Annotated in this window: 31 protein-coding genes and 4 pseudogenes; 9 read left to right on the top strand and 26 right to left on the bottom strand. The window is 58.6% G+C overall.

The window, feature by feature from the left end:
• Positions 1-349: 349 nt before the first annotated feature.
• The gene (locus QWI20_RS26035; RefSeq protein WP_369307848.1) at positions 350-2,092 is read right to left on the bottom strand and encodes an IlvD/Edd family dehydratase; all 1,743 of its coding nucleotides are present in this window, start codon (positions 2,090-2,092) and stop codon (positions 350-352) included.
• 230 nt (positions 2,093-2,322) lie between these two features.
• Between QWI20_RS26035 and QWI20_RS26030 the strand changes: the two genes are divergently transcribed.
• The 6 genes from QWI20_RS26030 (at position 2,323) to QWI20_RS26005 (ending at position 8,402) form a co-directional block, all read left to right on the top strand.
• On the top strand, positions 2,323-3,639 hold the full coding sequence (locus tag QWI20_RS26030; RefSeq protein ID WP_192171020.1) for an MFS transporter: 1,317 nt from the start codon (positions 2,323-2,325) through the stop codon (positions 3,637-3,639).
• A gap of 51 nt (positions 3,640-3,690) precedes the next feature.
• On the top strand, positions 3,691-4,683 hold the full coding sequence (gene araD1 / locus QWI20_RS26025; protein ID WP_369307847.1) for an AraD1 family protein: 993 nt from the start codon (positions 3,691-3,693) through the stop codon (positions 4,681-4,683).
• A 216-nt stretch (positions 4,684-4,899) separates the two neighbouring features.
• The gene (locus QWI20_RS26020; protein WP_369307846.1) at positions 4,900-6,225 is read left to right on the top strand and encodes an MFS transporter; all 1,326 of its coding nucleotides are present in this window, start codon (positions 4,900-4,902) and stop codon (positions 6,223-6,225) included.
• Between the two features lie 82 nt (positions 6,226-6,307).
• Positions 6,308-6,613 carry a DUF5629 family protein gene (locus QWI20_RS26015; protein ID WP_369307844.1) on the top strand — a complete coding sequence of 102 codons (306 nt, stop codon included), beginning with the start codon at positions 6,308-6,310 and terminating at the stop codon, positions 6,611-6,613.
• Positions 6,614-6,853: 240 nt separating this feature from the next.
• Positions 6,854-8,023, top strand: coding sequence for a lactonase family protein (locus QWI20_RS26010; RefSeq protein WP_369307843.1), 1,170 nt, complete (start codon positions 6,854-6,856; stop codon positions 8,021-8,023).
• A 196-nt stretch (positions 8,024-8,219) separates the two neighbouring features.
• Complete coding sequence (locus tag QWI20_RS26005; protein WP_074890378.1) at positions 8,220-8,402, top strand: hypothetical protein; 183 nt, start codon at positions 8,220-8,222, stop codon at positions 8,400-8,402.
• A gap of 533 nt (positions 8,403-8,935) precedes the next feature.
• On the opposite strand, the gene QWI20_RS26000 is transcribed toward QWI20_RS26005, so the two are convergent.
• The 12 genes and pseudogenes from QWI20_RS26000 to QWI20_RS25945 all read right to left on the bottom strand — a co-directional run bounded on the left by QWI20_RS26000 (position 8,936) and on the right by QWI20_RS25945 (position 21,941).
• Entirely contained in the window at positions 8,936-9,454 is a 519-nt protein-coding gene (locus QWI20_RS26000; RefSeq protein WP_369307842.1) for an SMI1/KNR4 family protein, read from the bottom strand.
• A gap of 594 nt (positions 9,455-10,048) precedes the next feature.
• Positions 10,049-10,649, bottom strand: a pseudogene (locus tag QWI20_RS25995) (type IV secretion protein Rhs); the annotation flags it as partial.
• A gap of 20 nt (positions 10,650-10,669) precedes the next feature.
• Positions 10,670-11,053 (bottom strand): hypothetical protein, encoded by a 384-nt coding sequence (locus QWI20_RS25990; RefSeq protein ID WP_282372190.1) that lies wholly within the window; start codon positions 11,051-11,053, stop codon positions 10,670-10,672.
• Positions 11,054-11,261: 208 nt separating this feature from the next.
• On the bottom strand, positions 11,262-11,837 hold the full coding sequence (locus tag QWI20_RS25985; protein WP_369307841.1) for a DUF1629 domain-containing protein: 576 nt from the start codon (positions 11,835-11,837) through the stop codon (positions 11,262-11,264).
• Positions 11,830-12,180: pseudogene (locus QWI20_RS25980) on the bottom strand (AHH domain-containing protein); the annotation flags it as partial. The gene QWI20_RS25985 and the pseudogene QWI20_RS25980, both read right to left, overlap by 8 nt.
• A gap of 21 nt (positions 12,181-12,201) precedes the next feature.
• Positions 12,202-13,527, bottom strand: a pseudogene (locus QWI20_RS25975) (RHS repeat-associated core domain-containing protein); the annotation flags it as partial.
• A gap of 131 nt (positions 13,528-13,658) precedes the next feature.
• Positions 13,659-14,222: a DUF1629 domain-containing protein gene (locus QWI20_RS25970; protein WP_369307840.1), complete on the bottom strand. Its 564-nt coding sequence runs from the start codon at positions 14,220-14,222 to the stop codon at positions 13,659-13,661.
• Positions 14,223-15,794: pseudogene (locus QWI20_RS25965) on the bottom strand (RHS repeat-associated core domain-containing protein); the annotation flags it as partial.
• Positions 15,795-15,943: 149 nt separating this feature from the next.
• On the bottom strand, positions 15,944-16,291 hold the full coding sequence (locus QWI20_RS25960) for a hypothetical protein (protein ID WP_369307838.1): 348 nt from the start codon (positions 16,289-16,291) through the stop codon (positions 15,944-15,946).
• A 440-nt stretch (positions 16,292-16,731) separates the two neighbouring features.
• On the bottom strand, positions 16,732-17,529 hold the full coding sequence (locus QWI20_RS25955; RefSeq protein ID WP_369307837.1) for a hypothetical protein: 798 nt from the start codon (positions 17,527-17,529) through the stop codon (positions 16,732-16,734).
• Positions 17,530-17,540: 11 nt separating this feature from the next.
• Positions 17,541-21,782 (bottom strand): RHS repeat-associated core domain-containing protein, encoded by a 4,242-nt coding sequence (locus QWI20_RS25950; protein ID WP_369307836.1) that lies wholly within the window; start codon positions 21,780-21,782, stop codon positions 17,541-17,543.
• A gap of 9 nt (positions 21,783-21,791) precedes the next feature.
• Positions 21,792-21,941, bottom strand: a complete 150-nt coding sequence (locus tag QWI20_RS25945) for a hypothetical protein (protein WP_369307835.1) — start codon at positions 21,939-21,941, stop codon at positions 21,792-21,794.
• A 545-nt stretch (positions 21,942-22,486) separates the two neighbouring features.
• On the opposite strand from QWI20_RS25945, the gene QWI20_RS25940 reads away from it, so the two are divergent.
• Together QWI20_RS25940 and QWI20_RS25935 are read left to right on the top strand one after the other, a co-directional pair.
• Positions 22,487-22,678, top strand: a complete 192-nt coding sequence (locus QWI20_RS25940) for a hypothetical protein (protein WP_369307833.1) — start codon at positions 22,487-22,489, stop codon at positions 22,676-22,678.
• Positions 22,675-22,905: a hypothetical protein gene (locus QWI20_RS25935; protein ID WP_369307832.1), complete on the top strand. Its 231-nt coding sequence runs from the start codon at positions 22,675-22,677 to the stop codon at positions 22,903-22,905. The genes QWI20_RS25940 and QWI20_RS25935 overlap by 4 nt, the downstream gene beginning before the upstream one ends.
• Before the next feature lie 31 nt (positions 22,906-22,936).
• Here QWI20_RS25935 and QWI20_RS25930 read toward each other — a convergent pair whose 3' ends face one another.
• The 12 genes from QWI20_RS25930 to QWI20_RS25875 all read right to left on the bottom strand — a co-directional run bounded on the left by QWI20_RS25930 (position 22,937) and on the right by QWI20_RS25875 (position 36,908).
• The gene (locus QWI20_RS25930) at positions 22,937-23,566 is read right to left on the bottom strand and encodes a glutathione S-transferase (protein WP_369307831.1); all 630 of its coding nucleotides are present in this window, start codon (positions 23,564-23,566) and stop codon (positions 22,937-22,939) included.
• 2 nt (positions 23,567-23,568) lie between these two features.
• Positions 23,569-24,078, bottom strand: coding sequence for a peptidylprolyl isomerase (locus QWI20_RS25925; protein WP_074892129.1), 510 nt, complete (start codon positions 24,076-24,078; stop codon positions 23,569-23,571).
• 101 nt (positions 24,079-24,179) lie between these two features.
• Positions 24,180-27,827 (bottom strand): AAA family ATPase, encoded by a 3,648-nt coding sequence (locus tag QWI20_RS25920; RefSeq protein ID WP_369307830.1) that lies wholly within the window; start codon positions 27,825-27,827, stop codon positions 24,180-24,182.
• Positions 27,824-29,065 carry an exonuclease SbcCD subunit D C-terminal domain-containing protein gene (locus QWI20_RS25915; RefSeq protein ID WP_369307829.1) on the bottom strand — a complete coding sequence of 414 codons (1,242 nt, stop codon included), beginning with the start codon at positions 29,063-29,065 and terminating at the stop codon, positions 27,824-27,826. The genes QWI20_RS25920 and QWI20_RS25915 overlap by 4 nt, the downstream gene beginning before the upstream one ends.
• Before the next feature lie 68 nt (positions 29,066-29,133).
• A complete protein-coding gene (locus QWI20_RS25910; RefSeq protein ID WP_369307850.1) occupies positions 29,134-30,795 on the bottom strand; it encodes a BatD family protein in 1,662 nt (553 codons plus the stop codon).
• A gap of 29 nt (positions 30,796-30,824) precedes the next feature.
• Entirely contained in the window at positions 30,825-32,546 is a 1,722-nt protein-coding gene (locus QWI20_RS25905) for a VWA domain-containing protein (RefSeq protein WP_369307849.1), read from the bottom strand.
• 8 nt (positions 32,547-32,554) lie between these two features.
• Positions 32,555-33,622 carry a VWA domain-containing protein gene (locus tag QWI20_RS25900; RefSeq protein WP_369307828.1) on the bottom strand — a complete coding sequence of 356 codons (1,068 nt, stop codon included), beginning with the start codon at positions 33,620-33,622 and terminating at the stop codon, positions 32,555-32,557.
• A complete protein-coding gene (locus QWI20_RS25895; protein WP_122624726.1) occupies positions 33,615-34,106 on the bottom strand; it encodes a DUF4381 domain-containing protein in 492 nt (163 codons plus the stop codon). Before QWI20_RS25895 ends, QWI20_RS25900 begins: the two co-directional genes overlap by 8 nt.
• Positions 34,103-35,047, bottom strand: a complete 945-nt coding sequence (locus tag QWI20_RS25890; RefSeq protein ID WP_172611290.1) for a DUF58 domain-containing protein — start codon at positions 35,045-35,047, stop codon at positions 34,103-34,105. The genes QWI20_RS25895 and QWI20_RS25890 overlap by 4 nt, the downstream gene beginning before the upstream one ends.
• Positions 35,048-35,051: 4 nt before the next feature.
• Positions 35,052-36,011 (bottom strand): MoxR family ATPase, encoded by a 960-nt coding sequence (locus QWI20_RS25885; protein WP_037013687.1) that lies wholly within the window; start codon positions 36,009-36,011, stop codon positions 35,052-35,054.
• 187 nt (positions 36,012-36,198) lie between these two features.
• Positions 36,199-36,561, bottom strand: a complete 363-nt coding sequence (locus QWI20_RS25880) for a hypothetical protein (RefSeq protein ID WP_369307827.1) — start codon at positions 36,559-36,561, stop codon at positions 36,199-36,201.
• 23 nt (positions 36,562-36,584) lie between these two features.
• Positions 36,585-36,908, bottom strand: a complete 324-nt coding sequence (locus QWI20_RS25875) for a hypothetical protein (protein WP_369307825.1) — start codon at positions 36,906-36,908, stop codon at positions 36,585-36,587.
• A gap of 556 nt (positions 36,909-37,464) precedes the next feature.
• On the opposite strand from QWI20_RS25875, the gene QWI20_RS25870 reads away from it, so the two are divergent.
• The gene (locus QWI20_RS25870) at positions 37,465-42,321 is read left to right on the top strand and encodes an NAD-glutamate dehydrogenase (protein WP_369307824.1); all 4,857 of its coding nucleotides are present in this window, start codon (positions 37,465-37,467) and stop codon (positions 42,319-42,321) included.
• A 471-nt stretch (positions 42,322-42,792) separates the two neighbouring features.
• On the opposite strand, the gene QWI20_RS25865 is transcribed toward QWI20_RS25870, so the two are convergent.
• Complete coding sequence (locus tag QWI20_RS25865) at positions 42,793-43,296, bottom strand: GNAT family N-acetyltransferase (protein ID WP_369307823.1); 504 nt, start codon at positions 43,294-43,296, stop codon at positions 42,793-42,795.
• Positions 43,297-43,798: the final 502 nt, after the last annotated feature.

Raw genomic sequence — 43,798 nt, 5'->3', positions numbered from 1 at the left:
TGACTCGAGATTTCGAGCCATCCCGAGGACCTGTGGGAGTGAGCTTGCTCACGAAGACGCCAGTCCAGCCGCTGGATATCTAGCGGCTGAAAGTCAGTATTCGCGAGCAAGCTCGCTCCCACGAGACCGTGGGTGACTTGAGATTTCGAGCCATGCCGAGGACCTGTGGGAGTGAGCTTGCTCACGAAGACGCCAGTCCAGCCGCTGGATATCTAGCGGCTGAAAGTCAGTATTCGCGAGCAAGGTGGAGCGCCACCCCGGTCGCTCCCACAGGTTGCGCGATCACTTCCGAAGCCTGAGTCTGACGCTGGTCAATCCCACAACTCATCTGGCGAGTGACAGTCAGCTATCAGTGGGAGTGCCGTGGCACTTCCGAGCCGCGCATGCCGACCAGGAAGTCGAAGTCGCAACCCTGGTCCGCCTGCATCACATGATCGATGTACAGCTGGCGATATCCGCCGATCAGCAACTGGGGCGGTGCCTGCCAATCGGCCAGACGCGCGGCCAGTTCCGCTTCCGGAATGTCCAGGTGCAAGCGGCCGGTCGCGCAGTCCAGCTCGATGAAATCCCCTTCCTGCACCACCGCCAGCGGACCACCCGCTGCTGCTTCGGGTGCGACGTGCAAAACCACCGTGCCGTATGCCGTGCCGCTCATGCGCGCATCGGAAATCCGCACCATGTCGGTTACGCCCTGGGCCAGCAGCTTGGCCGGCAGACCCATGTTGCCGACTTCGGCCATGCCCGGATAACCCTTCGGCCCGCAGTTCTTCATCACCAGAATGCTGTCGGCATCGACGTCCAGGTCCGGATCGTTGATGCGCGCCTTGTACATGTCGAAGTTCTCGAACACCACGGCGCGACCCCGGTGTTTCATCAGCGCAGGCGTGGCGGCGGACGGTTTGAGCACGGCGCCCAGCGGCGCAAGGTTGCCGCGCAGCACGCAGATACCGCCATCGGCTACCAGCGGATTGTCGATGGCGCGGATCACTTCGTCGTCGCCATAGATCGGCGAGTTCTTCACGTTTTCCCACAGCGTCTTGCCGTTGGCGGTCAAAGCGTCGGGGTGGGGGATCAGGTTGTTCTCGCCCAGGCGACGCAACACCGCAGGCAAGCCGCCGGCGTAGTAGAACTCTTCCATCAGGAAGCGCCCGGAAGGTTGCAGGTCCACCAGCGTAGGCGTGCCGCGACCGATGCGGGTCCAGTCATCCAGTTCCAGGTCCACGCCGATACGACCGGCGATGGCCTTGAGGTGGATCACCGCGTTGGTCGAACCGCCAATGGCCGCGTTGACGCGAATGGCGTTTTCGAAGGCTTCACGGGTCAGGATTTTCGACAGGCGCAGGTCTTCGTTGACCATCTGCACCGCGCGCATGCCGGACATGTGCGCCAGTACGTAACGGCGGGAATCGACGGCAGGAATCGCCGCGTTGTGCGGCAGCGATGTGCCCAGCGCTTCGGCCATGCACGCCATCGTCGAGGCGGTGCCCATGGTGTTGCAGGTACCGGCCGAGCGCGACATGCCCGATTCGGCAGAGAGGAATTCGTCGAGGCTGATCTGCCCGGCTTTATAGGATTCGTGCATCTGCCAGACGATGGTGCCGGCGCCGATGTCCTTGCCCTTGTGCTTGCCATTGAGCATCGGCCCGCCGGTGACGACGATGGCCGGGATGTCACAGCTGGCAGCGCCCATCAACAGGGCAGGGGTGGTCTTGTCGCAACCGGTCAGCAGCACCACGCCGTCGATGGGGTTGCCGCGAATCGCTTCTTCGACGTCCATGCTCGCCAGGTTGCGGGTCAGCATGGCGGTTGGGCGCAAGTTCGATTCGCCGTTGGAGAAGACCGGAAATTCAACCGGGAAACCACCGGCTTCGATCACGCCGCGTTTGACGTGTTCGGCGATGGTGCGGAAGTGGGCGTTGCAGGGGGTGAGTTCGGACCAGGTGTTGCAGATGCCGATGATCGGCTTGCCCTGGAACTGATGGTCGGCGATGCCTTGGTTCTTCATCCAGCTGCGGTACATGAAGCCGTTCTTGTCGGCGGTACCGAACCACTGGGCGGAGCGCAGCACGGGTTTCTTAGTGGAATCAGACATAAATCGGCACTCTTATTGTTAGGCTTTATTTGTAAGACTAAAGGCTGCAGGTGACGACTAAAATAGGCCGAAAATGTCGCGAGTGGAAGAGTTGTAGTCTTAAATAGTAATACTATATAGTCGATCTCAACCGAGGGACGACCCTGCCGGCTTCATTCGCAGCAATGCGCACACGAAGGCAGAGGCGATCCCCGCAGGCTTCCATAACAAAAACAATGAGGACCGCATCCATGAGCCAGGAACTCAGGCTTATTCGTCGCATCACCCTGAAACTCATTCCCTTTCTGATCCTGCTCTACCTCATCGCTTATGTGGATCGCTCCGCGGTCGGCTTCGCCAAGCTGCACATGGGCGCGGACGTTGGCATCGGTGACGCGGCCTATGGCATGGGCGCCGGTCTGTTCTTCATTGGCTACTTCCTGTTGGAAATCCCCAGCAACCTGATGCTCGAGCGCTTCGGCGCGCGGCGCTGGTTTGCGCGGATCATGCTCACCTGGGGCGCGATCACCATGGGCATGGCCTTCGTCCAGGGCCCGACCAGCTTCTATGTCATGCGCTTTCTGCTCGGCGCGGCCGAGGCGGGCTTCTTCCCGGGCGTTCTGTACTACATCACCCAATGGTTCCCGGTCCGCCACCGCGGCAAGATCCTCGGCCTGTTCATTCTTTCCCAACCCATCGCGATGATGATCACCGGCCCGATTTCCGGCGGTTTGCTCGGCATGGAAGGGGTGGCGGGTCTGCATGGCTGGCAGTGGCTGTTCCTGTGTATTGGCGCGCCGGCGATCCTGCTGACCCTGCCGGTGTTGCGCTGGTTGCCGGACGGCCCGAAAGACGTGAAGTGGATGGACCCGGTCGAGAAACAATGGCTCGCCGGCGAGCTGAAAAAAGACCTGGAAGAATACGGCCAGACCCGCCACGGCAACCCCTTGCATGCGCTAAAAGACAAGCGCGTTCTGCTGCTGGCGCTGTTCTATCTCCCCGTCACGCTGAGCATTTATGGCCTCGGCCTGTGGCTGCCGACGCTGATCAAACAGTTTGGCGGCAGCGACCTGACCACGGGCTTCATTTCTGCCGTGCCGTACATCTTTGGCATCGTCGGCCTGTTGATCGTCCCGCGCAGTTCCGATCGGCTTAATGACCGCTATGGTCATCTGGCGGTGCTGTATGTGATCGGCGCCATCGGTCTGTTCCTCAGCGCCTACCTGACCGTGCCGGTGTTGCAACTGGCGGCGCTGTCGCTGGTGGCGTTTTCGCTGTTTTCCTGCACGGCGGTGTTCTGGACCTTGCCCGGTCGTTTCTTCGCCGGCGCCAGTGCTGCGGCGGGCATTGCGCTGATCAACTCGGTGGGCAATCTGGGCGGTTACATCGGCCCCTTCGTCATCGGCTGGCTGAAAGAACTGACCGGCAATCTGGCCAGCGGCTTGTACTTCCTCTCGGGCGTGATGATCTGCGGCCTGATTCTGACCGGCGTGGTCTACCGTGTTCTGGAACGCAAGCACGCCTTGCCCGAATCGAAATTCGCCGCCAGCGCGCGCGGCTCTCGTTAACCTCAGGCCGTTCTGTGGAGCGGCCGTGTAGACCCCAAACAGGAGAACCCCATGCATTTAGTACAGTTCGAGCTGGGCAATGGCCAGCGTCGCGTCGGTCTGGTGGACGGTCCGCTGGTGCGCGAAATCCAGGGCGCCACCAGCACCCGTGATCTGGCCCTGGCGGCCATCGACAAGAAGATCTCCCTCGCCGAACAGGTTGACAGCCTGGGCCTGGGGGATAACCACGATTACTCGCAGCTGCGCGCCGATCTGATGATTCTGCCGCCGCTGGATCACCCGGATCCGGCGCACTTGTTGGTCAGCGGCACCGGCCTGACCCATCTGGGCAGCGCGTCGGCGCGGGACAAAATGCACCAGCAGGGTAATGACGAAGCGGGCATGACCGACACCATGCGCATCTTCAAGTGGGGCCTGGAAGGCGGCAAACCGGCGGCCGGTCAGCCGGGTGTGCAGCCGGAGTGGTTCTACAAGGGCGACGGCAGCATCGTCATTCGTCCGGGCGAGTCGTTCCCGCAGCCGCCATTCTCCGAAGACGCCGGCGAAGAGCCTGAGCTGAGCGGCTTGTACGTGATCGGTCACGATGGCAAGCCTTACCGTTTGGGTTTCGCCATCGGTAACGAATTCTCCGATCACATTATGGAGCGCAAGAATTACCTGTACCTCGCCCATTCCAAGCTGCGCGCCTGCTCGTTCGGCCCGGAGCTGCGCGTTGGCGATCTGCCGCAGAACCTGGCGGGCATCAGCCGAATCCATCGCGACGGGCAAATGCTGTGGGAGAAGGAGTTCCTGAGCGGCGAGGCCAACATGTGCCACAGCCTGGAAAACCTCGAATACCACCACTTCAAATACGCCCAGTTCCTGCGTCCTGGCGATGTGCACGTGCATTTCTTCGGCACCGCGACGCTGTCGTTTGCCGACGGCATCAAGACCCAGCCGGGGGACAAGTTCGAGATCAGCCAGCATGAGTTTGGCGCGCCGTTGATCAACGGCATTGCGCCGGCCGAGGCGGTTTTCCAGCCGGGTGGCATCAAGCAGCTTTGATGTCCGGCCCCTTGCGGAACGCTTGAATGGCCAGGACTGCATGCGTGGTGATTCGTCGCGCTGCAGAAATCCTGTAGGAGTGAGCTTGCTCGCGAAGCGGTGATCCAGTCACTGAAAGGGGTGACCGGAATTCGCTATCGCGAGCAAGCTCACTCCTACAGTGGCTGGCTGCTGCGCTCGATACGACACCCATAAAAACAAAACGAGGTGCGACCCATGATCGCCACTGCCATCCCGCTGGAACGCCTCGACGCCGACGCGCTCGAGGACAGCATCTACCGCAAGGTGAGCTGGCGAATCGTGCCGTTGTTCATCGCCTGTTTTCTCTTTGCCTATCTGGACCGCGTCAACATCAGCTTTGCCAAGCTGCAGATGGCCAGCGACCTGGGTTTCAGCGAAACCGTCTACGGCCTGGGCGCGAGCCTGTTCTTCGTCGGCTACTTCCTGTTCGAAGTGCCGAGCAACGTGCTGCTGCACAAGATCGGCGCGCGGATCTGGATCGCGCGGATCATGGTCTCGTGGGGCATCGCGTCCGCCTGCATGATGTTCGTGCAGACCGAGTTCTGGTTCTACACGCTGCGCTTTCTGATCGGCGTGATGGAGGCCGGCTTCGTCCCCGGCGTCCTGTATTTCTTCACCCAGTGGTATCCGGGCTCACGTCGGGCGCGGGTCAACTCCTACTTCAAAAGCTCCATCTGCCTCTGCGGGATCGTCGGCGGTCCGATTGCCGGGCTGATCCTCGGTCACTTCGACGGTGTCATGGGCCTGGCCGGCTGGCGCTGGCTGTTCCTGATCGAAGGCATCCCGTCCATCCTGCTGGGCGGCGTGGTGTTCTGGCTGGTCAAGGACCGCATCGAAGACGCCACCTGGCTCAGTGATCAGGAGAAACAAGTGGTGCTGGCGCGCATGGCGAAAGAGTCCAAGCCTGTCGTCAAACAGACCGTCAAAGACATCTGGAAGCACCCGACCACCTACGTGATGTCTGGCATTTACCTGTGCCTGGTCATGGCGTTGACCGGGCTGTTGTTCTGGATGCCGCAGTTGATCAAAACCGCCGGCGTCACCGACACCCTGAACATTGGCCTGCTGACGGTGATTCCGTACGTGGGCGCGGTGATCGGCAATCTGCTGATCGGCGCCAGCTCCGACCGTCACGGCGAGCGTCGCTGGCACATGGCGGGTTGCGCGACGCTGACGGCTGCGGGTTATCTGGTCTGCGCACTGTTTCCCGGACAACTGGCGCCGCTGATGATCGGCATGACCATGATCATGACTGGCATCATCGCCTGGATGCCGATCTTCTGGACCATCCCGCCGCGCTTCCTCACCGGTATCGCTGCCGCTGCCGGCATCGCGCTGATCAATTCCCTCGGGCAACTGGGCGGGGTCATCGCGCCGTTCATGGTTGGTCGGATCAAGGACCTTACCGGCACGGCGACCCCGGCGCTGTTCGCGTTATTCGCCGTCAGCGTGCTGGCCATCGCGCTGATTGTCTGGGGCATCCCGTCCCGCTACTACGTGAAGGAAGCGGTTCAGGACTGAACCTGCGGTCGTCAGACGCCGAGCCAGCGCTTCGGCGTCTTTTCACCTATCATTCGCGCTTTCACTGATGCGAACCACTGCCATGACCACCACACCGCAATCCCTGCGCACTGAACTCCAGACCGCGCTGACCGCCCAGAGCATGATCGAAATCGACGGCCTGCACGCTTTCGAATTCACCCTCGATGAAATGCTCCAGATCGAAAGCATGGACGGCCGCGAGCGTAAGGTCTGGCGCTTTTCGCTGGCGCAGATCGACGCCGCCGAATTCGATGCCGCGCTCCAGAGCTGGGTCATCAACGATGGCAGCGCCGACCACCGCATCGTTGTGCTGCAAGGGATTGCGGCGAGTGACGAGGATGAAGATGAAGAGGGCGAGCAGGAGTAACCGCGCACTATTGGGCTGCAGTGAATATCGAGGGGACTGATTTATTTACAACGCTTCACCGTAAATCAATCTGTCCCCGGGCGCGCGACGCCCAACCATAAATCAATCCAGCCCCGCCAAGCGCCATGTCCCCGCAGTTTCACAGCACCCACTCGGCAACTACTCTTCGCAATACGCTGTCATAGCCGGTGACCATCCGCGTGTACGGCGCGCCAATAACTCCAACAAGAGAACAGCCCAATGACTCCCAGACTTCTGCCGTGGTTAGCGCTCGCCAGCAGCCTTTCCGCGCTCTCCGTTCAGGCCAAACCCATGACTGATTACGACGTACTGGTCGGCTCCTACACCGCCGGCGCCAGCGAAGGCATTTACCGCTTCGGCTTCAACACCCAGACCGGCCAGCTCGACGCCAAACCGCGTCAGGTGATCAAGAGCGACAACCCGTCCTGGCTGACGCTCTCCAAAGACCAGCGTCATATGTTCGCGGTCAACGAGAACGGCCCGGGCCAGAAAGACGTCGTCGGCAAGGTCAGCAGCTACGCGATCGACCCCAAGACCCACGCGGTGTCGTTCCTCAATCAGATCGAAACCAAGGGCGACGAGCCCACCCATTCCAGCCTGAGCCTGGACGGGCGTTTCCTCTTCGTCGCCAACTACGCCGTCCAACCGCAACCGGGTGGCGTGCTGGCAGTCGTGCCGGTGGGCAAGGACGGCAAACTGGGGCCGGTGGTCCAGACCGCGACCCACGACGCGAGCAAGGTCAATCCGGAGCGTCAGGCTTCGTCCCACGTTCACGCGGCGGTCCCCACGCCCGACGGCAAGTACCTGATCGCCATGGACCTGGGCGCTGACAAAATGTTCGTCTTCAACTACGACGCCAAGCAGCCCCAGCCGCTGCAACCCGCGAAAGTGCCTTCAGTCGACCTGCCACCGGGCAGCGGTCCGCGTCACCTGACCTTCAGCAAGGACGGCAAGCACGCGTGGCTGACGATGGAAATGAGCGCCCAGGTCGCGGTGTTTGATTATCACGACGGCGCTTTCAAGCAGACCCAGCTGGTGGACCTCGCCAACAAGGAAGGTCAGCAAAACCGTGCCGCCGGGGGCCTGCACACGTCGCCGGATGGCAAATTCCTCTACGTTGCCAACCGTGGCGAAGTGAACGAGCTGCTGGTATTCAGCATCAATGCTGCCAATGGCCAGCTCAAGGAAGTCCAGCGCCGCACCGTGGAAGGCAAGGAACCTCGCGAATTCGCCTTCGACCCGAGCGGCCACTTCGTGCTGATTGCCAACCAGAAGAGCAACCAGATCGTGACCGTCCGCGTTGACCCGAAAACCGGTCTGCTGGGCGACACCGTGCAGAAAGTCGACTTCGATTCGCCGTCTGATTTTCATTTCCTCACGGCCAAGTGAGTCCAGAGTAAGCAGCTAAGCGACACTTTGACGCAGGCTGAGCCCTTGATTTTCAAGGGCTCAGCTGATGTATTAATTCAAGTGATAAGGGCTAGTGCCAGAAAAGATTTTTTCCAAACCTCCCTCGGGCGTAACTTTCATTCCACGGCCACGACGGTCAAGACTTGAAACGACACACCACAGCGAGGTACCCATCATGAACTTCAATATCTTCTCCATCATCGCCGCGTCCGCCATCTCCGCTACTGTTGCATTGCCTGCCAGTGCCAGTGTTGAAGCGACCGACAAAAAAGTCAGCTCGACCCAGAGCTACACCCCGAAATACCTGCAACAAAGTGCCAACTTCTACGCCGCTCTGGATCACAAGATTCAACAATGAATAGACATTCGAAGTGAATCCATTCCCCGTTAACGAACGTATCGTTGCCGGGGAATGGATTTGTAAGAACCTGATGTGAACTGCAAATTATTGCTAATCGGAAAACGCTTTCGCGAGCAACTTCGTCTTCTACAGGTTGATGCGACCCACTGACCACTGCGTGTCAGGCCATGCATCAAGTGCCGGCGAGCTTGTTCGCGAAAGCGTTGAATTCCTCCCCTTTGATCCCCGTCTGCTGGATAAGCGATGGGGATTTTTTTGTGGGTTAGAATTAAGCGCCGATGCTGATCAGCTAATCATTCCTCATCTTGTCCTGCCGCCGCTCTGTCGGCTTCGGACGCTGTCCTTGTGGGAGCGAGCTTGCTCGCGAAGGCAGCCTTGCGACCATGTCGCTGATCGGCAGACCGTCGAGGTTGAGTTGGTGAAGGTGCCCGCTGCCCTAGCACAGGTAATTCAGGTGCGTATGGCCAACTCAGAGCTCGAGATTTGTTAAGTAGTCAGCCGAGTTGGAATCCGAGTTTTTTCATAGGAATCTAAACTACTTCTAAACTGACCGGATATCCCCCTAACTGATGAGAAATCAATCTGTAGAATTCTCCTAAGCTCGACGTAATAAAGAAGAGGCTTCCGCTATCATTCCTCTCTGGAATATCCGCATTTTTAGTAGATCCGTCTTCATGCAGGTGAGTTCGATCCCAGTAATAGACACCATTCCTGTCAGAGTCAGAGACAATCACATAAGGATTACCCCCACCATCCTCGCCGATCGCGATGGCGCTGTTGAGGAAAGCAAGCTCCTCAATAAATTCTTGATTGAACGCCACCACATCGTTGCATTCTTCTTCAGGGAGCCAACCAAATAGCCGATCAAAGCTAATGAGTCCCTCTTCGACCGAGCTCAGAGGGATTTCTACGTAATCGGGAGCCGCTATAAAAAAGCCATTCATTTTTTGCAAAAAAATGCGGTACTCTACTGGAAGAGACTTGCCTAGCGCCAATTCAACTTGAGCTATGTCACTCGCGGTCAGTCCTCTTTTATACACTATAGGCATTTCGTTACCCGCCATAACAAGTGAATTTAATGTTTGTTACCCCGGCTGTTATCTAAACTCGAAAAAAGTGGTCAAGGCTACTGTACACCTGACCACTGAACTACTGCACAACCCAAAAAATCAAATCAGACCAAAATACATTTCTAGGAATTTATTAAAACTTGACCACTGCGGCTTTAATTTTCCTTGCGTAAAGTCAATCAGATCTTGCCCCAGTGACAACTCCACCACCTCGCCGCTGACTTTATTATAGAAAAAACCCCCTTCACCTTCAAAGCTGTCCAAAGGAAGATACTCCTTAGGAAGGTTGAGGGTTTCATGTGCTCGCTTTAAAGCAAGATCATAATTAGAATTCTTAGAAAACCAACACACTTGGTATATCTCTTTTCCCTTTTGGATAAAGGTCGGGCCGTCCTCCACGTGAAGGTAAAATTCTGCAAAGTCGGACGACACGTCCACTCCTAATTTTTGGAGTTCTACTTCATATTCAGGGCTCGCATCATCGAACCACCAACCTTGGGCCTTACAAAAGTTAACAACCTTTTCGGAGAGCATTTTATTTATCCACAGTTTGCAGCGACTCTGGAACCACCAGACCAGCGTAGTCAGCTGGTGATAGCTGTAGCTGACGGTCCGACCAAGCGGATCAGTCTCTTCAACCAGACGCGCGTATTCGTCGTACTTGAATGTCAGACGGTTGCCATCTGGCAGCGTCAGTCCGGTCATGTTGCCGTTGTCATCAATCTCGATCGCGTAACGTTCGCCACCGTAGTCACGGCTGGCGAAGACGCGATGATCTTCGTTGTAGTGCACCTCCAGCCCGCGGCTCAAGACGTCAACCGCCCAGGAAATCCGATTTTTGAAGTCGTAACGGAAATGAAAGTGCTCGCCGTCACTGGTCCAGTGCTCCATCACGCGCGGCTGACCGTCAAGGGTTTCCCGGCGGTAGTTGCAGCTCAGGCCTGGGGCGTTGCTGTGACTGACATCACGCCGTCGGCGTAGCTGAAACGACGCATGGGTGAGCTGACTGTCGTTGTCGTACCGATACTGGACGAGGGTTTCAACGGCCAAGTGTCGACCACGCGTTTGACGTCGGTCAAGCGGCCCAGCAGATGTAGTAATCCAATTGGACGCGCACGCCGCCAGTAGCACTGATGTCAGTGAGCGTGCCGGCGACGATGCACGTGAAATACAGTTCAAATGACTCCGTATTCTTCACAACGATAACTCGACATGACTTCCGCAAAACATATCCTGCAGCGCGTGCTTCAATGCAGATTTTTGATTTTGCGAGTGATCCCTATCTTGAAAAAACTTAGCCACATGGGTTCTCGCCCCGAAGAATTCCGCAAATTCAGGTCTAACTACTAATTCCAACCTATCGGAGTGGTAGGAGATTTTTTCTATCGCGTTAGATCTCTCATATTTAGCTTCATCTGTTAGAAGCCCGATACCATCATCCACGGTAGCGTTATCCTCATCATCCAAGCGCGTAATGATGATGAAGTTCGAAGGGTTTTCGGGATGATCGCCTAAGCCAATGGTCATAACTCCATTTTCTTCATAACTTCTTATAGTAGACGCGACAAAGCTTTTCATTGATGATTCCTCAGTTAGCCGCAGGCATCCGATCGGCTTCGTCGTAGGCGTTGTCCTGCCGTGCATCCTGATTCACCTTAATTCCATACTTCGTTGCAGCTGCTCCGCCCTATCGCCGTGGCCGATTTCATCAATCCACCTCATATGCCCGTCCAAGCTGCAGCTACCCTAGCCCGTCAGAGCGCTGTTGGTTGTGACGTATTACTATTCAAAAACTGTTCTGTACCATGCGTTCTTTAAATTGAACGCCAACTATTTGATTTGATTCGAACAGCAGCTTCACCCGCTCAACTGCCAGCATGACCGTAAAATCCTCTTCCGCCCGAAACATGTCAACAGCCGGAGAAAAGTCTTTATTAAGCACAATCTCCGTGTATTTTTTTGGACCATCCGGAATATAACTCAACAAAGGCTCACACCTTGAATTTTCCGCATCAAAAACTGCCAACCTATTTGTAATGTTTAAGACTTTATAACCCTTATATTTCTTACCTTCGATATATATATCGGCATCAATGTACTGCAAGCCAGAAATGTTGGACCCTACTAAAATATCGTAAAGCCTAGGACTGATAAAATTAGGACCATCGCTGAAAAGAAAGTCAAATCCCAGAACCCTATCTAAACTTACGCGCTTGTCTAAGCGAAACTCTAAGGCCCAATTACCATTCACCTCAGTGCCAGTCTTTAGTTCTATTGAATCTTGCCCCGTCAAGACCTTACTCTTGAACCAGTAACTTTCCGGATAGGTGTCCGATATTTGCATAATAAAAGTCTTAACCACAGGTAGTTCCCCTAACTGAATTCTTATTGAGCACTGTTTTTCCAGATCGCAGACCTTTTCGCTCATCAGCGATCACGCTGTCGACCGCCTTACTGTATTGCTCTTTTGTCCATCCATTCCTCTTACCATAGTCATGCACCATATCAAGCTTTTGCTCAACCGAAGCGGTGTATTGAGCGTGAGATCCTCTGTGAATTGTTCTTGTGGGATGATATTCAGCGTCAGTGGGTAAATAGATTATATTTCCTGTCTTATGAATGTTCATCCCCGCAGACTTGATAGCGCCATGTCCAGATAGCTGTTGTGGAATAATGTGGTGCTTCTGGAACCCCGCAATGCTCGGCATAGTGTTATAAGTGATCCACCCAAGAGGGTCCAACCACCCTGTTGGATTAGGGGCATATTTGTAAAGATTATCCCCACCCGCCAACCCAATTGGGTCCTGCGTAATAAACCGCCCCACCTCCGGATCGTAATACCTGAAAGTGTTGTAGTGCAGGTGGGTTTCTTCGTCAAAGTACTGACCTTGGAAACGTAGGTTCTGCTCAACTTCATCCACCGCAAGCGACTCGATCTCACCCCACGCCTTGTAGGTTGCCTGCCAGACAATCTGGCCATCCACATCCGTCATCTCCAGCGGCGTGCCGATCTGGTCGGTGTGGAAGTAGTACAGCTTTTGCTCTGGCTCACCCTCGTTTTGGTCGACCCGGGCAAGTGGCGCATAGCTGCCCGGCTCGTAAATATAGAGGCTACTCTGCGCCGGCGTTTCCTCACGCAGCAGGCGCAAACCTTGCCAGAGGAATTGCTTGTGCTCGGTTTGGCCGTCGATCTCGGACGTCTTCACGACGCGCCGCCCTAGGCTGTCATAACGATACGTCCCAACGCTATGCACCTGGCTGTTGACCATCGTCTCCGCACGCACAAGCCGGTTTTCGCAGTCATAGGTAAACGTCTGCAGCTTGCTCAGCCCTGAGCGCTTTTCAATGAGGTTGCCCCAGGCGTCATAGGTATATTCCTGATCGCGCCATTGCTTGATGCGGTTGTCTTTGACCTGATCAAACTGGCTGGTATTGAAATTCAGCCGGTTGGCTGCTGCGTCGTATCTGAACTCTTCGCTATCAACCAAGCGGCCAGTATCACGGCTGTGCAGCTGGCCGTTCGCTTCATACTCGTATTTGATCTCGCCGCGTAGTTTGTCGAGGGTGCGGGTCAGTTCGCCAGCCGGATCGTATTGGTAGCGGCGGTGGATAGGGTTGTAGGCGTGGTCGATCAGCAGGCTGTTATTGCCGGGGTTGTGGATCTGCGACAGCTTTTCCGCCGGAATAGTCGATGCAAACTGCCAGCTCTTGCGCCCCATCGCATCGTAACCAAAACAACTGGTCAGCTTACCTTGCGTGCGATGAACCTCTCGATGGAGGTCGTCGCGCTCCATGTCGCTGAGGAGCAAACCGTCGAGGTTGAGTTGGTGCAGGTGGCCGCTGCCGTAGTACAGATGATTCAGGTGCTGACCAGTCGGCAATGTCAGCGTGGTCAGATTGCTGAGCGGATCGTATTCGTAGGCCAGCGCACCTTGCGGTGTGGTCTCTTCGATGAAACGCTCCAGCAGGTCATAAGCACGATTAAGGTGCTCTGCCGTCACACCCAGTTGTTTGCCGGCATTAGTAGGCTGGAACTGGATGGTGAGCAACTGGTGTTGCTGGTCTTGATGCGAAGATGAATAGTATTAGTAATGGCTGCGCTGCCGTTACAATCTGCCCTGATACAAAGCTTTTAAATCAGGTGCATCGTAACTAAAAATAGAAATCCCAGTTCAGCGCTTTATTACATACTACCTTTCTCCGAGCAGAACTCCACACCCTTGACAGAATTATTCTTAAAGTGTTCAGCAACATCATCAGAAACTACTAGGTGAGAGTTGCTTTCCGAAGCACGAAACATACCGCTCTCCGGCATTTTATCGAGCAGAACAATCCTACTAAATTTCTTCGGGCCATCTGGCATTGACTTGATAAGTGATTTATAACTCGAATTTGCCATATCAAATGCAGACTCCGACCTAAGGTAGTTAATAATAAAATAATCATCATAGCTTTTGCCATTAATCGTAACGTCAGCACAGATCAGTTGGACATCGCTTGCAAATGTCGAGGAGTTAATAATTTCAGCGAGCCTGGCGCCAACTAGATCCGGGCCATCGCTGAAAAAATAATCATATTGGCGGAAAGCACTCAATGAAATCTTTTTTGCAAGAGTTACTTTCGGCTTGGCACCAACGGCAGAAAGCTTTTTACACTTATAAAATTCTAAATGATCAAGACTATTTGTGTGATCATAACTGAGCCAATAACTTTCCGGATACCCCTCTGAAGGTGTAAGCAATTTCATTTAACACGCTCCCGCCCTAATAGAATTTTTGTTCAATTTTGTCTCCCCTTTGCGGAGCCCTTGCCGGTTCTCGACGATCACGTCGTCGAGAGCCGTCTTGTATTGCTGCTTGGTCCACCTTCGCTCACGCCCAACTCTCTCGATCTCATTCAGATTGCCCCGAACTTCGGCAGTGTATCCCGGATGTGGGCCCAAGTGGACAGTTCGTACAGGATGGTTTTCCGCGTGGGTTGGTAGATAAATTATGTTATTCGATGCATGGATATTCATACCTGACGCTTTTAGCACCGGGTTGCCAGAGAGCTGCCGGGGGATGATGTGATGTTTCTGAAACCCTGGTATCCCAGGCATTGTGTTGTAAGTCACTAGGCCAGTAGGATCCAACCACATGAGAGGGTTAGGCACATACTGATAGAGATTAAACCCACCTTCCAACCCAATCGGATCCTGCGTAATAAAACGCCCAACCTCCGGATCGTAGTACCTGAACGTGTTGTAGTGCAGGCCCGTTTCATCGTCAAAGTACTGTCCTTGAAACCGCAGGTTCTGCTCAACCTCGTCCACAGCCAGAGTTTCGACTTCACCCCACGCCTTGTACGTCGCCTGCCAAACGATCTGGCCGTCGACATCCGTCATCTCAAGCGGCGTGCCGATTTGATCGGTATGGAAGTAGTAAAACTTCTGCTCTGGCTCACCTTCGTTTTGGTCGACCCGGGCTAGCGGCGCGTAGCTTCCAGGCTCGTAGATGTAAAGGCTGCTCTGCCACGGCGTTTCCTCACGCAGCATTCGCAAGCCATGCCAGAGAAAATGCTTGTGCTCGGTTTGCCCTTCAACCTCAGATGTCTTCCCGACACGGCGGCCCAAGCTGTCATACCGATACGTGCCAACGCTATGCACTTGGCTGTTGACCATGGTCTCCGCACGCACAAGCCGATTTTCGCAGTCATAGATAAAGGTCTGCAGCTTGGTTAACCCTGACCGTTTTTCAATCAGGTTGCCCCACGCGTCTTAGGTATATTCCTGATCACGCCATTGCTTGATGCGGTTGTCTTTGACCTGATCAAACTGGCTGGTATTGAAATTCAGCCGGTTGGCCGCAGCGTCGTACCTGAACTCTTCGCTATCAACCAAGCGGCCGGTGTCACGACTGTGCAACTGGCCGTTCGCTTCATATTCGTATTTGATCTCGCCGCGTAGTTTGTCGAGGGTGCGGGTCAGTTCGCCCGCCGGATCGTATTGGTAGCGGCGGTGGATAGGGTTGTAGGCGTGTTCGATCAGCAGGCTGTTATTGCCGGGGTTGTGGATCTGCGACAGCTTTTCAGCCGGCAACGTCGATGCGAACTGCCAGCTCTTGCGCCCCATCGCGTCGTAGCCAAAGCAACTGGTCAGCTTGCCCTGCGATCGATAGACCTCACGATGCAGATCATCGCGCTCCATGTCACTGATGAGCAGACCATCGAGGTTGAGTTGGTGCAGGTGGCCGCTGCCGTAATACAGATGGTTCAGGTGCTGGCCCGTCGGCAATGTCAGCGTGGTGAGGTTGCTCAGCGGATTGTATTCGTAGGTTAGTGCATCTTTAGAGATTAAGAAATGTGGGCACGGGAATCTGCCTACATTCAGGCTTCATAAGCCATCCCTCGCGCTTTATAATCACTACAACGTTATAGATTATGAAGTGCTCCCTGAATGAGTGCTCTGCGTACATGCTCAAGCAAAGGGTGTCAGTTTATGTCTAGAAACTCATCGTTCTCCATATAGTAATTCAATGCATCAATAATCTCGCCGATGGATGCCTGAGATTTTTGGGTTAGCGCGTTACTCATTACATCCTTGAATTGCTCACCATAATAAAGTAGGTGAAGATTATTTGTAGTTACAAAAGTACTGTAGTGATCTTTATCGTTAACCACATATGGGTAATCGTCGAGATAGCAAACAAGATCAGCCCTTAGTCGATCAGCGGCGTCAGAAGAATAGAGACAAAGATCATCATCAAACTCATGCCCCAGACGTACCGTTTCAATTAAGGTGCTTATTAAGATAGGTTCTTTTACTTCGAAAGTATTCATCAGCAGCATCCTTTGAGTGATTTTCCGGTTTTCCCATTCAGCTTGCCTTTCCTCCCATGCTCACCTATTCCCCATATGTCCCGGCCGCCCTTTCGTGTAGGGTGATAAAAGCCGTGTTTCGACACATGATCTGCCTACAAGTTTTAATGCGCCAACCTCTTCATGGTGCTACCAAGTCAAGCCTCCAGGGCTCTCAGATATTTTAGGATTTTGCATCTAGGATTCCAATTGAGGTACTTATGCCAGAGCAATCCTGAAAACGCTCCACCTGCGCCAGCTAGTTCCACCATAGGTATTTGGACTTGCGCGTCGGGTTGACGATGGTTTGCGGCAGGCCAATGTCGCTAGCCAATTACTTATTCCATTATTAAAGAGCTGAAAAATATAATGTGCTAAACAACACTAGTAAATAATTTTTGACTGGCTTTGATTTTTGGCTGTCACCTGAAGAGCTTAAAATATTCTCCAAACCAAAATTCGACTGCATCTTCATTAACGCCGTACTCACCTTTCCAATAATCTACAGGGTAGCTCCAGTCACTTGAGCGAGACTTTGTAGGCACGAGCTCTAAATTTTTGAATTCATTTATAAAGCCATGATGCTCAGAACTTTCAAGCACGCCTATATGTCCTAACAGATCAAGCAAGCCTCGAGACTGCTCTTTATCTAACTTTGTATCTGGCAATGCTCTAATCTTCTTTTCAAGTATCGTTGGCGTATCAGAAGATTCTGAGGACCTTATAGTATCTAGAATTGCTTTAAGTGCATTAACAGAAGTTGGTCTTTCCACGGGATTCGAATTGTGCGCTTTCAAAAACAAATATAGCTGGCCTGGATCACCGTTATTGGTGGACCCATTTACATATCGCATTATGTTGTAAAGCGTAAAGTTAATTTTTCTTGATTCAAAAGCTCCACATATATCACACTGAAAACCATGCGCAGACTTGAAGTTATGCGCAGGGAAATTCAGCATTATCGCAAAAGCTGACAAAGCCGCTCTTTGTTCGGGCGCGCCATTCTCAAGACCAACTAGAAAAGAGTCAACGACGTCTTTTTTTTTCGCCAGGTTTTTTTCAGTATAAAGCTTTGAGATGAGTGCATCATGCTCAATGACTTCTGACGGAACAAGTATATTATGGTGTTTAAGTGTTTTAATGGCGTCTGAATTGTCTATTTTTTCAACTGAGCCACTTCTCAGAAAAACCTTTATAGCTTTTTTTAAATCAGGGTCCATAAAAACTCCTTCTAACAAGTAGGTGATTTAGCACCAGAAAAGCTGCGCGTTTCCAAGCTTGGCAATGCACTTACTTTGCTTACGCCTGCTTTGTTAAGATGCGTATCGCTCGCTTCAACTCTTACAATGCCTTTTGTTGTATTAAGCTTGTCATCTGCCATGGCTTGAATAGTATTACCCCGAACATTTTCACTACCACGACCCAAGATTGGCTTTTCTCTAACGCCTGCATTCTCCAATCCTCTTACAGTGTTTTTAGGCGTATCTTTAGGAGTAACTCTTGTAATGCTATCGCCAGGCCCAAAACGTGCGCCATCTGCACCAACATTATTACTATGACGGCGCATTACACTACTCATAGAGGTATTCGTTGACGCGCGACCATGATAATAAGGCTCCCCTGTAGAATCTGTCAGGAAGTAGTTCCAATCCAGCCCCAGTGGATCGATCCAGGTTAGGGGGTTACGGCAATAACCATATAGGTTAAATCCGCCCTCCAAGCCAATCGGATCCTGCGTTATAAACCGCCCAATCTCCGGGTCGTAATACCGAAACGTGTTGTAGTGCAGCCCCGTTTCATGGTCAAAGTACTGACCCTGAAACCGCAGGTTCTGCTCAACCTCGCTAACCGCAAGCGATTCGACCTCACCCCACGCCTTGTACGTCGCCTGCCAAACAATCTGGCCGTCCACATCCGTCATCTCAAGCGGTGTGCCGATCTGGTCGGTATGGAAGTAATAGAGTTTTAGCTCTGCCTCGGCTTCGGTTTGGTCGACCCGGGCCAGGGGCGCGTAGCTGCCGGGCTCGTAGATGTAGAGGCTGCTCTTGCTAAGCGTTTGCTCACGCAACATTCGCAAGCCTTGCCAGAGAAACTGCTTGTGCTCGGTTTGCCCTCCAATCTCGGACGTCTTGCCAACCCGACGCCCCAGGCTGTCATACCGATACGTACCAACGCTATGCACTTGGCTGTTGACCATCGTTTCCGCACGCACGAGCTGGTTTTCGCAGTCGTAGGTAAAGGTCTGCAGCTTGCTCAGCCCTGAGCGTTTTTCAACGAGGTTGCCCCAGGCGTCGTAGGCATATTCCTGATCGCGCCATTGCTTGATGCGGTTGTCTTTGACGTGGTCGAACTGGCTGGTATTGAAATTCAGGCGGTTGGCCGCAGCGTCGTATCGGAACTCTTCGCTATCCAAGCGCCCGGTGTCACGACTGTGCAGCTGGCCGTTGGCCTCGTATTCGTATTCGATCTCACCGCGCAGTTTGTCGAGCGTTCGAACCAGTTCGCCCGCGGGATCGTATTCATAACGCCGATGGATCGGGTTGTACGCGTGGCTCACGAGCAAGGACGGATTGATGCCTGGGTTCTGGATCTGCGACAGCTTTTCAGCCGGGATAGTCGACGCAAACTGCCAGCTCTTACGCCCCATCGCGTCGTAACCAAAGCAACTGGTGAGCTTGCCTTGAGACCGATAGACCTCCCGATGCAGGTCATCGCGCTCCATGTCACTGCTGAGCAGCCCGTCGAGGTTCAGTTGGTGCAGGTGGCCGCTGCCGTAATACAGATGATTCAGGTGCTGACCGGTCGGCAACGTCAGCGTGGTCAGGTTGCTCAGCGGATCGTATTCGTAGGCCAGCGCCCCTTGCGGTGTGGTTTCTTTTACCAAACGACCTAACAGGTCATAACTGAAGTCGAGTGTCTCTTCCTCAACACCCAGTTTCTTGCCAATGCTTGAAGGCAGCCGGTGAATGCTGAGCAACCGATCCGCATCGTCATAACTGTAATCCTGCCGCGCATCCTGATTGACTTTGGCCAGCAACCGTCCAATCACATCGCGTTCAAATTCCGTACTGCGCTGCGGCCGCTCCGCCCTGTCGCCGTAGCCGATTTCATCCAAGCGCGTCAGATGCCCACCCAAGTTGTAGGTGAACCGGCGCGTCAGGTTGTCGATGCGCTTTTCTTCGGTCAGGCGGTCGGAGGCGTCGTATTCGAAGGTGTACGTGGCGTTGTTTTCATTGACCAGCGCGGTCAGGCGAATCGCCTTGTCGTATTCGTAGCGAATGCGTTGACCCTTCGCATCCTGTCGGCTTGAAGGCAAACCGCGCGCCGTACGGTACAGACGCGTGGTCTGTCCCTTGCCATCGGTGTGCGTCAGCACCTGGCCAATGGCGTTGTAGGTAAACGACTCAGTCGTACCATCCGGATGCTCGATGCGCAGCACTTCGCCGTCAGGTTTGCGCTCAAGCCGTGTGGTCTGGTTCAGCGCATCTGTCACAGCGATCAGGTGGGACCGGTCGTCGTAGGCGTAAAAGGTGCTTTTGCCGGAGCAATCCTGAAAACGCTCGACCTGAGCGAACGTGTTCCACCAGAGATATTTCGACTTGTAGGTCGCGTCGATAATCGTGTGCGGCAGGCCGTCTTCGCTGTTGAGGTACTCGGTTTTGTGGCCGAGTGCATCGACTTCTGCGATGAGATTACCTTTTTTATCGTAACGGGCTTTCCAGGTGCTGCCGTCTGGGTAAGTGACCGACGAGACCAGCGTTGTCAGGTGGTGATAGCTGTAGCTGATGGTCCGGCCGAGCGGGTCCGACTCCTCAACCAGTCGCGAATATTCGTCGTACTTGAGCGTCAGACGGTTACCATCTGGCAGCGTCAGTCCGGTCATGTTGCCGGTGTCGTCGATCTCGATCGCGTAACGTTCGCCACCGTAGTCACGGCTCGCAACAACGCGATGATCCTCGTTGTAGTGCACTTCCAGCTCGCGGCCCAATACATCGACCGCCCAGGAAGTCCGGTTCTTGAAGTCATAACGGAAATGAAAGTGCTCGCCGTCGCTGGTCCAGTGCTCCACCACGCGGGGCTGACCGTCAAGGGTTTCCCAGCGGTAGCTGCAGCTCAGGCCCAGCGCGTTGCTGTGACTGACCATCACGCCGTCGGCGTAGCTGAAACGGCGTGTCAAGTCGCCGTTGCGGTTGATCACTTCGGTGAGCTGGCCGTTGTCGTCGTAGCGATACCGGACGAGGGTTTCAACGGCAAGATTATCGACCACGCGTCTGACGTCAGTCAGGCGCCCCAATGGATGGTCGTAATCCAGGTAAACACGCACGCCGCCAGTGGCACTAATGTCAGTGAGCGTGCCGGCGACGGTGTAGGTGAAATGCAGAAAATGCCCAAGGGCGTTTTCGATTCGCTGGACCGGCGCCGGGGTATTGTCGTCCGGGACTTTGCCAAAGTAGAAGAAGATGTTGTCAAGGGTTTGCAGGAGGTAATGCCCGCCCTCGGTGCAGACCAGATAAACCTGTTCGTGGGGATTATAGATCCGCTGGCCCGGTTCGACATTCACGAAAGGAACGGTTCGACCCTGATTATCGGTGAGGTAAACGAAGCTGCCTTTGCGACGCAGGCTCTGCTCCCAAGGCATGATCCAGCCCCGACCCAAAATGCTGTCGACGGCGAGATCGCTGGCATAAAACCGCGACCACTCGATTGGCATCAAACCGGGCAGGCTGAAATCGACTTCATCGGGGATGAATTTACGGCCTGTGGTCAGATCAACAGGGTTGCCTGCATGACCACCGACCGCACGCTCGATCACAGGCCCCAGCACATAGCGGCTGCCGACCTCGCCAAGCACAAAGCCTGCGGTGAACTTCATCACGCACGGCATCACCGCTTTCATGCCGGCCTGGGTGCCTTGCTTGATCAGTTGGGCAATGCCGCCGGCAGCACCGGCCACCGCCATCAACACATCAACGGTTGTGCGCAACCAGCCTGGAATTTCATCGTCGACGGGTAAATAACGGTAGGTACCGCCGCCAATTAAGACGTTATCCGAGCCGCTGGAAATAGTACTGCCACAGGTGAGCTTGTCTTTTTTGCGCGCCGCCGCTGTGCCGTTGATGAAGACGTTGGTGGACCCCTCGGCCACCTGCGCGGGCGCCCCCGGATGCTTGCTGCATGCGCCTAGACTTTGGGCAACATGCGCCGCTTGGCGACTGTTAACGAAGACGTTGGGCGAAGCGGTTACGATCGTGCCGGAAGGGGACGAAAATAGACTACCCAAGGCTTCTCCGGCAGCAGTGAGCAGGCTACCTCCAACGCCTGCTGCCATCCCTGCGAGAAGCGCAACGCCAAACCCACAGGTGAAGGTGGCGATAGCAACTGTGGCCACTAATGCAATGCCCAAGGCAGCGCCGAGGAGAAATCCTCCCAAGGCCCGTATGCGATATCTCGTCACCGAACCGAGCGGCTTCAAACATGAGGGCTACTCCTGTTCGCTGGTGTCGGGCACGGGCTGGCCGTTTTGCATTATCTTGAAACTGGCGAGCAAATCGATCCGGTTCTGATTTTGCCCGGCACCCTTGAACTGGCGGCGGGTGCGGGGCGAGAGCAACGCGGCAAGGTCCATCATCATGAAAATCTCCTTGAAGGCACGGGGCAGAACGCTACCGCCATGCTCAGCAACAACAGGTTACGAGCCTTTCCGGGGCTGACGCTCTTTTTTGCATAATCGCTAACGTCACGCGCAAACGTCGTCACAGTCTCAAATTCGTTACAGATGTTTCAGCGTGCCAAAGAAGACACTCATGCACCTCGCCCTGTCAACCCGGCGCGTCCATTCACCACTTACACGGCTCTAAACATTGGAGGAATCGTCGCTAAAAAGGCGATGACGCGCCATGGGGCGAGGTCGCAGTGACGGCAGGCATATTCCTACTACTACGTAGGAAGCGATTTACAGACAGGGCCATTTTGGACAATTCAGCACGGCCTATTCGCGAGCAAGCTCGCTCCCACACGAACTGATGTAAACAGGAACAATGCGTTGGTCTATCAGCCTGATTAAAGCCTCCAATAATCAACCCCATCGATCTTTTGAATCGCTCGCCATCGTTTTTTAATAAGAACCCCTTCAAGCATTCTGGGCGCCTGAAACAGACACGTCCCGGAGCTTCAATCATGGCCACTGCCATCCTCAATTCAATTAAACACGGCGCATATACCGCCATCGCGTTGTATGTGGTTTTCATCGCAGTGGTCACCATCATCAGCACGAACCCACAACTCAATGCTGCGTCGCAGATGTCGACGCAAACCGCTTCAGTTGAATTCAATCGTGCGGCTGTTCAGGCCCAGGGGCGTGCGTCGTGAAAGGCGCTCACTTCTGGGTGATTGTATTTTTTGCACTCATCAACAACGGCTGCTCGTTGCTCGGCCATGGCGAAGGTTCGGTGGGCGGTGTGGCACGCAGCATGGAGTTCAAGACCGAGGTCGCTGAAGCGGTGGAGATGCAGCGCTCGCAAAAGCTCAATGCCGGCAATCCGCCGCCACGGCACAGCGAGATGATTTCGCCGATCTTTCAGTTCGAAGTGGTGTAGCGAAGTGGTGTAGCGGATAACGCGGCTGTAATCAGCGTTTGGCCATCGCATTGATGAACAGGTCCGAAGCGAGAAATCGCTCCAACCAGCGTTGCAGGTGGGGGTAGGGGCTTTGCCAGAACCAGTCCGCATCCACCGCGCAGAACTGCCGTATGAACGGCGCTATGGCGATGTCGGCCAGGGTCAGTCGATCGGCGATCAGAAAGTCCCGTGACGTCAGTAATTCGTTCAGCCTGCGCAGAAACCTCTCACCCCGCTGGCGGTATTCTTCCTGCGTGAATTCGGGATAACGCACGGCGTATTTGTAGTGATCCAGATCCTGTTTGAAGCTGCTGTCGTTTTCCGTGATCAGCGCGGCGATCTGTTGCTGACCTTCGACGTTGCGTGCGAGGGACCAATCGTCCGGGTCATGCTGCGCCAAGGCCCACTGCATGATTTCCAGGCTCTGCTCCAGCATCCGGTCTTCCAGGACCAGAACCGGCACGGTGCCCTTGGGTGATCGTTCGAGCATCTCCGCCGGTTTGGCCTTGAGGCTGACTTCCACGGTATGCACCGGTACGCCGCAATACCCCAGCGCCATGCGGGCGCGCATGGCGTAGGGGCAGCGGCGAAACGAGTAGAGCGTCGGCACCGTCGATTCAGCGTGAGGCGCCGACATCATGCTCAGGCCTCGGTCAGTTCGCCGCAGTCGGCGATGACGACTTTCTTGCTGGTACGGCCGGATTGCGAACCCAGCGCTTCGATGGCCTTGACCACGTCCATGCCTTCAACGACTTTGCCGAAGACGACGTGTTTGCCGTCCAGCCATTCGGTGACGATGGTGGTGATGAAGAACTGGCTGCCGTTGGTGTTCGGGCCAGCGTTGGCCATCGACAGGTCACCTGGGGCGGTGTGCTTGAGGGTGAAGTTTTCGTCTTCGAACTTGTTGCCGTAGATTGACTTGCCGCCGGTGCCGTTGTGGTTAGTGAAATCACCGCCCTGCAGCATGAAGTTCTGGATCACGCGGTGGAACGACGAACCCTTGTAGCTCAGGCCGTCGCCTTTTTCGCCGGTGCACAGGGCACGGAAGTTTTCAGCGGTTTTCGGAACGACGTCGTTGTGCAGCTCCATGACGATGCGGCCCATTGGCTCGTCGTTGGCAGTGATGTCGAAAAATACTTTGGAGTTTGCCACGTGGTTTTACCTTCTTTCGAGTTTGGCGCGACTGTCGCGCAAGGGGTACAGGGTTGCACAGAAACGCCATCAGGCGCGTCCGTGCGTCGTGAAAAAACGGATTAGCCGCTGCTGACCTCCACGGTGCTCAGGCCGTTGCCCTGACGCCGCACCTGGATCTGCACCGGGATGCGCTCGTGCATTTCCTGCACGTGGGAGATCACCCCGACTTTGCGGCCCTGGGCTTGCAGCCCGTCGAGGGCGTCCATGGCCATTTGCAGGGATTCGGGGTCAAGGCTGCCGAAGCCTTCGTCGATGAACAGCGATTCAATCTTCAAGGTGCTGGAGGCCATGGACGCCAGGCCCAGCGCCAGGGCGAGGGACACCAGGAACGTTTCACCGCCCGAGAGCGAGTGAACCGAGCGAAGTTCGTCGCCCATTTCGGTGTCCATGACCAGCAGGCCGAGCATGCTGCCGCCGCGTTTCAGGCGATAACGACGCACCAGTTGCTTGAGCTGCGCGTTGGCGTGGTGCACCAGCAGATCAAGGTTGTAGGCTTGGGCGATCTTGCGGAACGTATCGCCGGTGGCGGAGCCGATCAGCGCGTTGAGTCGGCCCCAGCGCAGATATTCAGCGTGTGCGTGGGCGATGCGCTCTTGCAGCTCGCTGCTGGCGTCGCGACGGCGGTTGTCTTCGCTGACCTGGGCGCGCAGGTCGGCGCACAGTTGATCTTGAACCACCGATTGCGCCTGCGCTTCGGTCAACGCGGCCAGTAACTGCTCGGCGTCGCCACTGTCGCTGTGCTGAGCCTGATGCTGCTGCAACTGCGCCGCGCGCTCTGCCACCAGAACCCGGGCTTGCTCCAGGGCTTTTTCGCTGGACTGCAATTGCTGACGCAACTCGCCAACGCTGTCGTCGCTCATCCCCAGCAACACCTCAAGCGCGGCATCGTCGAGCTCGCTGTGGCTGCTGCGCCACTCGGCGATCTGCCGCTCGAGCTCTGCCAATTCCTGCTCAAGGGCCTGCAAGCGCTGTTGCTCGCCCTCCAGTTCTGCGCTCAGCTTGATCAGTTCGCTGCGCGCCGCTTGCAGTTCGTGGGCGATGGCGTTTTGCGCCTCACGCGCCTGCTCGACCGCCTGCTCAAGGGCGTGCTGCCAGCGCTCGGGTGACGCGTGGTCGCCGAGGGTCTGCGCCAGTTGCTGTTGCACCGTCTGGTGTTGCTGCTGACGGGCATCGAGCTGAGCCTGCAACTTTTGATGTTCTGCCGCGCGACTTTGCTGGGTGGCTTGCTCGCGCTCGAGTTTTTGCGCGCGCTCGCCGTGCTCCTGCTGCTCGGTCTTCTGCTGATCGAGCTGCTCGACACGGGCGGCAATGTCGTTGTCCAGCTGCATGAAGCTCTGGGTCGCCGACTCGCGCCACTGGCTCAGGCTTTCGGCAGGCAGCAGCGGCTCAAACTCCTGCAGCGCCGCTTCGAAGCCCTGATTGTCGAGGGCGATATGGCGTCGCTGATCGTCCAGCAGCTTCATCGCCTGCTGACTGGCCTCGCGCGCATCGAGCACCTGCTGCTGCAACGACTCGGCGTCCCGCTGCACTTTCAGCAGACGGGTCTGGCGCTGTTCGGCGCTGTGAATCTCCTGGGCCAGCTGATGCAGGCGTTCGCTCAGCCAGTCGCCGCGCAGGTGCTCGGGTTGCTCCAACAACCGCGGATGCAATGGGTGGGCTTCCAGTTCAGGCGTCAGTCTTTCCAGCTGTTCGGCCAGTTGCTCCTGTTGCGGTTTGGATTGCTTGAGCTGGTTATTGAGTTCAGCGACTTCGGCGCGCAGCTCGGCCAGCTTTTCGCTGAGCTGCCCGACGTTTTGCCGGGCGCGTGCTTCTTCGCCGTCGTCGTGGCCCGACAGCGCTTCAAGCAGCGCGGCGGACTGGTGATAGGGATGCTCTTCGCTGCCGCAAACCGGGCACGGTTGCTGATCGACCAGTTGCTCGCGCAGTTGCTCGACACTGGCGCTGCGGGCCAGGCGCTGGCGTTGCAGCAGTTCAACGGTGACCTTCAGCGCCTGCTCGGCGGCTTCGTGTTCGGCCTTGAGTTTCAGGCCTTGGGCGATGCCCTGGGCACGGCGCTCGGTGGCCTGTTGCTGGCGGGTTTGCACGTCGAGCAGGCGGCCGGCGACGTCCTGATGCCGCTGCCACAGACGTTCAAGTGAGTCGCTGGCGCCGTGCTGCTGGCGGTTGTCCTGCAGGAGGTGTCCCAGCCGTTCGATCTCGTGGCTGACCGCGTCGGCCTTGACCTCGGCGTCGTCGTACAGCGCCTGCAACGCGCTGCGGCGCTCGCTTAGCGTCTGCTCGGCGAGGGTGGCGTTTTTCTCCAGCTGCGGCAGCTCGGCACGGCCCTGAATCAGGCGTGCGCTGAGCTGCACGGTTTGCTGAAGACGCGGCCGGTAGGCGCTCCACGACTGACTCAAGGTGGTCAGCGACGCGCTCTGCTCCAGCTGCTCGGCGATGGACTGCAGGCGCGATTCGACCTGCCGCTGCTGCTCGGCCAGTTGATCGAGGGTCGACTGACCTTCGGTGCTGGCCTGCTGCGCGGCACGCGTCTGCTCGCCGAGTTGTTGCAGCTCCTGATTCAGGTGGTTGAGCTGGGCCTGCTGCTCGAACGCTTCACTGAGGACAGGCCGTGCATTGAGCAGTTGTTCCTGCGCTTGCTGCAACGCGCCGTCGGCGCTGATGCGTTTGCTGTCCAGGTCGGCGATGCGCGCATCGAGCCCGGTTTGCTTGAGCTGATGGGCCTGAATCGCGGCCGTCAGCGGCGCGAGCTGAGCCTGAAGCCTGGACCGCTGACCGAACAGATGCCGCTGCGGCGCCAGACGCTCCAATAACGCGAGCTGCTGACGATCGGCACTGTGGGCGTCCCATGTCTGCCGGGCGCTGGCGAGCTGTTCGTTGGCCGCCTGATGGCTGTCGCGCAGGCGATTCATCTCCTTGAACCACTGCTGCTTGAGCTCCAGCTGGCGCAGTTGCGCCTGTTGCAGTTTCAGCTGCTGCTGGGCGTCGTTGAAGCGCAGCTCAAGCTCGGCACGCTGCTCGGGCTCCATCGGCGTCAACGTGCCGGCCTGGGCCTGAAGGGTTTTCAGCGCTTCTTCGGCTTCCTTGCTTTTGCTGTAGGCGCGGCGGCCCAGCTGGCTGTAGATCGCCGTGTCGGTGAGCTTTTCCAGCAGCTCGCTGCGGTCTTTGTCGTCGGCCTTGAGGAAGGCGCTGAACTCGCTTTGCGCCAGCATCACCGCGCGGGTGAACTGCTCGAAGTTCAGCCCCAGGCGCGCTTCCAGCAGGGCCTTGTACTCGGTCTTGTTCTGCGTGCTGAGAATCTGCTCGCTGTCCAGATCGATCAGCGTCTGGCGGCTGGCCTGAAGCTTTTTCGTGGCGTTGTCACGGGCGCGGTTGGCTTCCCAGCGCGCACGATACCGGCGCTTGTCGATGCCGACGAAATCCACCTCGGCGTAACCGCTGCCGGTGCCGCGACGCAGCAGGTTGCGCGGGTCGTTGGTGCTGATGTCGCCGTCGATCTCCGGCACGCGGGACTGGCCGATGTTGTTCAGCCGGGGAATCGCGCCGAACAGCGCCAGGCACAAGGCGTCCAGCAGCGTGCTTTTGCCCGCGCCGGTGGGGCCGGTGATGGCGAACAGGCCGGCGCTGGCGAGGGGCTCGGCGGTGAAATCCAGCTCGAACGGGCCAGCCAGCGAGGCGAGGTTTTTCAGGCGAATGGCGAGGATCTTCATGGCTGTTCGCTCTCCAGCTGCACGTCCTGAAGCAGGGTCGCGAAGTCCTGCAGCGTCTGCTCATCCACTTCACTGCCGTAACTGTCCTGCCAGGCGCGGCTGAACAGCTCCTGCGGGCTCAGTTGATCCAGCTCGATCAAGTCTTGATTGGCGTCTTCATCGCGACCGCCCTTGCCGGCGTATTCGGCGGCGATGCGCACCAGTCGCACGGCCTTGCCCTCCAGCGCGGCTTCGATTTGATTGCGCAGGTCCGGCTGCGGCTCGTCCAGACGCACGCGGACTTCGAGCCACGGCTGACGGTCGACGTCGGCCAGCAAATCGATGTCCGGGAGATCCCGCAGTTGGAGCAACAGTTCGGCCAGTAGCGCCGGGCCGACCCGTTGCAGGTTCACGGCGCGGGGGATCAGCAGCGGTTTGACGCTGACCAGTGTGTCGCCGTCGCACTCGATTTCGAGGATCTGGTGCTGGTAGCCGATTTCCGAAAACGACAGGGGAATCGGCGAGCCGCTGTAGCGAATGCGGTCTTCGCCATTGATTCGCTGGGGTTTGTGCAGATGACCCAGGGCGACGTAGGTGATGCTCTCGCCGAACAGGCTGGCGGGCAGGGCTTCGGCGTTGCCGATGATCAGGCTGCGTTCGGAGTCTTCCGACACCGAGCCGCCGGCCATGTGCGCGTGGCTGATGGCGATCAGCGCCTGGCCTTTCTTGCGCCGCTGGTTTGCGGCGGCGATGAGCATTTCGTGGACCTGACCGATACCGCGCAGATAGTTGTCGCCCAGCGCGGCGCCGGTCACTTCGGCGGGGCGCAGGAAAGGCAGCGCCAGGCACCAGCCGACGACTTTGCCCTTGGCGTTGCTCAGCGGCAGCAACAGGCGATCGACGTCGAGCACGCCATCGTCGAGCCAGAGCACCCGGCCGAGGGCGTGGGTGCGCAGACGTCGCATCAACGGCGCGGGCAACTCGATGCGCGAGCCGGAGTCGTGGTTGCCGGCGATCATGACGATGGTCAGCTGCGGGTTCTGCTCGTGGGCGCTGACGATGAAGTCATACAGACGCTCCTGGGATTTGACCGGCGGATTGACCGTGTCAAAGATGTCGCCGGCGATCAGCAGGACATCCGGTTTGCGCTCGGCCAGACGGGCCAGCAGCCAGGTCAGAAAGCTGGCGTGTTCGAAATCTCGCTCCTGACCATGAAGGTTCTGGCCGAGGTGCCAGTCGGAGGTGTGGAACAGACGCATGGGGGTACCTTGGTTTAACGATCAGCCTGTTTTCCAGCGTTGCCGGAAAACGCGCTGATCGATGGAAATCATTTTGGATACAGCGGCGGCAGGCTGTCGCCTCCGTTCGGGTCCTTGGGGTTTTCGATGGCGGGCAGCGCTTTGACGGCGCGCCAGAGGTCTTCGCCCAGCCACAGTTTTTCGGTCTCGCTGTACAGCGCTCCATTCAACCCGTCCAGCGCATGGGACAGCGGCACGAAGCGCGCGGCCATGTCGGCCAGGGTTTCCGGCTGCTGACGGGCCCAGGCGTCCAGCGCCTGGCGGGTGGCGTGGGGGTCGTTGGCCAGGCACGCTCGTTTCAGGTCGTCGAGCACTGTACGCGGACTCGGGCCCGTTTGCGCGACCCGGGCCAGCGCCGGTTGCCACCGCCCGCGCCACCACAGACCGAAGCCCAGCAGCGTGGTGAAACTCAACAGCACCGTGCTCAACTGCCACGGCCACACCGGCGGGCCGATCACCGTCACATTACCGTTGTCGCTCACGGGCGTGTCCACGGCGAACGCCGGGTTGAGGCTGACCTGCAAGGTGCGGGCGGGCAGGGCGCTGTGCTCCAGGTGATCTTCCTGGGTGTTCCACCAGACCAGATCGACAGCGGGAATCTCGATGGCGCCCGGACGATTGGGCACCAGCGCCTCGCGTTCCTCACGCACGCCGGTCAAGCCGCGTTCACCGGCCTGATTGCTCAGTTGCGGCTGGTCCGGGTAGCGCCGCAATGCGCTGACATCGGTGGCAGGCAGCGGCGGCAACTGCGCGCTGGACAGCCCTTCGGCCTTCAATTGCAAGGTGCGCGTGAGGGAATCGCCGACCTGGCTGTGGGCAGGTTCCGGGCTCCAGTTTTCACTGAGGCTGATGCTGCGCGCCGGCAGCCATGGCGTATCGGCGGGGTAGTGCGCCGGTTGCGGCTTGACGTCGAGGGTCAGGGGCAGCGACGTCACGTGCATCAGTCGGCCGGGTTTCGGGCCGCTGGCAATCGCGCCGGGCGCCATGGCGGCGGCCGCAGCGGCGTCGGTGGTGTCCTGAACCAGCGTGGCGCTGAACGCCTGGGCGGGGATGGTCAGCGCACCGCTGTGCTGCGGGTAAAGCGCATAGCGCATTTCGATCACGCCGTGGCGAATGCCATTGATCTGCTTCTCGTACGTGCGCGTGTCGCCGAGCTTTTCGATGCGCGCGTCCGGCACTTGCAGCGGTGTCAGGCTGCTGTCGTCGAACAGCGACACCGAATGGTAAATGCGCACGGTGAGCAAGACCTGCGCCTGAACATACACGCTGTCCTGATCGAGGCTCGCCTCCATGAACACCGGCGCGAGCTTCTGCTCCTGGCCCTGGGCGGCGGGGCCGACGTCGACCACTTGCAGCACGATCGGCTGGCTGGTCATTTCGCCCAGCTTCAACGACGGGATTTCAATCGAGCCGCTGTGGCGGGGCATCAGTGTGATCAGCCAGCGGGTCGTCGCGTGGACGTTGCCTTCCAGCGTGGTCAGGCTGTTGAGCTGGCGGGTGTCGCGGACCTCGAAGTCGGCGTCCAGCGCGCTCATGTCCGGCCGGCCGAAGACGGTCGCGTCGTCGGTTTCAAGGGTCAGTTCGACGGTTTCGCCGGTGTTGACGCGTGTGCGGTCAACGCTGGATTGCAGCGTGGAGCCTGCACTGTCGGCCTGGGCCAACGGCGCCACCAAGGCGAACAGGCACCACATTCCTGCGATCAGCAACCTGTGCAGACGACTCATCGGGTCTTTTCCTGATGCTGCTGTTGTTCGTACCAGAATTTGCGCCGCAACAGCTCACCGGGTTCGTCGGGGATCTGTCGCAGCCATTGTTCGAGCGCCTGTTTCTGCTCGCCATCGATCTGTCCGTCGGCCGGTTTGCCGGAGGCACGCGCCGGCTCGTCGCTGTCGGATCCCGCGCCGGAAGCCTGCTCGTCGGCGGCGTTTTGCTGATCGCTGGCCGAGCGTTCGGCATCGGGATCCTGCTGGGCTGATGGCGCACTCGATGACGACTGTCCGGTATTGCCTTCGCGGGCATTGTCGGCGTTCTCGTCACTCTTCGCCTTCTCGTCTGCTTTCGCCTGGTTCGACGCTTTGTTCTGCTCCAGCACCTTTTCCACCAACGCCTTGTTGGCTGACGCCGCCGGGAAGTCCGGTTGACGCTCCAGCGCCTGTTCATAGGCGTCGATGGCGGCTTCCAGCTCACCGCTTCGGGCCAGTGCATTGCCGCGATTGTAATGGTCGGCGGCGCTGCTGCCCTTGGCAAAGCGCTGGACGGCGCCGGCATAGTCACCGGCCTGATACAGCGCGACGCCTTGCCACTGCGGGTCTTCGAAATGCCGCGCGGCTTCCGCCGGGTGATGACGCTTGAGCAAGTGTTCGCCCTGTTGGTCGGGGCGGCGCCACAGGTCTTCGAAGCCGAAGGCATAGCTGGGTTGCGGCACGGCCATCAGCAACAGCGGCAGGCACAGCAACCAACCGCGTCGCCCGGCGCAACCGGCCAGCAGCAGAAGCGGCAGCAGCAACCAGTAGCCCTGATCGGCCCAGCGGTCGAGCCGCACCTTCTGGCCCTGGCTGATCAGGCTCTTCGGACCGTCCAGCAGACCGAGGTCGTTCAGGTCCTGATTGTCCAGGCGCAGCGAGGCGTAACGACCGCCCATGCTGTCGGCGAAATCCTTGAGCACCGGCCCGTCCAGACGCGGCACAAGGATGCCGCCCTGAGCGTCCTTCAGGAAACCGCCTTTCTCCTGGGTGACCGGCGCGCCTTCCGCGGTGCCGACCCCGAGCATCAGTAAAGGAGGGGCATCGCGGCCGGTCATCGCAGTGCGAATGCCCTGACGCTCGGCGTCGCTGAGGGACGAACCGATCCACAGCAGCCGCCCTTGGCCCAGGTCACCCTGTTCCAGCAAATCCAGCGCCTTGCGCACGGCAAGGTCCGCGCGCTGGCCGGCTCCTGGCATGATCGACGGCTTGATCGCATCCAGCAGGTTTTTGCTGGTCGCCAGATCATCGGACAGCGGCACCAGCGTATGGGCGCTGCCGGCGTAGACGATGATCGCGGTCTGTGAATCGCTGCGCGCCTGTAACAGATCGAGCAACTTGCGTCGCGCCTGTTCGAGTCGGGTGGGCGGGCTGTCAGCCGCGAGCATTTCCGGGGTCAGCTCCAGCATCACCACCAGCGGATCGACCGGCCGCTGGCTGTTCTGCTCAACCCGCTGCCAGCTCGGCCCGAGCAGTGCCAACACCGCCAGCAACCAGCCAAGCCCCAGCACCACCCACGGCAATTTGCTTTCCCGACCGCCTCCGCCGCTGAGCAGGGCGGAATGAAAGGCGCTGGGAATAATCATCTGCCAGCGCCCGACGCGCTTCTGCCGATTCCATAACCGCCACAACAGCCAGCCGAGCGCCGGTAGCATCAGCAGCCAGCCTGGGCGCGACCAATGGGGCCAGAGACCGGACAGGAATTCGATCATGGGCGCCTCGTCAGGCGCTTCAAGTGCTGACGCCACTGCGTACGCCACACAATCGTCGGCCGGCGCGCGAAGAAGCGATAAACCGGGTTGTTCGGCCAGCGCTCCTGAACCACCAGCAGCAGGCTCAACAACAGCGCCATCGTCAGTGGTACGTGATAAAGCGCCCGCGCCGGACGTGCCTGGGTCGGTTGTTGCGCGACAGGCTCCAGCCGGTCCAGTGCCTTGCCGATGCTGGCGAGTTCGGCGCCGTTGCGCGCGCGGAAATACTGCCCACCGCTGACCGCAGCGATTTCCCGCAGCGCAGGCTCGTCCAGATCCAGGCTGGGGTTGAGGCCGAGAATGCTGGTGGCGCCTTTGTCGGGATCGGCGCCGATGCCGATCGGGTAGATTTTCACGCCTTCGCTGGCGGCCAGACGCGCGGCGGTTCTCGGGTCGATCTGGCCCGCATTGTTGGCGCCGTCGGTGACCAGAATCAGCACGCGGCTCTGGGCCGGACGCTGGCGCAGACGCTTCAACGCCAGCCCGATCGCGTCGCCAATGGCGGTGTTCTTGCCGGCAATGCCGATGCGCGCTTCGTCCAGCCAGACCCGCACAGTCTTGCGGTCGAAGGTCAACGGCGCCTGCAGATACGCCTGACTGCCGAACAGAATCAGGCCGATGCGATCGCCCTGACGGTGCTCGAGAAAGTCCCCCAGCAGCATTTTCACCAGGGTCAACCGGCTGACCTCATCGTTTTTCCAGACCATGTCCGGGTAATCCATCGACCCCGACACGTCCACCGCCACCAGCAGATCGCGCCCGCTGGCGGCAACCGGCAACGGCTCGCCCAGCCATTGCGGGCGGGCGGCAGCGACCAGCAGCAGGAGCCAGACGGTAATGAACGGCAACTGACGCCGCCAGCCCGGCAAACGGGTTCGGGCGCGACGACCGGCGAGGCCTTCCAGCTCGGGGAGAAAGCTGATTTTCAACGCCGCTTCGCCGCTGTCTGCGGCGGGCAGCACGAAGCGCATCACCCACGGCAGCGGGAGGAGGGCGAAAAGCCACGGCCAGGCGAACTCAAACATGCTTGCGAATCCAGGTCTCGACCGACTGGGTCAGGCCGTTGATGGCCTTGTCGTCGAGTTTGCATTCCGGCTTGTAGGCGCCCTCGACGAGGATCATCCAGCGCGTCAGGCCGGCGGCCGGGCAGCGGTTATCGAGAAACGCCAGCCATTTGCGGCCGTTGAGGGTGTGGCTCTGGCTGTAGGGGTAGTGATTGCGGCACAGGCGCTTGAGCAGACCATTGATCTGTTGCAGCCAGGCACCGGCCGGGGCGCCGTCGTAGGGTTTGGGCATCTGCGCGAGTTCGACCAGCGCAGCCTGGCGCAGCGGGTCCAATGGCTCGACGGTTTCGCGGCTGGCCTTTTTCGGCAGCAGCGTGCGCGCGCGCCACAGGCCGTAGCCCAGCGCCGGCAGCAGGATCAGCAATAGCCACCAGCCCGGCGCAGGCGGCCAGAAACCGACCGGCTCCGGCAGGATTAGCGGTTGCAGCTGGTCCAGCGCACTCATGGTTGTTTCACCGGGCGCTGGCCGTTGAGGTATTCGCGCAGTTGCTCGACCATTTCACGCTGGGTGCTCAACGGCATCATCAGCACGCGCAGCTTCTGCGCCAGCAGTTCCCAGCGCGCCTGACGCGCCTCGCCCTGGGCACGGTAGCTCTGACGCAAGTCGGCGTTCAGCGTGTCGAGTTCAAGGTGCGCGCCCCGGTCAGCGAAGCGCAATAAACCGGCGGCGGGCAAGGCGTGATCCAGCGGATCGGACAGTGGCAGCAACAACAGGTCGCAGTGCCGTGACAGCAGAGTCAGCTGTTGTTCTGCGGAGTCGGACAACGCGCGCTCGTCGCACAGGATGATCGCCAGACTGCCCGGACGCATGACTTCCCGCGCACGGCGCAGCGCCACGCCAAAGGTATCGCGGTCGGCGGCGGCTTCGGTGTGCAGCGACTGATTGACCCGCACCAGCCGGTTCAGCAGTTGCAGCAGGCTTTGTTTGCTGCGTCGCGGTTTGATTTCGTAATGCTCGTTGTCACCGAACACCAGCCCGCCGACCCGGTCGTTGTGGCCCAGCGCGGCCCATCCCACCAATGCCGCGGCCTGGGCGGCGAGGACTGATTTGAACATCAGCCCGGAGCCGAAAAACAGGCGGCGGCTTTGCTCGACCATGATGAAAATCGGCCGCTCGCGTTCTTCGTGAAACAGTTTGGTGTGGGGCTCTTGCGTTCGGGCGGTGACGCGCCAGTCGATGGTCCTGACGTCGTCGCCGGCCTGATACACCCTGACCTGATCGAAGTCGACGCCGCGCCCGCGCAGCTTGGAGTGGTGCAGACCGATCAACGGGCTGCGCTGGCTGGGCGTTGAAAACAGCTGCACTTCCCGCACGCGATGACGCATCTCAATGAGGTCGGCGAGGCTGATGCGGATGCCCGGTTGGGAGATCAGATAGGGTTGCATGGGGTCAGGCGACGGCCACGACGTCGAGAATGCGCTGGATCACGCGGTCTTGATCGATGCCCGCCGCTTCTGCTTCGAACGACAGGATGATGCGATGACGCAGCACATCGAAGACCATCGCCTGAATGTCTTCCGGGCTGACGAAGTCGCGCCCGGCCAGCCAGGCGTGGGCCCGGGCGCAGCGGTCCAGGGAAATCGAACCACGGGGGCTTGCGCCATAACCGATCCACTCGGCCAGCTCGGCATCGAACTTGGCGGGCGTACGGGTCGCCATCACCAGTTGCACCAGGTATTCCTCGACGGCATCGGCCATGTACAGACCGAGGATTTCCTTGCGCGCGGCGAAAATCGCCTGCTGGCTGACGCGGCGCTCGGGCTTCGTCTCGCCATTCAGCGCTTCGCCCCGGGCCTGCTGGAGAATCTTGCGTTCGACGGTGGCGTCCGGGAAGCCGATCTTGACGTGCATCAGAAAACGATCGAGCTGCGCTTCGGGCAGCGGGTAGGTGCCTTCCTGCTCGATGGGGTTCTGCGTCGCCATCACCAGAAACAGCGGCGACAGGTCGTAGGTACTGCGCCCGACACTGACCTGACGCTCGGCCATCGCCTCCAGCAAGGCAGATTGCACCTTGGCCGGCGCGCGGTTGATTTCGTCGGCGAGCACCAGATTGTGGAAGATGGGGCCTTGCTGAAACACGAAACTGCCGGTTTCCGGACGATAGATCTCGGTGCCGGTGATGTCGGCCGGGAGCAGGTCGGGGGTGAACTGAATGCGATGAAATTGTGCTTCGATGCCTTCCGCCAGCTCTTTGATCGCTTTGGTCTTGGCCAGACCCGGCGCGCCTTCGACAAGCATGTGGCCGTCGGCCAACAGCGCGATCAGCAAGCGCTCAACCAGTTTCTCCTGCCCGAGAATCTGGGTGGAAAGAAAGGTCCGCAGCGCGATCAACGCTTCACGATGTTCCATCGATGACAGTTCCTGGCAGGAGAGGCAGCAGCGCCAAGTGGCGCCGAAGCTGGGGGCGTTACTTTAATCCATCGCAGGGGCGCCGACTAATCGGCCGGCGGGTTTTTTCGGCTTTTCAGCAAAGGACTGGGCTAAAACAAGAACTGTCTTACATTTGCGTCATTTGCCGCCCGGTGCTGCCGGGGTCTCAGTTGATCTGGCTGACGTACGTCCCGACACCGTTGAGGATGATCCGCAACGTGGCGTCCAGCTCGGTCAATTCACTGGCGGGGGTGCTGTGGGTGATCTCATACGCGGTATCACCGCCCAGGGGCTTGGCGTCGCCGGCGTCGATTTCGACCAACAGCCGGGTGGTGCTCAGGGTGACGGTGATGTTGTCTTCGACATGAATGGTGTCGTCACGAAACGTGATATCGACCTCATCCTCATCGGGGAAACGCGCGAGCAGAAACAGATCCCCTGTGTTGCTGCCATGGCAGCAGGCCAGCGCCATATCCTCCTCCTCCTCGTCGCGTGGGTTATAGATGAAGCTGTCGGTGGTCATTTGCATGGCGGTAACTCCCGTGGATGGGTTCAGGGCAGGGATGGATTTTGCCAGTCCTGTGAGAGATTTGCTGAAGATTGCGGTGGGTGACGGGCCGAGTGGTTGGGTGGAGCCTGACCTGATGCGTTCGCTCCATTATTGACAGCGACCAAACCGGCCCCTTCCCGGCTAAAGCCGGTCCCACTAAAAGGCACCGCGTGCATCGAGTGGGAACGATCAGCCGCGAAATTGATGGCGACCAAACTGGCCTCTTCCCGGCTAAAGCCGGTCCCACTAAAAAAGCATCGCGTACAGCCTGTGGGACCGGCTTCAGCCGGGAAGTTTTTGATCTGCTCCTTGCTCTTGATCTTCATACGCAAAAAGTCCAGTCACCGCCAATCGCGACTTGGGTGCAGGCTGAACGCAGGTTTCGCGCAGTGGGTCTAGCCGCATGGATGCGGCGAGAGCGCCGTCAGGACATGGATGTCCGTTCGGCGCGGGCCCACGGAGCGGGACCGGAGTGAAGGAACCCTGACGAAGGAAGGGCCAAACCAGGAGCAGGCACCCTTGGTTACTTGGGGTGCTTTTCCAAGTAACTCGCCGAAGGCGAAACCCGAGGCCGTTAGGCCGACGCCCTTGATCCTGGCGCACTAAGCCACGCCGCAGGTCCAGCCCTGCAACCCGATGTCCGAATATGTCGCAGCATCGCAAGCAGATTCAGGGCGCCACTCGTTAAGCTGCACCCACGCCGAACAAATGTGACGGCACACACACCAAAAGCGTTAGTAAAACAGGCAACGCGAAACGCGACGCCCCCTGTCACGTTATGCTGACTATCATCGACCAGACGCAAACGAGACAAACACACAAGCTCCACCCGACACACGCATCTCTCCTATATAAAAGCTCAAGCCAATCGGAGTACCACAGATGGCGTTCTTCACCGCAGCCAGCAAGTCCGACTTCCAGCACCAACTGCGAGCGGCACTGGCTCAGCACATCAGCGAACAGGCACTGCCACAAGTGGCGCTGTTCGCCGAGCAATTCTTCGGCATCATCTCCCTCGACGAACTCACCCAGCGCAGACTCTCTGACCTGGCCGGTTGCACCCTCTCGGCCTGGCGCCTGCTCGAACGCTTCGAGCACGGCACGCCCCAGGTCCGCGTCTACAACCCCGATTACGAACGTCACGGCTGGCAGTCCACCCACACCGCCGTCGAAGTCCTGCACCACGACCTGCCCTTTTTGGTCGACTCGGTGCGTACCGAACTGAACCGCCGCGGTTACAGCATCCATACGCTGCAGACCACCGTGCTGAGCGTACGCCGCGATGCGAAAGGCCAGTTGCTCGAACTGCTGCCAAAAGGCACCACCGGCGACGACGTCCTGCAAGAATCGTTGATGTACCTGGAGATCGACCGTTGCGCCAATGCCGCGGAGCTGAACGTGCTCGCCCGCGAACTGGAGCAGGTGCTGGGCGAAGTCCGCGTTGCCGTTGAAGACTTCGAGCCGATGAAAGCCAAGCTCCACGAGCTGCTGGCCGACATCGACGCCACCGAATACAACATCGACCCCGAGGAGAAATCCGAGGTCAAGGTGTTCCTCGAGTGGCTGGTGAACAACCACTTCACCTTCCTCGGCTATGAAGAATTCACCGTCAGCAACGAAGGCGAGGGCGGTCAGCTCCAGTACGAACCGTCGTCCTTCCTCGGTCTGACCAAACTGCTGCGCGCAGGGCTCACCGCCGAAGACCTGCACATCGAAGGCTATGCAGTGAATTACCTGCAGGAGCCGACCCTGCTGTCCTTCGCCAAAGCCGCGCACCCGAGCCGCGTGCATCGCCCGGCGTACCCGGACTACGTGTCGATTCGCCAGATTGACGCCGACGGCAAGGTCATCAAGGAATCGCGCTTCATGGGCCTGTACACCTCGTCGGTGTATGGCGAAAGCGTGCGCGCCATTCCGTACATCCGCCGCAAGGTCGCCGAAGTCGAGCGCCGTTCCGGCTTCGACGCCAAGGCGCACCTGGGCAAGGAACTGGCGCAGGTGGTTGAAGTGCTGCCCCGCGATGACCTGTTCCAGACTCCGGTGGACGAGCTGTTCACCACCGTCATGTCGATCGTGCAGATCCAGGAGCGCAACAAGATCCGCGTGTTCCTGCGCAAAGACCCGTACGGCCGTTTCTGCTACTGCCTGGCCTACGTGCCGCGCGACGTCTACTCCACCGAAGTCCGTCAGAAGATTCAGCAAGTGCTGATGGATCGCCTGAAGGCGACCGACTGCGAATTCTGGACCTTCTTCTCCGAGTCGGTATTGGCGCGCGTGCAGCTGATCCTGCGTGTGGACCCGAAAGTCACCCTCGACATCGACCCGCAGCAGCTGGAAAACGAAGTCATCCAGGCCTGCCGTTCGTGGAAAGACGACTACGCCAGTCTGGTCATCGAAAGCTTCGGTGAAGCCCAGGGCACCAACGTGCTGGCCGACTTCCCGAAAGGTTTCCCGGCAGGCTACCGCGAGCGTTTCGCCGCGCATTCTGCCGTGGTCGACATGCAGCACGTGCTGAGCCTGTCTGAAGCCAATCCGCTGGTGATGAGCTTTTATCAGCCGCTGTCCGGCGACAAGGCGCAGCTGCACTGCAAGCTGTACCACGCTGACACGCCGCTGGCGCTGTCCGATGTGCTGCCGATTCTGGAAAACCTTGGCCTGCGCGTGCTCGGTGAGTTCCCGTACCGCCTGCGTCACACCAACGGCCGCGAATTCTGGATTCACGACTTCGCGTTCACCTACGGCGAAGGTCTGAAACTGGACCTGCAACAGCTCAACGACACGCTGCAGGACGCCTTCGTCCACATCGTGCGTGGCGAAGCCGAAAACGACGCCTTCAACCGTCTGGTGCTGACGGCCGGTCTGCCATGGCGCGACGTGGCGCTGCTGCGTGCCTACGCGCGTTACCTGAAGCAGATCCGTCTGGGCTTTGACCTGGGTTACATTGCCAGCACGCTCAACAACCACGCCGACATCGCCCGGGAGCTGACGCGTCTGTTCAAGACCCGCTTCTATCTGGCGCGCAAACTGAGCGGCGGCGACCTCGACGACATGCAGCAGCGTCTGGAGCAGGCGATTCTGACTGCGCTGGACGGCGTGCAAGTGCTCAACGAAGACCGCATCCTGCGTCGCTACCTTGACCTGATCAAGGCGACCATGCGCACCAACTTCTACCAGACCGACGCCAACGGCCAGAGCAAGAGCTACTTCAGCTTCAAGTTCAACCCGCGCCTGATCCCCGAGCTGCCGAAGCCAGTGCCGAAGTTCGAAATCTTCGTCTACTCACCGCGTGTCGAAGGCGTTCACCTGCGCTTCGGCAACGTAGCCCGTGGCGGCCTGCGCTGGTCCGACCGTGAAGAAGACTTCCGCACCGAAGTGCTGGGTCTGGTCAAAGCCCAGCAAGTGAAGAACTCGGTCATCGTGCCGGTCGGCGCCAAGGGCGGCTTCCTGCCCCGTCGTCTGCCGACCACCGGGACCCGCGACGAGATCCAGGCCGAAGCGATTGCCTGCTATCGCCTGTTCATTTCCGGTCTGCTGGACATCACCGACAACCTGAAAGAAGGCGCACTGGTGCCGCCGGCCAATGTCGTGCGCCACGACGACGATGACCCGTACTTGGTCGTCGCTGCCGACAAAGGCACCGCGACCTTCTCCGACATCGCCAACGGTATCGCCATCGACTACGGTTTCTGGCTTGGCGACGCCTTCGCTTCCGGCGGCTCGGCGGGTTACGACCACAAGAAAATGGGCATCACCGCCAAGGGCGCGTGGGTCGGCGTGCAGCGCCACTTCCGCGAGCGCGGCATCAATGTGCAGCAGGACAGCATCAGCGTGATCGGCGTCGGCGACATGGCCGGTGACGTGTTCGGTAACGGCCTGCTGATGTCCGACAAGCTGCAACTGGTCGCGGCCTTCAACCACCTGCATATCTTCATCGATCCGAATCCGGACCCGGCGAGCAGCTTCGTTGAGCGTCAGCGTCTGTTTGACCTGCCGCGTTCAGCGTGGACCGATTACGACACCAGCCTGATGTCCGAAGGCGGCGGTATCTTCCCGCGCAGCGCGAAAAGCATCGCGATCACCCCGCAGATGAAAGCGCGCTTCGACATCACCGCTGACAAGCTGACCCCGACCGAACTGATGCACGCGCTGCTCAAGGCGCCAGTGGATCTGCTGTGGAACGGCGGCATCGGCACCTACGTCAAGGCCAGCACCGAGTCCCACGCGGACGTCGGCGACAAGGCCAACGACGCGCTGCGCGTCAACGGCAATCAGTTGCGCTGCAAGGTGGTGGGCGAGGGCGGTAACCTGGGCATGACCCAGTTGGGCCGTGTCGAATTCGGCCTGATGGGCGGCGCGACCAACACCGACTTCATCGACAACGCCGGTGGTGTGGACTGCTCCGACCATGAAGTGAACATCAAGATCCTGCTGAACGAAGTGGTCCAGGCCGGCGACATGACCGAGAAGCAGCGCAACCTGCTGCTCGAAAGCATGACCGACGAAGTGGGCAACCTCGTTCTCGGCAACAACTACAAGCAGACCCAGGCCCTGTCCCTGGCAGAGCGCCGTGCCTACGAGCGGATCGCCGAGTACAAGCGCCTGATGAGCGACCTGGAGGCGCGGGGCAAGCTGGACCGTGCCATCGAGTTCCTGCCGGCGGAAGATCAATTGGCCGAGCGCATCGCCGAGAAGAAGGGTCTGACCCGGGCCGAGCTGTCGGTGCTGATTTCCTACAGCAAGATCGACCTCAAGGAAGCGCTGCTGGAATCCCGCGTTCCGGATGACGACTACTTGGCCCGCGACATGGAAACGGCGTTCCCGCCGTCACTGGGCGCGAAGTTTTCCGAGTCGATGCGTCGTCACCGTCTGAAGCGCGAAATCGTCAGCACGCAGATCGCCAACGACCTGGTCAACCACATGGGCATCACGTTCGTGCAGCGGCTCAAAGAGTCGACCGGCATGACCGCGGCCAACGTGGCCGGTGCTTACGTGATCGTGCGTGACATTTTCCATCTCCCGCACTGGTTCCGTCAGATCGAGGCGCTGGACTACAAGGTCCCGGCCGAGATTCAACTGGCGTTGATGGATGAGCTGATGCGTCTGGGCCGTCGCGCGACGCGCTGGTTCTTGCGCAGCCGTCGCAACGAACTGGACGCGGCCCGTGACGTGGCGCACTTCGGTCCGCACATCGCGGCGCTGGGTCTGAAGCTGGACGAGTTGCTGGAAGGGCCGACCCGTGAGGTGTGGCAGACGCGATATCAGGAGTATGTTGCGGCGGGCGTGCCGGAGTTGCTGGCGCGGATGGTGGCGGGTACGAGTCATTTGTATACGCTGTTGCCGATCATCGAGGCGTCGGACGTGACCGGTCAGAATGCAGCGGACGTGGCGAAGGTGTATTTCGCGGTGGGCAGTTCGCTGGACGTGACGTGGTATCTGCAGCAGATCAGTGCGTTGCCGGTGGAGAACAATTGGCAGGCGCTGGCACGTGAAGCGTTCCGTGATGATATCGACTGGCAGCAGCGGGCGATTACGGTGTCGGTGTTGCAGATGGCGAATGGTCCTGCGGATGTTGAGGAGCGTTTGAGTCTGTGGCTGGAGCAGCATTTGCCGATGGTCGAGCGCTGGCGCGCGATGTTGGTGGAGTTGCGTGCGGCAAGCGGTAACGATTATGCGATGTATGCGGTCGCTAACCGTGAGTTGCTGGATCTGGCGATGAGTGGGCAGACGGCTGTGGTTTGAGGATTTAGTCGTCTGTAACTGGAAGCCCCGCGTTGAGAGACGCGGGGCTTTTTGGTTTTTGATTGGGAGATCAAGGGCGTCTGCCTGGGGGCAGACTGTTTCGCCTTCGGCGAGTGACTTGATAAGGCCCCAAGTAATCAAGGGCTTGTGCTCCTGGTTGGGCCCGACTTCGTCGGGTTCCTTCACTCAAGTCGCGTTTGGCGGTGTCTGGACTTTTGAGTACGAAGATCAAAAGCGCGTCTAGATCAGATCAAAAGCTTCCCGGCTGAAGCCGGTCCCACCGGGTGTACGCGGTGTGCTTTCAGTGGGACCGGCTTTAGCCGGGAAGAGGCCAGTGTGGACGCTGGCAGTTTTGCTGGTCGAACACCCTGCCCGTGGGAGCGAGCTTGCTCGCGAATGCTGTTGATCATTCCCACGCTCTGCGTGGGAATGCAGCCTGTGACGCTCAGCGTCGCTCTTTCTAAAGCGCGGTTATTTCAATCGCGCCATGCTGATGGCGTCAATGAGGACGCCGTCGCGTATGGCGTAGTCCCGCAGGCGGCCTTCGGTTTCGAAGCCGAATTTGCGGTAGAGCGCCAGGGCGGCTTCGTTGTCGGCGAAGACGGTGAGTTCAACCCGGTGCAGGTTCATCCAGTTGTCCGCGACTTCCAGCACGGCGGCCATCAGCCGCGACCCCACCCCTTTGCCCTGCCACCCTGCCGCCACGCCCATGCCGATAGCCCCGACATGACGCTGACGAATGCGCGCGTATTGCTCCAGACCAATGTTGCCAATCACCTGACCCTGATGCAAAGCGACAAGCTTCACAGACCTGTCATCCGCCCCCGCCAGCCGTTTGCGCCACACATCGGTGGACTGATACGGCATCTGAAGCACCTGACGACACACCTCAGGATCGTTATACAGCGCAGTCACGCCCTCGATATGGGCTTCGGTAAAACGATGGATTACCACCTGATCTATAGCAACATTCACTGGATTCGTCCTTTGAAAACAGAAAGAGGGGACAGTCTAAGCGGCTGACTGCGGACCTGGCTACGGCTACCCGCGCGCACGATCAACAGCATTCGCGAGCAAGCTCGCTCCCACGGGGACGGCGTCGTCTCATCGGCCTTCGCCTGCCTGAACTGGCGCCTTCCCGGCTGAAGCCGGTCCCACTAAAAGCAACGCATGCAGCCAGTGGGTCCGCCTCTCCGGCTGAAGCCGGTCACATTAAAAGCAACGCATGCAGCCAGTGGGACCGTCTTCCCGGCTAAAGCCGGTTCCACTAAAACACCGCGCGCACCTAGTGGGACCGGCTTTAGCCGGGACGCTTTTGATCTGCTTTGCGCTTTTGATCTTCATACACAAAAAGCCCAGTCACCGCCAATCGCGACTTGGGTGCAGGCTGAACGCAGGTCTCGCGCAGTGGGCCGAGCCGCATGGATGCGGCGAGAGCGCCGTCAGGACATGGATGTCCGTTCGGCGCGGGCCCACG

Origin of the sequence: Pseudomonas sp. W2-17 (genome assembly GCF_041060445.1) — a bacterium.
Taxonomy (GTDB): Bacteria; Pseudomonadota; Gammaproteobacteria; order Pseudomonadales; family Pseudomonadaceae; genus Aquipseudomonas.
Note: the sequence above shows the minus strand (reverse complement) of the source record. Positions and strands in the feature narration are given on the sequence as shown.

Bases quoted from the DNA above. Each gene is read 5' to 3' on its own strand.
- QWI20_RS25955 (WP_369307837.1), bottom strand. From the start codon at position 17,529: ATGGACCCTGATTTAAAAAAAGCTATAAAGGTTTTTCTGAGAAGTGGC.
- QWI20_RS26015 (WP_369307844.1), top strand. From the start codon at position 6,308: ATGACCACCACACCGCAATCCCTGCGCACTGAACTCCAGACCGCGCTG.
- QWI20_RS25870 (WP_369307824.1), top strand. From the start codon at position 37,465: ATGGCGTTCTTCACCGCAGCCAGCAAGTCCGACTTCCAGCACCAACTG.
- QWI20_RS25940 (WP_369307833.1), top strand. From the start codon at position 22,487: ATGGCCACTGCCATCCTCAATTCAATTAAACACGGCGCATATACCGCC.
- QWI20_RS25900 (WP_369307828.1), bottom strand. From the start codon at position 33,622: ATGTTTGAGTTCGCCTGGCCGTGGCTTTTCGCCCTCCTCCCGCTGCCG.
- QWI20_RS25945 (WP_369307835.1), bottom strand. From the start codon at position 21,941: ATGATGATGGACCTTGCCGCGTTGCTCTCGCCCCGCACCCGCCGCCAG.
- QWI20_RS26030 (WP_192171020.1), top strand. From the start codon at position 2,323: ATGAGCCAGGAACTCAGGCTTATTCGTCGCATCACCCTGAAACTCATT.
- QWI20_RS25880 (WP_369307827.1), bottom strand. From the start codon at position 36,561: ATGCAAATGACCACCGACAGCTTCATCTATAACCCACGCGACGAGGAG.
- QWI20_RS25990 (WP_282372190.1), bottom strand. From the start codon at position 11,053: ATGAAAAGCTTTGTCGCGTCTACTATAAGAAGTTATGAAGAAAATGGA.
- QWI20_RS25920 (WP_369307830.1), bottom strand. From the start codon at position 27,827: ATGAAGATCCTCGCCATTCGCCTGAAAAACCTCGCCTCGCTGGCTGGC.
- QWI20_RS26000 (WP_369307842.1), bottom strand. From the start codon at position 9,454: ATGCCTATAGTGTATAAAAGAGGACTGACCGCGAGTGACATAGCTCAA.
- QWI20_RS25885 (WP_037013687.1), bottom strand. From the start codon at position 36,011: ATGGAACATCGTGAAGCGTTGATCGCGCTGCGGACCTTTCTTTCCACC.
- araD1 (WP_369307847.1), top strand. From the start codon at position 3,691: ATGCATTTAGTACAGTTCGAGCTGGGCAATGGCCAGCGTCGCGTCGGT.
- QWI20_RS25960 (WP_369307838.1), bottom strand. From the start codon at position 16,291: ATGAATACTTTCGAAGTAAAAGAACCTATCTTAATAAGCACCTTAATT.
- QWI20_RS25970 (WP_369307840.1), bottom strand. From the start codon at position 14,222: ATGAAATTGCTTACACCTTCAGAGGGGTATCCGGAAAGTTATTGGCTC.
- QWI20_RS25875 (WP_369307825.1), bottom strand. From the start codon at position 36,908: ATGAAGATCAAGAGCAAGGAGCAGATCAAAAACTTCCCGGCTGAAGCC.
- QWI20_RS25930 (WP_369307831.1), bottom strand. From the start codon at position 23,566: ATGATGTCGGCGCCTCACGCTGAATCGACGGTGCCGACGCTCTACTCG.
- QWI20_RS26020 (WP_369307846.1), top strand. From the start codon at position 4,900: ATGATCGCCACTGCCATCCCGCTGGAACGCCTCGACGCCGACGCGCTC.
- QWI20_RS25890 (WP_172611290.1), bottom strand. From the start codon at position 35,047: ATGCAACCCTATCTGATCTCCCAACCGGGCATCCGCATCAGCCTCGCC.
- QWI20_RS25910 (WP_369307850.1), bottom strand. From the start codon at position 30,795: ATGTGGTGCCTGTTCGCCTTGGTGGCGCCGTTGGCCCAGGCCGACAGT.
- QWI20_RS26010 (WP_369307843.1), top strand. From the start codon at position 6,854: ATGACTCCCAGACTTCTGCCGTGGTTAGCGCTCGCCAGCAGCCTTTCC.
- QWI20_RS26035 (WP_369307848.1), bottom strand. From the start codon at position 2,092: ATGTCTGATTCCACTAAGAAACCCGTGCTGCGCTCCGCCCAGTGGTTC.
- QWI20_RS26005 (WP_074890378.1), top strand. From the start codon at position 8,220: ATGAACTTCAATATCTTCTCCATCATCGCCGCGTCCGCCATCTCCGCT.
- QWI20_RS25895 (WP_122624726.1), bottom strand. From the start codon at position 34,106: ATGAGTGCGCTGGACCAGCTGCAACCGCTAATCCTGCCGGAGCCGGTC.
- QWI20_RS25915 (WP_369307829.1), bottom strand. From the start codon at position 29,065: ATGCGTCTGTTCCACACCTCCGACTGGCACCTCGGCCAGAACCTTCAT.